The 57,671-nt window shown below is 70.5% G+C and carries 50 protein-coding genes and 1 pseudogene (2 of these 51 cut by a window edge); 29 read left to right on the top strand and 22 right to left on the bottom strand.

Features of this window, described 5'->3' with window-relative positions:
• The 3 genes in view from OG933_RS16820 to OG933_RS16830 are tightly spaced (at most 7 nt apart) and all read right to left on the bottom strand, a layout consistent with a single transcriptional unit that may run on beyond the window.
• Positions 1–355 carry the 5' portion of a RidA family protein gene (locus OG933_RS16820; protein ID WP_362517218.1) on the bottom strand. Its footprint begins 56 nt before the window's first position, so only the first 355 of its 411 coding nucleotides appear in the window; its start codon is at positions 353–355; the stop codon falls past the left edge of the window.
• A gap of 7 nt (positions 356–362) precedes the next feature.
• Complete coding sequence (locus OG933_RS16825; RefSeq protein WP_171399167.1) at positions 363–1,130, bottom strand: IclR family transcriptional regulator; 768 nt, start codon at positions 1,128–1,130, stop codon at positions 363–365.
• Positions 1,127–2,170: a sugar kinase gene (locus OG933_RS16830; RefSeq protein ID WP_405627670.1), complete on the bottom strand. Its 1,044-nt coding sequence runs from the start codon at positions 2,168–2,170 to the stop codon at positions 1,127–1,129. Before OG933_RS16830 ends, OG933_RS16825 begins: the two co-directional genes overlap by 4 nt.
• A 172-nt stretch (positions 2,171–2,342) precedes the next feature.
• Between OG933_RS16830 and OG933_RS16835 the strand changes: the two genes are divergently transcribed.
• Both OG933_RS16835 and OG933_RS16840 read left to right on the top strand, forming a co-directional pair.
• The gene (locus tag OG933_RS16835; protein WP_362517225.1) at positions 2,343–3,617 is read left to right on the top strand and encodes an amino acid deaminase; all 1,275 of its coding nucleotides are present in this window, start codon (positions 2,343–2,345) and stop codon (positions 3,615–3,617) included.
• 12 nt (positions 3,618–3,629) lie between these two features.
• Positions 3,630–5,255, top strand: a complete 1,626-nt coding sequence (locus OG933_RS16840) for an amidohydrolase family protein (RefSeq protein ID WP_405627671.1) — start codon at positions 3,630–3,632, stop codon at positions 5,253–5,255.
• Between the two features lie 28 nt (positions 5,256–5,283).
• Here the strand turns inward: OG933_RS16840 and OG933_RS16845 are convergent, their stop codons facing one another.
• Positions 5,284–6,180 (bottom strand): serine protease, encoded by an 897-nt coding sequence (locus tag OG933_RS16845; RefSeq protein WP_362517231.1) that lies wholly within the window; start codon positions 6,178–6,180, stop codon positions 5,284–5,286.
• Positions 6,181–6,462: 282 nt separating this feature from the next.
• On the opposite strand from OG933_RS16845, the pseudogene OG933_RS16850 reads away from it, so the two are divergent.
• The 3 genes and pseudogenes from OG933_RS16850 to OG933_RS16860 all read left to right on the top strand — a co-directional run bounded on the left by OG933_RS16850 (position 6,463) and on the right by OG933_RS16860 (position 11,004).
• Positions 6,463–7,285, top strand: a pseudogene (locus tag OG933_RS16850) (FAD binding domain-containing protein).
• A gap of 24 nt (positions 7,286–7,309) precedes the next feature.
• Entirely contained in the window at positions 7,310–10,036 is a 2,727-nt protein-coding gene (locus OG933_RS16855) for a molybdopterin-dependent oxidoreductase (protein WP_405627674.1), read from the top strand.
• Entirely contained in the window at positions 10,033–11,004 is a 972-nt protein-coding gene (locus OG933_RS16860) for an antibiotic biosynthesis monooxygenase (RefSeq protein WP_405627675.1), read from the top strand. Before OG933_RS16855 ends, OG933_RS16860 begins: the two co-directional genes overlap by 4 nt.
• Positions 11,005–11,064: 60 nt before the next feature.
• Here the strand turns inward: OG933_RS16860 and OG933_RS16865 are convergent, their stop codons facing one another.
• The gene (locus OG933_RS16865) at positions 11,065–11,688 is read right to left on the bottom strand and encodes a hypothetical protein (RefSeq protein WP_405627676.1); all 624 of its coding nucleotides are present in this window, start codon (positions 11,686–11,688) and stop codon (positions 11,065–11,067) included.
• 124 nt (positions 11,689–11,812) lie between these two features.
• On the opposite strand from OG933_RS16865, the gene OG933_RS16870 reads away from it, so the two are divergent.
• From OG933_RS16870 to OG933_RS16895, 6 genes are all read left to right on the top strand, one after another.
• Complete coding sequence (locus OG933_RS16870) at positions 11,813–13,024, top strand: pyridoxal phosphate-dependent aminotransferase (RefSeq protein ID WP_020128071.1); 1,212 nt, start codon at positions 11,813–11,815, stop codon at positions 13,022–13,024.
• A gap of 78 nt (positions 13,025–13,102) precedes the next feature.
• Complete coding sequence (locus OG933_RS16875) at positions 13,103–13,543, top strand: hypothetical protein (protein ID WP_362517246.1); 441 nt, start codon at positions 13,103–13,105, stop codon at positions 13,541–13,543.
• Positions 13,544–13,784: 241 nt separating this feature from the next.
• The gene (locus tag OG933_RS16880) at positions 13,785–14,849 is read left to right on the top strand and encodes a substrate-binding domain-containing protein (RefSeq protein WP_362517249.1); all 1,065 of its coding nucleotides are present in this window, start codon (positions 13,785–13,787) and stop codon (positions 14,847–14,849) included.
• A gap of 12 nt (positions 14,850–14,861) precedes the next feature.
• A complete protein-coding gene (locus OG933_RS16885) occupies positions 14,862–16,028 on the top strand; it encodes a toxic anion resistance protein (protein ID WP_405627678.1) in 1,167 nt (388 codons plus the stop codon).
• The gene (locus OG933_RS16890; protein ID WP_405627680.1) at positions 16,025–17,560 is read left to right on the top strand and encodes a substrate-binding and vWA domain-containing protein; all 1,536 of its coding nucleotides are present in this window, start codon (positions 16,025–16,027) and stop codon (positions 17,558–17,560) included. Before OG933_RS16885 ends, OG933_RS16890 begins: the two co-directional genes overlap by 4 nt.
• On the top strand, positions 17,547–18,164 hold the full coding sequence (locus tag OG933_RS16895) for a hypothetical protein (protein WP_362517258.1): 618 nt from the start codon (positions 17,547–17,549) through the stop codon (positions 18,162–18,164). Before OG933_RS16890 ends, OG933_RS16895 begins: the two co-directional genes overlap by 14 nt.
• A gap of 163 nt (positions 18,165–18,327) precedes the next feature.
• Here OG933_RS16895 and OG933_RS16900 read toward each other — a convergent pair whose 3' ends face one another.
• On the bottom strand, positions 18,328–20,151 hold the full coding sequence (locus tag OG933_RS16900; protein ID WP_362517261.1) for a phosphoenolpyruvate carboxykinase (GTP): 1,824 nt from the start codon (positions 20,149–20,151) through the stop codon (positions 18,328–18,330).
• Between the two features lie 313 nt (positions 20,152–20,464).
• Between OG933_RS16900 and OG933_RS16905 the strand changes: the two genes are divergently transcribed.
• The 4 genes from OG933_RS16905 to OG933_RS16920 all read left to right on the top strand — a co-directional run bounded on the left by OG933_RS16905 (position 20,465) and on the right by OG933_RS16920 (position 24,295).
• Complete coding sequence (locus OG933_RS16905) at positions 20,465–21,178, top strand: hemolysin III family protein (RefSeq protein ID WP_054242575.1); 714 nt, start codon at positions 20,465–20,467, stop codon at positions 21,176–21,178.
• Positions 21,179–21,303: 125 nt separating this feature from the next.
• A complete protein-coding gene (locus OG933_RS16910) occupies positions 21,304–22,890 on the top strand; it encodes a DHA2 family efflux MFS transporter permease subunit (protein WP_405627681.1) in 1,587 nt (528 codons plus the stop codon).
• Positions 22,891–22,894: 4 nt separating this feature from the next.
• Positions 22,895–23,524 (top strand): TetR family transcriptional regulator, encoded by a 630-nt coding sequence (locus tag OG933_RS16915; RefSeq protein WP_362517267.1) that lies wholly within the window; start codon positions 22,895–22,897, stop codon positions 23,522–23,524.
• Between the two features lie 33 nt (positions 23,525–23,557).
• On the top strand, positions 23,558–24,295 hold the full coding sequence (locus OG933_RS16920) for a Mut7-C RNAse domain-containing protein (protein WP_362517270.1): 738 nt from the start codon (positions 23,558–23,560) through the stop codon (positions 24,293–24,295).
• On the opposite strand, the gene OG933_RS16925 is transcribed toward OG933_RS16920, so the two are convergent.
• The 5 genes from OG933_RS16925 to OG933_RS16945 all read right to left on the bottom strand — a co-directional run bounded on the left by OG933_RS16925 (position 24,292) and on the right by OG933_RS16945 (position 33,174).
• Positions 24,292–26,700, bottom strand: coding sequence for a galactose oxidase-like domain-containing protein (locus OG933_RS16925; protein ID WP_405633415.1), 2,409 nt, complete (start codon positions 26,698–26,700; stop codon positions 24,292–24,294). The two genes, OG933_RS16920 and OG933_RS16925, sit on opposite strands and share 4 nt — an antisense overlap.
• Positions 26,701–26,723: 23 nt before the next feature.
• Positions 26,724–27,914: a glycosyltransferase family 2 protein gene (locus OG933_RS16930; protein WP_362517273.1), complete on the bottom strand. Its 1,191-nt coding sequence runs from the start codon at positions 27,912–27,914 to the stop codon at positions 26,724–26,726.
• The gene (locus OG933_RS16935) at positions 27,911–29,560 is read right to left on the bottom strand and encodes an ArnT family glycosyltransferase (RefSeq protein ID WP_405627682.1); all 1,650 of its coding nucleotides are present in this window, start codon (positions 29,558–29,560) and stop codon (positions 27,911–27,913) included. Before OG933_RS16935 ends, OG933_RS16930 begins: the two co-directional genes overlap by 4 nt.
• Complete coding sequence (locus OG933_RS16940; RefSeq protein ID WP_362517279.1) at positions 29,557–30,915, bottom strand: glycosyltransferase; 1,359 nt, start codon at positions 30,913–30,915, stop codon at positions 29,557–29,559. Before OG933_RS16940 ends, OG933_RS16935 begins: the two co-directional genes overlap by 4 nt.
• Positions 30,916–31,128: 213 nt before the next feature.
• The gene (locus OG933_RS16945; protein WP_405627683.1) at positions 31,129–33,174 is read right to left on the bottom strand and encodes a thioredoxin domain-containing protein; all 2,046 of its coding nucleotides are present in this window, start codon (positions 33,172–33,174) and stop codon (positions 31,129–31,131) included.
• 157 nt (positions 33,175–33,331) lie between these two features.
• Here OG933_RS16945 and OG933_RS16950 point away from each other — a divergent pair, with 157 nt between their 5' ends.
• On the top strand, positions 33,332–36,532 hold the full coding sequence (locus OG933_RS16950) for a tetratricopeptide repeat protein (protein WP_405627684.1): 3,201 nt from the start codon (positions 33,332–33,334) through the stop codon (positions 36,530–36,532).
• 150 nt (positions 36,533–36,682) lie between these two features.
• Here the strand turns inward: OG933_RS16950 and OG933_RS16955 are convergent, their stop codons facing one another.
• Positions 36,683–36,940: a hypothetical protein gene (locus OG933_RS16955; RefSeq protein WP_078615601.1), complete on the bottom strand. Its 258-nt coding sequence runs from the start codon at positions 36,938–36,940 to the stop codon at positions 36,683–36,685.
• Positions 36,933–37,793 carry a mycothiol conjugate amidase Mca gene (gene mca / locus OG933_RS16960; RefSeq protein WP_054242565.1) on the bottom strand — a complete coding sequence of 287 codons (861 nt, stop codon included), beginning with the start codon at positions 37,791–37,793 and terminating at the stop codon, positions 36,933–36,935. Before mca ends, OG933_RS16955 begins: the two co-directional genes overlap by 8 nt.
• 125 nt (positions 37,794–37,918) lie before the next feature.
• Between mca and OG933_RS16965 the strand changes: the two genes are divergently transcribed.
• Positions 37,919–38,320 carry a DUF4307 domain-containing protein gene (locus OG933_RS16965; protein ID WP_020128090.1) on the top strand — a complete coding sequence of 134 codons (402 nt, stop codon included), beginning with the start codon at positions 37,919–37,921 and terminating at the stop codon, positions 38,318–38,320.
• Positions 38,321–38,530: 210 nt separating this feature from the next.
• Entirely contained in the window at positions 38,531–39,031 is a 501-nt protein-coding gene (gene greA, locus OG933_RS16970) for a transcription elongation factor GreA (protein WP_020128091.1), read from the top strand.
• Between the two features lie 77 nt (positions 39,032–39,108).
• Here greA and OG933_RS16975 read toward each other — a convergent pair whose 3' ends face one another.
• The 3 genes from OG933_RS16975 to ilvA form a co-directional block, all read right to left on the bottom strand.
• Entirely contained in the window at positions 39,109–39,972 is an 864-nt protein-coding gene (locus OG933_RS16975) for an ABC transporter permease (protein ID WP_020128092.1), read from the bottom strand.
• Entirely contained in the window at positions 39,969–41,000 is a 1,032-nt protein-coding gene (locus tag OG933_RS16980; RefSeq protein ID WP_362517305.1) for an ATP-binding cassette domain-containing protein, read from the bottom strand. Before OG933_RS16980 ends, OG933_RS16975 begins: the two co-directional genes overlap by 4 nt.
• 238 nt (positions 41,001–41,238) lie before the next feature.
• Positions 41,239–42,468, bottom strand: a complete 1,230-nt coding sequence (gene ilvA, locus OG933_RS16985) for a threonine ammonia-lyase (protein ID WP_362517308.1) — start codon at positions 42,466–42,468, stop codon at positions 41,239–41,241.
• A 163-nt stretch (positions 42,469–42,631) separates the two neighbouring features.
• Here ilvA and OG933_RS16990 point away from each other — a divergent pair, with 163 nt between their 5' ends.
• From OG933_RS16990 to OG933_RS17000, 3 genes are all read left to right on the top strand, one after another.
• Positions 42,632–43,141, top strand: coding sequence for a MarR family winged helix-turn-helix transcriptional regulator (locus tag OG933_RS16990; RefSeq protein ID WP_020128095.1), 510 nt, complete (start codon positions 42,632–42,634; stop codon positions 43,139–43,141).
• Positions 43,142–43,274: 133 nt separating this feature from the next.
• Positions 43,275–43,787, top strand: coding sequence for a sigma factor-like helix-turn-helix DNA-binding protein (locus tag OG933_RS16995; RefSeq protein ID WP_267018666.1), 513 nt, complete (start codon positions 43,275–43,277; stop codon positions 43,785–43,787).
• Positions 43,784–44,032, top strand: a complete 249-nt coding sequence (locus OG933_RS17000; RefSeq protein ID WP_267018667.1) for a hypothetical protein — start codon at positions 43,784–43,786, stop codon at positions 44,030–44,032. The genes OG933_RS16995 and OG933_RS17000 overlap by 4 nt, the downstream gene beginning before the upstream one ends.
• A 37-nt stretch (positions 44,033–44,069) precedes the next feature.
• Here the strand turns inward: OG933_RS17000 and OG933_RS17005 are convergent, their stop codons facing one another.
• A complete protein-coding gene (locus tag OG933_RS17005; protein ID WP_362517312.1) occupies positions 44,070–45,224 on the bottom strand; it encodes a cystathionine gamma-synthase in 1,155 nt (384 codons plus the stop codon).
• Between the two features lie 153 nt (positions 45,225–45,377).
• Between OG933_RS17005 and OG933_RS17010 the strand changes: the two genes are divergently transcribed.
• The 6 genes from OG933_RS17010 (at position 45,378) to OG933_RS17035 (ending at position 50,540) form a co-directional block, all read left to right on the top strand.
• Complete coding sequence (locus OG933_RS17010; protein ID WP_054242558.1) at positions 45,378–46,496, top strand: hypothetical protein; 1,119 nt, start codon at positions 45,378–45,380, stop codon at positions 46,494–46,496.
• A 283-nt stretch (positions 46,497–46,779) separates the two neighbouring features.
• Entirely contained in the window at positions 46,780–47,448 is a 669-nt protein-coding gene (msrA, locus tag OG933_RS17015; protein WP_405627687.1) for a peptide-methionine (S)-S-oxide reductase MsrA, read from the top strand.
• Complete coding sequence (locus tag OG933_RS17020) at positions 47,445–47,804, top strand: hypothetical protein (protein WP_362517319.1); 360 nt, start codon at positions 47,445–47,447, stop codon at positions 47,802–47,804. The genes msrA and OG933_RS17020 overlap by 4 nt, the downstream gene beginning before the upstream one ends.
• 164 nt (positions 47,805–47,968) lie before the next feature.
• Positions 47,969–49,087, top strand: coding sequence for an AI-2E family transporter (locus OG933_RS17025; protein WP_405627689.1), 1,119 nt, complete (start codon positions 47,969–47,971; stop codon positions 49,085–49,087).
• A gap of 105 nt (positions 49,088–49,192) precedes the next feature.
• Positions 49,193–49,786: a DUF4291 domain-containing protein gene (locus tag OG933_RS17030; protein ID WP_405627690.1), complete on the top strand. Its 594-nt coding sequence runs from the start codon at positions 49,193–49,195 to the stop codon at positions 49,784–49,786.
• Positions 49,787–49,967: 181 nt separating this feature from the next.
• Positions 49,968–50,540, top strand: a complete 573-nt coding sequence (locus OG933_RS17035) for a hypothetical protein (RefSeq protein ID WP_362517327.1) — start codon at positions 49,968–49,970, stop codon at positions 50,538–50,540.
• Between the two features lie 196 nt (positions 50,541–50,736).
• Here OG933_RS17035 and OG933_RS17040 read toward each other — a convergent pair whose 3' ends face one another.
• The 5 genes from OG933_RS17040 to OG933_RS17060 form a co-directional block, all read right to left on the bottom strand.
• Positions 50,737–51,342 (bottom strand): hypothetical protein, encoded by a 606-nt coding sequence (locus OG933_RS17040; protein ID WP_405627691.1) that lies wholly within the window; start codon positions 51,340–51,342, stop codon positions 50,737–50,739.
• On the bottom strand, positions 51,339–51,914 hold the full coding sequence (locus OG933_RS17045) for an RNA polymerase sigma factor (RefSeq protein ID WP_405627692.1): 576 nt from the start codon (positions 51,912–51,914) through the stop codon (positions 51,339–51,341). The genes OG933_RS17040 and OG933_RS17045 overlap by 4 nt, the downstream gene beginning before the upstream one ends.
• Before the next feature lie 428 nt (positions 51,915–52,342).
• A complete protein-coding gene (locus tag OG933_RS17050) occupies positions 52,343–54,403 on the bottom strand; it encodes a restriction endonuclease (protein ID WP_362517335.1) in 2,061 nt (686 codons plus the stop codon).
• Between the two features lie 343 nt (positions 54,404–54,746).
• Positions 54,747–55,196: a hypothetical protein gene (locus OG933_RS17055; protein WP_362517338.1), complete on the bottom strand. Its 450-nt coding sequence runs from the start codon at positions 55,194–55,196 to the stop codon at positions 54,747–54,749.
• 728 nt (positions 55,197–55,924) lie between these two features.
• Positions 55,925–56,380 carry a DUF5707 domain-containing protein gene (locus tag OG933_RS17060; protein ID WP_405627695.1) on the bottom strand — a complete coding sequence of 152 codons (456 nt, stop codon included), beginning with the start codon at positions 56,378–56,380 and terminating at the stop codon, positions 55,925–55,927.
• 346 nt (positions 56,381–56,726) lie between these two features.
• Between OG933_RS17060 and OG933_RS17065 the strand changes: the two genes are divergently transcribed.
• Both OG933_RS17065 and OG933_RS17070 read left to right on the top strand, forming a co-directional pair.
• Positions 56,727–57,422, top strand: a complete 696-nt coding sequence (locus OG933_RS17065; protein WP_362517344.1) for a DUF4389 domain-containing protein — start codon at positions 56,727–56,729, stop codon at positions 57,420–57,422.
• A gap of 60 nt (positions 57,423–57,482) precedes the next feature.
• On the top strand, positions 57,483–57,671 hold the 5' portion of the coding sequence (locus OG933_RS17070) for a serine hydrolase domain-containing protein (RefSeq protein ID WP_362517347.1). The gene runs 933 nt beyond the window's last position; 189 of the gene's 1,122 nt are visible here — the first part of the coding sequence; it begins with the start codon at positions 57,483–57,485; its stop codon lies off the right edge, out of view.

The raw sequence follows: 57,671 nt of genomic DNA on the forward strand, positions 1-57,671 counted from the left end.
CGTAGACCGTCGTACGGGCCGCGGGCGGGGCGGTGAGGGGCTGCTCCCCGAAGTACGTGTTGTAGAGCTCGTTGAACTCGGCGAAGTGCGCCGTGTCCGTCAGGTAGACGCGGATCATCATCACGTCGTCCCAGCTCGCGCCGCCCTCCTCGAGGATCGCCTTGACGTTGGCGAGGGTCTGGAGGGTCTGCTCGCGCAGGGTGGGTCCCGCGGGCGTCGGGGGCTTGCCCTCCTCGGCGGGCAGGAAGCCGACCTGGCCCGCGACCTGGAGGATGTTGCCCTTCCTCACCCCGTGCGAGAACTTCGCGGGCGGGGTGGTGTGGGTCTTGGGGGTGAGGGCGGTCTTCTCGGTCATGCCGGGCTCATTCCTTCGGGGCTTCCTTGATCGGGGTTCTGCCGGAGTACTCGCCGCTGATCGCGTCCGCCGTGCGGCGTACCAGCGGGAGCAGGGTGAGGAGTTCGTCGGCGGTGACGACGACGTTCGGCGCGGAGACCGACATCGCGGCGACCACCCGGCCGTCGGCGCCCCGGATCGGCGCGGCGGCACAGTTGATGGACTCCTCGTGGCCACCGAGGTCGGTGGCCCAGCCCTGTTCGCGCACCTTTTCCAGCTCGCGCAGGAAGGCGGGGGCGTTGGGGGTCGAACGGGACGTGTAGAGGGGGTAGTCGAGCTTCTCGGCGATCACCCGTCGTTCGGGCTCGGGCAGGTCGGCGAGGAGCAGCTTGGCGACGGCGGCGACCGTGATGGCGACGGGCTTGCCGATCCGCGAGTACATGCGCACCGGGTAGCGGCTCTCCACCTTGTCGATGTAGAGGACCTCGCCCTCCTCGTACACGGCGAGGTGCACGGTGTGCCCGCAGGTCTCGTTGAGACGGGCGAGGTGCGGATGCGCGATCTCGCGGATGTCGAGGTTCTCCATCGCCTCCTGGGCGAGGGCGAAGAGGCGGGCGCCCAGGCGGTAGCGCTGGTCGGACTGGCGGTAGACGAGGCCGTGCTCGTGCAGGGTGCGCAACAGCCGCAGGGCCGTCGATTTGTGCACGCCGAGGCGGTCGGCGACCTGTCCGAGGTCGGCGGGGCCCTCGGCGAGCAGCGGCAGGATGCTCAGCGCTCGGTCGACGGTCTGACTCATGGGGTGGGTACCTCCTCGTCGGCCCGGTCTTCGGCGTGCGTCCAGCCGGGGCCGAGTCGAAGTCTCCCCCACGCGGCGTCGTCGAGCGCCGCTAGCCGGTCGGCGTGGTCGCGGGAGGGCGGCACGGCCAGGTCACCGGGGACGGTGAGGGCGGCGGCGGCCATCAGGTGCCCGTGCCGGAGGCGGTCGCGCACGGGCAGCCCGCGCAGGGTGGCGGAGAGGAACCCGGCGGCGAAGGCGTCCCCGGCGCCGACGGCGGCGACGACGTCGACGTGCGGGGCGGGGACCTGCAGGACGCGCTCCCGGTCGAAGACGGTCGCCCCGAGCGCCCCTTGTTTGACGACGAGCACCTCGGGGTCGGGGAACGCGGTCCGTACCGCGTCGACGCCGTCCAGGCCCCACACCTCGGCCGCCTCGTCCTCGCCCACGAACACCAGGTCGGCGCCGCGGGCCAGTTCGAGGAGGACCCGGGAGCTGTTGCCGTCCGTCCACAGCCGGGGCCGGTGGTTGACGTCGAAGGAGACGAGGGGCCGGCCGGGCCGGGGGGCCGTCAGTTCCCGCAGCAGGCCGAGGCAGTCCGCGGAGAGGGCCGCGGTGATCCCGGTGAGGTGCAGCACCCGGCCGGCCCGTACGGCGTCGAGGCCGACGGTGTCGACGGACATCGCGGAGGCCGCCGACCCGGCCCGGTAGTAGGCGACCTCGTGCGCGTCGGTGGCCCGGTCGCCCGCGGTGCGGAAGTAGACGCCGGTCGGGCGGTCGGGATCGCGCCGTACGGAGGTCACGTCGACCCCGTAGGAGCCGATGGTCTCGACGAGATGGTCGCCGAACCCGTCCGTCCCCACCCGGCTGACCCAGCGCACCGTGTGTCCGGCCGCCGCCAGCGCGCAGGCCACGTTGGACTCGGCGCCGCCGATGCCCCGGTCGAAGGAGGGAACGTCGGCGAGGCGGCCTGGCCGGGAGGGCAGGAAGGTGACCATGGACTCGCCGAGCGCGACGACGTCCACGGCGTCGGGGGCGTTGCAGGGTCCGGTGGCGGTCACGATCGTCTTGGCTCCTGTGCTGGTGCGGGCGAGCGAAGCGAGATGGGGGTCCCCCCGGCCGAAGGCTGGGGGAGGCTCCGTTGACCCCGCGTTGGCCGAGATGTTAGACAGCAGTAAGCGATATACGCAATGGACGTTGCAGCTAGTGCAACGCTCCTGATCAGGAGGTTCCATGAGTACCGAGGCACTCGAGGCGCTCGCCCGACTGGCCGGGGAACGCGTCGACCACCGCTTCAAGGGCCTCCCGCCGGACGCCGACGGCCTCACCGTCGGCGAGCTGGCCGCCCAGCGCCGCAACCTCTTCACCGACGGCTTCGCGACCCCCGTGCTGGCCCTCTCCGCCGAGCGCCTCGAACACAACCTCGCCCTCATGGAGACCTACGCGACCCGGCACGGGCTCGCCTTCGCCCCGCACGGCAAGACCTCCATGGCCCCGCAGCTCTTCCAGCGCCAGATCGACCGCGGCGCCTGGGGCATCACCCTCGCGGTCCCGCACCAGGTCCGGGTGGCCCGGGCCTACGGCGTCCAGCGGGTCTTCCTCGCCAACGAACTGGTGGACCCGGCCGCCCTGCGCTGGATCTCCGCACAGCTCGACGCCGACGCCGCCTTCCACCTCGTCTGCTACGTCGACTCGGTGCGCGGGGTCGAGCTGATGGACGCCGCCCTGCGCGGCGCCCGGCGCCCCCTGGACGTCGTCGTCGAGCTGGCCGCGGGCGAGGGCGCCCGCACCGGGGTCCGTACGGAGACGGAGTGCGCGGCGGTCGCGGACGCGGTGGCCGCCGCGCCGTCCCTGCGGCTGGTCGGGGTCGCGGGCTACGAGGGCGAGGTCCCGCGCGCGGACCCGGAGCGGGTGCGGGCCTGGCTGCACCGACTGGTCTCCCTCGCCGCCGACTTCGACAAGGCGGGACGGTTCGCGGGCGCCGAGGAGATCGTGGTCAGCGCGGGCGGCAGCGCCTGGTTCGACACCGTCGCCGAGGTCTTCGCCGGGATCCCCGGACTCTCCCTGCCGGTGCTGAAGCTGCTGCGTTCCGGCGCGTACGTCTCGCACGACGACGGCCACTACCGCAGGCTGACCCCGTTCAACCGGGTCCCCGAGGAGGGCGCGCTGGAGCCCGCGTTCCGGCTGTGGACCCAGGTCGTCTCCCGCCCCGCCCCCGACCAGGCCTTCGTCAACGCGGGCAAGCGGGACGCGGCCTACGACCTGGACCTGCCGTTCGCCCAGGTGATCCGCCGCGACGGCACGGAACGCCCCGCCACGGGTGTCTCGGTGACCGCGCTCTCCGATCAGCACGCCTGGCTGCGCACCGACGCCGAGGCGGACGTCGAGGTCGGCGACTGGGTCGGCCTGGGCCTCTCCCACCCCTGCACGTCCTTCGACAAGTGGCCGTTGATCCCGCTGGCCGAGGCGGACGGCACCGTCGTCGACTACATCCGCACATTCTTCTAGGGAGGCGGGACCGTGGAAGACCTCGTCATCCGGGACGCGGACGTCGTCGACGGCACCGGAGCGGACTCCTACCGCGCGGACGTGCTGATCGACGACGGCAGGATCGTCTCCATCGTGAAGGAGGCGGCGGCCGCCGGCTGCCAGCGCCCGAAGGCGGTACGGGAACTGGACGCGGAGGGGCTGGTCCTCTCCCCCGGCTTCATCGACATGCACGCCCACAGCGACCTCGCCCTGCTGCGCGACCCCGACCACAGCGCGAAGGCCGCGCAGGGCGTCACCCTCGAAGTCCTCGGCCAGGACGGGCTGTCGTACGCGCCGGTCGACGACCGCACCCTCGAAGGGGTCCGCCGGGCCATCACCGGCTGGAACGGGTACGGCGACGACCTCGACTTCGACTGGCGTTCGGTGGGCGAGTACCTGGACCGCCTCGACCACGGTTTCGAGGGCCGGGGCATCGCCGTCAACGCGGCCTACCTCATCCCCCAGGGCACGGTCCGCGCCCTGGTCGTCGGCTGGGAAGACCGCCCGGCCACCGACCGGGAGCTGGACCGGATGCGCCGGCTGGTCGCGGAGGGGCTGGAACAGGGCGCCGTCGGCCTGTCCTCCGGGCTGACGTACACGCCCGGCATGTACGCGCGAGGCGCCGAACTGACCGAACTGTGCCGGGTGGTGGCCGGGTACGGCGGCTACTACTGCCCCCACCACCGCAGTTACGGGGCCGGCGCGCTCGAGGCGTACGCGGAGATGGTCGAGCTGACCCGCGAGGCGGGCTGCCCGCTGCACCTCGCCCACGCCACCATGAACTTCGGCGTGAACGAGGGCCGTGCCCCGGAGCTCCTGACCCTCCTGGACGAGGCCCTGGCCTCGGGCGAGGACATCACCCTCGACACCTATCCCTACACCCCCGGCTGCACGACTCTCGCGGCCCTGCTGCCCAGTTGGGCGAGCGAGGGCGGCCCGCAGGAGATCCTGCGCCGTCTCGCGGACGACGACACGGCCGCCCGCATCCGCCACGACCTGGAGGTGACCGGCGCGGACGGCTGCCACGGGGTGCCGGTGGACTGGGACACGATCGAGATCTCGGGCGTGGGCGACGAACGGCTGGCGGACCAGGTGGGCCGCACGGTCCACGCGTCGGCGCTCCTGCGCGGCGAGGAGCCCTGGACGACGGCCCGCCGCCTGCTCCTGGAGGACCGGCTGGCGCCCACGATCCTCCAGCACGTGGGCCACGAGGAGAACGTCCGCACGATCATGCGCCACCGCGTCCACACGGGCGGCTCGGACGGCGTCCTGACCGGCGCCAAGCCGCATCCGCGGGCGTACGGCACGTTCCCGCGCTACCTCGGCCACTACGTACGGGAGTCGGGGATCCTGTCCCTGGAGGAGTGCGTGGCCCACCTGACCGGCCGCCCGGCGGCCCGCCTGCGCCTGCCGGACCGGGGCCTGGTCCGCGAGGGCCACCGCGCCGACCTGGTGCTCTTCGATCCGCAGACCGTGGCGGCGGGCTCCACCTACGAAGCCCCGCGCACCCTGCCCACCGGCATCCCCCACGTCCTGATCGACGGCCGCTTCGTCATCGAGGACGGCCGGCGCACGGACGTACTGGCGGGGCGGGCGGTCCGTCGCAGTCCCGTGTGACGGAACGCCGCGCCCGGCGGTCCGAGCCCTACGGCTTGGGCAGGGTGCAGGCGGTCGCGCTCAGGTTGAGCTGGTTGCCGGTCGTGAAGCAGGCCGGGATCAGGTAGGTCTCCTGGGCGTAGTTGATGCCCTGGCGGACGGTGACGTTGCCGCTCGCGTCGACCTCACAGGGGTTGTTCTCCGTGCAGCGCGCGCCGTCCTCGTTGCCGGTGTTGTTGACGGCGACGACCTTGCCGGTGGACTGGTCGATCACCGGCGAGCCGGAGGTGCCGCCGATGGTCTGGCAGGCGGAGGTGTAACGGACCGAGTCCTTCCAGGTCCAGTCACCTTCCTTCAGGCGGTACACGAACCCGTCGATGTTGCAGTTGTAGAGCGTCTTCCAGTAGCCGGACGCCACGGTGATGGCGGTGCCGGCGGTCGGGTGGGTGTCCTGCACGGTCAGCGCGGAAATCCCGTACGAGTTCTTGATCGTGGCGTACGTGCTGGTGAGCTGGTAGATCGAGACGTCCGTGTCGGTCATCGTCCCGTAGGCCAGCTTGCTGGCGCGCAGGGTCGCGACCCGGGTGCCGGCGGAGTTGAGCAGGCCGAAGGTGCGGCTGGAGGCCTGGTTGACGAGCACCTCGCCGGGCTCCGGGAAGCCGGTCGACAGGCAGTGGCCGTTGGAGAGCACCAGCGCCGGGTCGGTGTCCAGGGAGTTGGGGAAGCGGACGACCGAGCCGGAACAGTTGCTGAGCGCGACGGTCCCGGCGAGGTTGACGGCCTGGAGCGTCGGCGCGGCGGCGGCCTTGGTGTCCGCGGAGGCCGAGGCGGCGGAGGCGGCGGAGGCCGTGGCGGGCTTCGCGCTCACCGGCGCGGCGACCGCGGGTGCCGCACCCGCCCCGGCGATGGCCAGGGCGAAGAGCACGGCAACGAGAGGCTTTCTCATGTGGGGGTCCCCTCTTACGACAGGGCGACCGGAGATCTTCCGGCCGCCCGCAGTTTTGTCATGCGCATTGTTAGTGCCGGAGGAGGGGAGAGCAAGGGTCGGCTTTCGGCCAGGCAGCAGCCGGGCAACGGCCAGGCGGCAGGGGGTCGCGCCTGCACGCCGAAGCCCTGCCATCGCGGGGCCGACCCGCCCGGGGATACCCTGGAAAGGACTCTCCGTGCCCATCGCGCCCCGTCGACAGTGCCCGAAGCACGCCCGTCGCCGTGAGGGAGATCGACTCCCATGGACCTCAACACCATCACCGAGATCGTCCGGCGACCGTCCGGCCGGCCCGGCGCAGAGTGGCGCGAAGGTGACGCCTGGCTCGCGGGCGGGAACCTGGCTGTTCTCCGCGGAACAGCCGGATCTGCGCCGCCTGGTCGACCTGACGGCGCTGCACTGGGACCCCTTGGTCCCGAGCGACGCGGGCCTCGAGATCGGCGCCACATGCACCATCCGTGACCTGTACGCCTTCGCGCCGCCCGGTGACTGGATCGCGGGCCCACTCCTCGCGCGCAGCTGCGAGGCGCTGCTGTCCTCGTTCAAGGTCTGGAACTCGGCGACGGTCGGCGGGAACATCTGCCTGGCGCTTCCCGCCGGGCCGATGATCACGCTGACGGTCGCGCTCGAGGCGCGCTACGACCTGTGGGCTCCCGACGGGTCCACGCGCATCGTCGACGCCCTGGAGTTCGTGACCGGGGACCACCAGAACGTGCTCGCTCCCGGCGAGATCCTGAGGCGGGTGGCCATTCCGGCGCGCGCCCTGCGGAAGCGCGCCGTCCACCGCCGCTTCACCCTGACCCGCCTCGGCCGTTCGACGGTGTTCCTGATCGGCACCCGGACCCCCGGTACGGGCGAACTGCTGCTCACCGTCACGGCGGGCACCACACGGCCGGTGCGCATGGCGTTCGACGGCCCGCCCGATGCCCGGACCCTGCGGCAGAGCATCGACGCCGTCCCCGCCGACGTCTGGTTCGCCGATCCCAACGGGACCCCCGGCCATCGTCGCCATCTGACAAGGCACTTCGCCGAGGAGATTCGTCGCGAACTCACGGCTGGGACCTGACAACCCGCACGGCTGGGACCTGACATGACCTACCTCGTGAACGGCAGGAGCTTCCGGGAAGAACCCGAACCCGGCCAGTGCCTGCGCAGCTTCCTGCGCTCGCTCGGCCACCACGGCGTCAAGAAGGGCTGCGACGCCGGTGATTGCGGCGCCTGCACGGTGTGGCTGGACGGCGATCCGGTGCACAGCTGCATCACCCCCGCCTTCCGCGCGGACGGCCGCGAGGTGACCACGATCGAGGGCCTGGGCTCACCCGGCGACCTGCATCCGATGCAACGGCGCTTCCGCGACGCCCCAGGGTTCCAGTGCGGCTTCTGCACCGCTGGGATGATCATGACCTCGGCGGCGTTCACCGACGCCCAGAAGGCGGACCTGCCCCGGGCGCTGAAGGGCAACCTCTGCCGCTGCACCGGCTATCGGGCGATCGAGGACGCGGTGAACGGCGTGGTCGGCGTGGAGAGCGCCGCGCCGGGCAAGGCCGTCGGAAGGAGCGTCGGGGCGCCTGCCGCCGAGGACGTGGTGACCGGCCGCGCCGAGTTCACGATGGACACCCGCCTGGACGGCATGCTGCACCTCAAGGTGCTGCACTCACCGCACGCGCACGCCCGGATCGTCTCGATCGACAAGAGCGCCGCCCTCGCGGTTCCCGGGGTGCGCCGGGTGTACACCTGGCAGGACGTGCCGCGCAGACGCTTCACCACGGCGATCCACACCGACCATCTCGTCGATCCGGACGACACCCGCATCCTGGACGACACGGTCCGCTTCGTCGGCCAACGCGTCGTCGCGGTGCTGGCCGACACCGTCGGGGCGGCGGAGGAGGGCTGCCGCAGGACGGTCGTGGAGTACGAGGTGCTCCCGGCCGTGTTCGAGCCGCTGGAGGCGATGGCGGAGGGGGCACCGCAACTGCACGGCTCGGACGACCCGTTCGTCCGCGATCCCGTCCACAACATCCTGCTCGAACTGCACACGCACATAGGTGATGTGGACGCGGGGTTCGCCGAAGCCGACGTGATCCACGAGGGCACCTACTTCTCGCCCCGCGTGCAGCACGCGCATCTGGAGACCCACGGCTCGATCGCCTGGATGGAGAACGGCCGGCTGAACGTCCGCACCAGCTCGCAGTCGCCGTCGATCGCGAAGGTCAAGCTCGCCTATCTGTTCGCGCTGCGCCCCGACCGGCTCCGGGTGTTCTGCAAGCGCGTCGGTGGCGGCTTCGGCGGCAAGCAGGAGGTGATCTCGGAGGATCTGGCGGCGCTCGCCACCCTGGACACCGGGCGACCCGTCTGCTTCGAGTACACCCGTGAGGAGGAGTTCACCACGGCCTCGCCACGTCACCCGATGACGTTGACGGTCAGGCTCGGCGCGAAGGCGGACGGCACCCTCACGGCGTTCCAGGTCCGCAATGTGTCGAACACGGGCGCCTACGGCAACCACGGTGGCGAGACGCTGTACGCGGGCGGCTCCGCCGTCATGATCTACCGCTGCCCCAACAAGAGGTACGACGCGTTCTCGGTCTACACCAACACCGTGCCGAGCGGGGCGCTGCGCGGCTACGGGATGACCCAGCCGGCGTTCGCCGTGGAGTCGGCGATGGACGAACTGGCGCGCGCGTTGCACATCGATCCGCTCGAGCTGCGACGCCGGAACATCGTGCGGCCGGGTGATCCGCTCGTCGCCCTGCACGACGGCCCCGACGACGTGGCGTTCAGCGAGGACTCCCTCACGAAGTGCATCGACCTGGTGGAGGGCGCGCTGGCCCGGACCGCCGACCGGCCGTCCCCCGGCCCGGAGTGGCTGGTGGGTACCGGCGTCGCGAGTTCGCTGCACGAGACCGCGCCCCCGACCGAGCACGTCTCCGAGGCCTGGGTGACGCTGCGGGACGACCTCGTCTACGAACTGGCCGTCGGGACGGTCGAGTTCGGCGAGGGCACGTCGACCGCGCACGTCCAGATCGCGGCGGGGCAGCTGGGTACGACACCGGCGCGGATCCACCTGGTGCAGTCCGACACCGACCGCACGGGGTTCGACACCGGCGCCTTCGCCAGTGCGGGGCTGTTCGTGTCGGGCAACGCGGTCCTGCGGGCGGCCGACGCGGTACGCGACCGCATCCTCGAATACGCCGCCACGTACACCGGCGTCCACCTCGTGCTGTGCTCGATGGACGACGAGGAGGTGGTCTGCGGGGACCGGCGGGTGCCGCTGGCCGAGCTCGTCGCGTCGGCCCGGGCGCGCGGCATCCGGTTCACCGCCGCCCGCAGGGCCTACGGCTCGCCCCGGAGCGTCACCTCCAACACGCAGGGGTTCCGGATCGCCGTCCACCGGGTGACGGGGGAGATCCGCGTCCTGCACAGCGTCCACGCGGCGGACGCCGCCGTGGTCATCAACCCCGCCCAGGTCCGCGGACAGGTAGAGGGCGGTGTCGCTCAGGGGATCGGATTCGCGCTGACCGAGAACCATCACGTCGACGACGACGGCGTCATGGTGAACCCGAACTTCCGCAACTACCGCATCCCCACCTTCGCCGATGTCCCGCGCACCGAAGTGCTCCTGGTGGCCTCGACGGATTCCGTCGGCCCCCTGCGGTCGAAAGGGATGGCGGAGTGCTGCATCAACCCGGTGGCCCCGGCGCTGGCGAACGCCCTGCATGACGCGACGGGCGTCCGCTTCCGCTCGCTGCCGCTGACTCCGGAGCGGATCTACAGCCGGCTGATCGAGAAGCAGTCGGTGCCGACGGGCCCGGGCTCATGAGCACCGACCAGCACCAGGACGCGGCGGCGACCGCGATCATCGGCCAGAAGGTGCTGTCCAGATTCGAACAGCAATACGAGTCATGGCAACGGAACGTCAACGCCGCCGCCGCCGACTACCCCGGATATCTGGGCGTCGAGGTATCCCGGCCGACGGACCTCCAGCCCGAATGGGTCGTCGTCTACCGGTTCGACTCGGTGGCCCATCTCCAGGCGTGGATCAACAGCGCGACGAGACAGCGCCTCCTGGCGATCGGCGACACGTACCTGGACGGCCCGGGAACGCAGCAGGTCGTCAGCGGCGGCAGCCGGCCGGCGGATCCACTGGTGACGGTCGTGATCACGCACCATGTCGATCCCGCCCATGTGGACGACTTCCTCGCATGGCAGCGGCGTATGAGCCACGAGGAGGGGAAGTTCGAGGGATTCCGCGGGACCGAGCTGTTCCGTCCGGTCGAAGGCGTCCAGGCCGACTGGACCACCATGTACCGGTTCGACAATGCCGAGCATCTCGACGCCTGGCTGACGTCACCGAGGCGGCAGGAGCTGCTCGCCGAGGGCGCGAAGTTCAACGACTTCAGACTGCGCGCGATCGACAACTCGTTCGGCAGCTGGTTCGCCTTCGACGAGAACGGCAAGGAGGCGCCACCGCCCTCGGAGACGAAGACCTCCCTCGCCGTCTGGGTCGGCCTGTACCCGACCGTCGTGCTGCTGACCCTCGCCCTGTCGCCGCTGGGCATGCCGTTCTGGCTCGGGCTGCTCGTGGGCAACCTGCTGTCGAGCTTCCTGATGAGCTTCCTCACCATGCCGCACTACGTGAACCGGTTCCTCGGGCGGTGGCTGCGGCCGCCCCCGGACGAACCGGCGGCGCGGACCAACCTCGTCGGCCTCGGCATCGTCGCCGGGCTGATGGCGTTCTGGGTCGCGGTCTTCTACCTCATCACGACCCAGATCTGGACGCTGCCCTGAGCGATCACGGGCATGCCGGCGGAGCGGGCGGTCCGTCGCGGCCCCGGTGAGCGCCCCGGCCTACCTGCCCCCCTTGTCCCGGCCCCGGCCCTTCCCGGGATTGCCCTTCCCGGACCCGGACCCGGACGCCGAGGCGGAGGGCGAGACGCTCGCCGCCCCGCTCGTGGCGGCTTCGGCCGACGCCTCGGCCGAGGGTGCCTCGGACGCCGTACCCCCCGAGGACGGCACCGGAGCGAGCGAAGCGGACGGGGTCGGCTCCACGGACCCGGCGGAGCCGCTCGCGGCCGAAGCCGGCCCGTCCGACGGGCTCACCGCGTCGTCCGGCGCCGAGCGCGTGTCCCCCTGCCTGCCCCGCTGGTCCCCGCCCTGATCCCCGGAGAAGGACATCCCCGCCACCACCGCGGCCAGCGCCACCGCCCCGACCGCCCCGGCGGCGGCCAGCACGCGGCGCGAAGGCCGGCCGGCCGTCCGGTGCGCGGCGCGCCGACGGTCCGCGCGGCCGCCCGGCTCCCCCTCCGAAGGGCGAACCCGAGGCAGCTCGGCGGTCTCGTCGTAGGCGTTCTCCCACCCATGGGCGGCCGCCGGATCGACGTACCGCTCGTACGCCGCCGGATCGGTCTCGGCGGACGGGTGGTACACGATCGGCCGCACCGGAGGTGCGCCACTCTCACCTGGCCTGAACATGGCGCGGATTGTAGGGACAGGAGTGACTCCTGGGACAGCTACCGGCGATAACGACCCAAACCACCCGTCTCACGTGGCGGGAAACACGCCCCCGGAAGCGTTACCGGGCCGTAAGCTCCCAGACATGCAGGTGATCCAGTCGACCAAGCTCGCCAACGTCTGTTACGAGATCCGGGGCCCGGTTCTCGAAGAGGCGATGCGCCTGGAAGCGGCTGGTCACCGCATCCTCAAGCTGAACACCGGCAACCCTGCCGCCTTCGGCTTCGACTGCCCGCCGGAGATCCTGGAGGACATCCTCCGCAACGTCTCGACGGCACACGGCTACGGCGACGCCAAGGGCCTGCTGGCCGCGCGCAGGGCCGTGGTGATGCACAACCAGACACTCGGCATCGAGACGGACGTCGAGCACGTCTTCATCGGCAACGGCGTGTCCGAGCTGATCGTCATGGCGATGCAGGGGCTGCTGGACGACGGGGACGAGGTCCTCGTACCGGCACCCGACTACCCGCTGTGGACCGCCGCCGTCTCGCTCTCCGGCGGCACCGCCGTGCACTACCGGTGCGACGAGCAGTCGGACTGGATGCCCGACCTCGCCGACGTCGAGCGCAAGATCACCGACCGCACCAAGGCGATCGTCATCATCAACCCGAACAACCCGACGGGCGCGGTGTACGACGAGGCGATGATCCGGGGGCTGACGGACATCGCGCGCCGCCACAACCTCCTGGTCTGCTCGGACGAGATCTACGACAAGATCCTCTACGACGGCGCCACGCACACCCCGACCGCCAAGGTCGCCCCGGACCTGCTCACCCTCACCTTCAACGGCATGTCGAAGGCGTACCGGGTGGCCGGCTACCGGGTCGGCTGGATGGCGATCTCCGGTCCGCGCGCGCACGCCGACTCCTACATCGAGGGTCTGACGATCCTGGCGAACATGCGCCTGTGCGCGAACATGCCGGGGCAGCACGGGGTCGTGGCCGCGCTCAGCGGGCGCCAGACGATCAAGGACCTGGTGCTGCCGGGCGGGCGGCTCAAGGAGCAGGTGGACACGGCGTACGAGCTGCTGACGCAGATCCCGGGCGTGACCTGCGTCCGCCCGAAGGGGGCGCTGTACCTCTTCCCGCGTCTGGATCCCACCGTCTTCAAGATCAAGGACGACCGGCAGATGGTCCTGGACCTGCTGCGCCAGGAGAAGATCATGGTCGTCCAGGGCACCGGTTTCAACTGGCCGGAGCCGGACCACTTCCGGGTCGTCACCCTGCCGACGGCGACGGACCTGCGGGACGCGGTGGGCCGGATCGCCCGCTTCCTGGACGGCTACAGCCAGCCCTAGCGGCGGCTTTATGGACGACTCAACTTTAGACGAGATCTAAGCTAGGATGGTTTCCTGACAGCACAGGAGGCCATCCTCATGTACGAGCCGATCCGCACCCCCGCTTCCCGTGGGTCCGCCCACACCACGATGGCCGGCAAGCCCTCGGACTTCCCCCACCGCTCCCGCGAGGAAGAGCTGGACATCCAGCTCGCGGCACATCTCGCGGCGCTGCTCGCCGTCACCGACGAGCTCCGCGCGGCGGCACCGTCCGCCGACCTGGACACCGCGGCCGCACGGCTCGCGCAGCAGGTGCTCCGGTTGCGGGGCGGGCGGACTCCGGTCCGCGCCACCCTCGCCGCCGACCCGGCGGACCCGCGCCTCGCGGTCCTGCACGAGCGGGCGCACGCCCTGGCGGGCCGCGCCCTCCTCGTCGCCGCGTCCCGCGCGGACACCGCGGCGGCGATCCTGGCGGCCCAGCGCATGGACGCGCACGCGGCCGCCCTCGCGGAGAAGAAGGAACTGAGCACCGCCGGCTGAACCCCCTCACCGGGGCCACCCTCCCGGTGAACCCCTCCCCGGCACCACCCCTGGCCGGGCTCCCCTCCGGGGACCATGAACGGCCCCGGTCCGCGTGCACCCGCAGCGACGCGCGGACCGGGCGCCATTTTTTTCGCCCTGGTCGGAACCTCCCCTTCCTGTTGCGTTCCGGGGCACCCCCTTCACCCCCCGTTCACCCGGACCACCCGGGAACGTGGGGTTCCGCGAGCACGCTCCCCCTGTGAGACGAATCGCAGGAATCGTCCTCGCGGTGCTGCTGATGGCGGGTGTGGTGGTCGCCGTCGTCGCGGGCCGCAGCGATGAGGACAAGGGCACGGCAACGAAGACCGTGCGGATGGTGATCGGGTCGGAGAAGGCGGAGTTCTTCGCCGATCCGGACGTGGTGAAGGCCCTCGCCGCCAAGGGCTACACCGTCGAGGCCGAGACCTCCGGGTCCTGGGCCATGGAGGGGCTGGACCTCAAGGGGTACGACCTCGCCTTCCCCTCCAGCCAGGCGCCCGCCACCGAGCTGGCGGCGAAGTACAAGGTGCGGGGGACCCTCCCGCGCCCCTTCTACTCGCCCCTCGTCGTCGTGGCGCACAGGAACGCCGCCGGGGTGCTCGCGGGCAACGGCCTGGCCACGCTGGACGCCGAACACCGCGGCACGCTGAAGATGGCCCGCTACCTCGACGCGGCCCGCGCCGACCGGACCTGGCAGCAGCTCAAGGGGGCCGGGAAGTACGGGGAGTTGACCGGCACCCTCTACCTGTCCAGCACCGACCCGGAGACCTCCAGCTCGGGCGCCCTCTACCTGGCCGCCGCGTCCTACGTGGACAACGGCGGCAAGGTGGTCGCGAGCGACGCGGAGGTCGAGCGCACGGCGCCCCTGCTGCACCGGCTGGTCAGCGTCCAGGGCGCCCAGCAGTCCAGCACGGACGCGGCCTTCCGGGACTTCGTCAGCGGCGCCGGCAACCCGCTCGTCCTGGTCTACGAGTCGCAGGTCGCCTCCCTCCTGGCGGACGGGCAGCAGCCGGACGACCTGGTGGTGCTCTACCCGGACACCACCGTCAACAGCGACCACACCGCCGTACCGCTCACCGAGAACGGCAGCGCACTCGCCCAACTCCTTTCCACTGACCCGGAGTTGCGGAAGCTGGAGATCCGGCACGGGTTCCGTCCGCAGGGCGTCACCGCCGAGTTCGCCTCGGCCACCACCTACCTCAAGCAGGAACTGACCGGCGTCCGCCAGGCGCCCGTGCCCACCTCCACGGTGCTGCACGAGCTGGCGCGACGGGCGCGCGGATAGGGGGAACAGCACATGACCGACGACAGCACCTTCACCCTCACGCCGCCCGAGGCCGTCGCCGCCGTGCCGCGCGAGAAGGCCGGCGGGCTCGTGCCCGTCGACGACTCCGTAGTCACGGACATGACGGCCAAGGCCGCCGCGTACGTCGAGGGGCTCGCCGCGCTCGACGCCCGCTCGCCCGAGTTCGCCGGCAAGGTCGGCGAGATCACCGCGCTCGGCGCCGGTGAGATGCGCACGGCCGCCGCGCAGTCCAACCGCATGCTGGAGCGGACCATCAGAAGTCTGCCGGACAAGGGCGGGGACGCCCAGTCACAGGTCGCGGGCTCGCTCGTCGAACTCCGGCGCGTGGTCGAGGACCTGGACCCGCGTGACCTGCCGGCGTCCAGGGGACGCAAGTTCCTGTCCCGGCTGCCCGGCGGGAACAAGCTGCGCGACCACGTCGCCAAGTACGCCTCCGCGCAGGGCACGCTCAACCGGATCGTGGGCTCGCTGCGCGGCGGCCAGGACGAACTGCGGCGCGACAACGCCGCGTTGCAGACCGAACGCGTCCGGCTCTGGGAGACGATGGGCAAGCTCCAGGAGTACGTGGTGCTGACCGACGCCCTCGACGCGGCGGTCGGGCAGCGGATCGCCGAGGCCACCGACCCCGGGCGGGCCGACGGCCTGCGCGCCGACGTCCTCTTCCCGGTCCGGCAGAAGCACCAGGACCTGCTCACCCAGCTCGCGGTCTGCGCGCAGGGCTACCTCGCCATGGACGTCGTACGACGCAACAACGACGAGCTGATCAAGGGCGTCGACCGAGCGGCCACGACCACGGTCGCGGCCCTGCGCATCTCCGTGATGCTGGCCTCCGCGCTGGACCACCAGAAGAAGGTCGTCGAACAGGTCAACGCACTGCGCGGCACCACCGAGGACCTCATCCGGGGCAACGCGGAGATGCTGGCGACCCAGAGCGGGGAGATCCAGCGCATCGCCGCCGATCCGGCGGTCGGCGCCGAGACCCTGCGCTCCGCCTTCCAGCAGATCTACCGCACCCTCGACGCCATCGACACCTACAAGGTCCAGGCCACCGAGGCGATGGCGGTGACCGTGGAGAACCTGACGGCCGAACTCCAGCAGGCGAGCAGCTATCTGGACCGCAGCCGCTCGCGGGGCGCCCTGGAAGGCGGGCTCGCATGAGACGTTCCCTCCTGGCCTGTGCGGCCCTCGCCCTCCTGCTGACCGCCTGCTCTGCGCAGAGCGGCGCCGAGGACCCCGACGCGCCCGAGCCGGGCACCCTGCGGATCCTCGCCTCCAGCGAGCTGAGCGACATGGCACCGGTGCTCGAACAGGTCCGCAAGGACACCGGCGTCACGGTCAGGCCGACCTACATGGGCACCCTGGACGCCGTGAACCTGCTGGCGAAGGGCGGCACCGACGGGAAGTACGACGCCCTGTGGCTGTCCTCCGACGACTATCTGCGGCTGCGCCCCGACGCGGCGAAGAAGGTCGTCTCGGAGACGCCGATCATGTCGAGCCCGGTGGCCCTCGGCGTGAAGACCGCCAAGCTCGGCGCCCTCGGCTGGACCGCCGGCCAGGTCACCTGGACGCAGATCGAGCAGGCGGTGCGGGACGGGAAGCTCACCTACGGCATGACCGACCCGGCCCGCTCCAACTCCGGCTTCGCCACGCTGATCTCGGTCGCCTCGGCGCTCTCGGGAGCCCAGTCGGCGCTCACCGACGCGGACGTCACCAAGGCGACGCCGAGGCTGAAGGAGTTCTTCGCGGGACAGCAGCTGACCTCGGGGTCGTCGGGCTGGCTGGCAGCCGCGTACACCCGGCGCGGTGACGTCGACGCGCTGCTCAACTACGAGTCCGTGCTGAAGGGCGTCCCGGGGCTGACCGTGATCCGCCCCACGGACGGTGTCGTCACCGCCGACTACCCGCTCTCCTCCCTCGCCGCGACCGACGCGACGACCCGCAAAGACGTCAAGCGGGTCACCGACGCCCTGCGCACCGAGGACGTCCAGCGGCTGATCACCACCCGGACGCACCGCCGCCCGGTCGTCGCCTCCGTACCGCCCGCGGCCGGCCTCGACACCACCCGCCGGCGCGAACTGCCCTTCCCCGGCAGCCGTTCCGTCGCCGACGGGCTGCTCGACGCCTACGAGAACGAGCTGCGCCGCCCGTCGCGGACCGTGTACGTCCTCGACACCTCCGGCTCGATGGAGGGCGACCGGCTGAGCCGGCTGAAGGACGCCCTCGCCGACCTCACCGGTGACTTCCGCGACCGCGAGGAGGTGACGCTGATGCCGTTCGGGTCGGACGTGAAGAGCGTCGCCACGCATGTGGTCAGCCCCGCCGACCCGCAGACCGGACTGGCCGCGATCCGCGAGGACACCGAGGAACTCACGGCCGACGGCGAGACCGCGATCTACACCTCGCTGGAGAAGGCCTACGACCATCTGGGCACCGACCGGAACACCTTCACCTCCATCGTGCTGATGACGGACGGCGAGAACACCAAGGGCGACGACGCCGACGACTTCGACGCCTTCTACCGGGACGACCTCACCCCGGCCGGAAAGCGGATCCCCGTCTTCCCCATCCTCTTCGGCGACTCCGACCGCTCGGAACTGGAGCACATCGCCGAGCTGACCGGCGGCCGGCTCTTCGACGCGCAGCAGGGCTCGCTGGACGGCGCCTTCGAGGAGATCCGTGGCTACCAGTAGGTTCGTCGGGTACCTGGAGTCCCGCAAGAACATCGCGGGCAGCGCGGCCGGACTGGCCGCACTGGTGCTGACCTTCACGGGGGCGGCGGGCGCGTACTGGCCCGTCGTGGTGGTCGGTCTGTACGGCGCGGGCGCGCTGATCGCCCCGCCGGAGCGGCCGCCGCTGCCCGACTTCCCGGATCCGTCGGCCCAGCTGGACGCGGTGCGCGACGACTTCGAGCGACTCGGCGGGTATCTCGCGGAGATCGAGCTGCCGCCGGCCGCCGCCGGACGTCTCACCGAACTCACCGGCCTGCTGGCCGCGCTGCTGGAGCCCGGCTGGGTCGCCGAGGTCCTCGCCCAGGACCCGGAGGGCGTCCACGCGCTCTCCCGGACCGTACGGCAGGACCTGCCCGAGGCCGTCGACAGCTTCGTACGGACGCGCTGGTGGACGCGGATGGCCCCCGGCCAGGAACCACCGGAGCGGCATCTGGAGCGCCAGCTGGCGCTTCTCCAGGAGGAGGCCGAGCGGCTGACGGCCGGGCTCAGGGAGATCGAGGCGCGCCGCCAGGAGACGCACACGCGGTACCTGCAGGACCGTTCGCCCGACCAGCGCCTCCCATAGGCGAAGGCCTGTCGTCGTCTCCTCGTCGGGGCGGACGGGGAGACGACGACAGGCCCATGGCCACGTACGCCGTTGTACGCGGCTCGCCGCATCGCACCGCGGCCGGCCGTGACGATCACTGGTCAGGGCAATCCCGTGCCGGCCGCGGAGTTCTCGGTGGGCCTCAGCCCAGGCGCTGCACCAGCGCGCGGTACTCGTCCCACAGTTCCTTCGGGGTGTGTTCGCCGAAGGTGTTGAGGTGCTCGGGGACCAGGGAGGCCTCCTCGCGCCAGACCTCCTTGTCCACGGTGAGGAGGAACTCCAGGTCGGAGTCGGCCAGTTCGAGGCCCTTGGTGTCGAGGGCGTCCTTGGTCGGCAGGATGCCGATCGGGGTCTCGACGCCCTCGGCCCTGCCGTCCAGGCGCTCCACGATCCACTTCAGCACGCGGCTGTTCTCGCCGAAGCCGGGCCAGACGAACTTGCCCGCCTCGTTCTTGCGGAACCAGTTGACGTAGTAGATCTTCGGGAGCTTCGACTGGTCCTTGCCCTTGGCGACGTCGACCCAGTGGCCCATGTAGTCGCCCATGTTGTAGCCGCAGAACGGCAGCATGGCGAAGGGGTCACGGCGCAGCTCGCCCACCTTGCCCTCGGCGGCGGCGGTCTTCTCGGAGGCCACGTTGGCGCCGAGGAAGACGCCGTGGTTCCAGTCGAAGGACTCCGTCACCAGCGGGACCGCGGAGGCGCGTCGGCCGCCGAAGAGGATCGCCGAGATCGGCACGCCCCTGGGGTCCTCCCACTCGGGCGCGATGATCGGGCACTGCGCGGCGGGGACGGTGAAGCGGGCGTTGGGGTGGGCGGCGGGGGTGCCGGACTCCGGCGTCCAGTCGTTGCCCTTCCAGTCGGTGAGGTGGGCGGGAGTCTCCTCCGTCATGCCCTCCCACCAGATGTCGTTGTCGTCGGTGAGGGCGACGTTGGTGAAGACCGAGTTGCCCCAGAGGGTCTTCATCGCGTTGGCGTTGGTGTGCTCACCGGTGCCGGGCGCCACGCCGAAGAAGCCGGCCTCGGGGTTGATGGCGTACAGGCGGCCGTCCTCGCCGAACCGCATCCAGGCGATGTCGTCACCGATGGTCTCGACGGTCCAGCCGGAGACGGTGGGTTCCAGCATGGCCAGGTTGGTCTTACCGCAGGCGCTCGGGAAGGCGGCGGCGACGTACTTGGACTCGCCCTGCGGCGGGGTCAGTTTGAGGATCAGCATGTGCTCGGCGAGCCAGCCCTCGTCGCGGGCCATGACGGACGCGATGCGCAGGGCGTAGCACTTCTTGCCGAGCAGGGCGTTGCCGCCGTAGCCGGAGCCGTAGGACCAGATCTCGCGGCTCTCGGGGAAGTGCGAGATGTACTTGGTGCGGTTGCAGGGCCACGGGACGTCGGCCTCGCCCTCGGCCAGCGGCGCTCCGAGCGTGTGCACGGCACGCACGAAGAAGCCGTCGGTGCCGAGTTCGTCCAGCACCGGCTGTCCCATGCGGGTCATGGTGCGCATGGACACGGCGACGTAGGCGGAGTCGGTGATCTCGACGCCGATCGCGGAGAGGTCGGAGCCCAGCGGGCCCATGCAGAAGGGGACGACGTACATCGTGCGGCCGCGCATGGAGCCGCGGAACAGCCCCTTCTCCCCCGAGAAGATCTCCCGCATCTCGGCGGGCGCCTTCCAGTGGTTGGTGGGGCCGGCGTCCTTCTCCTGCTCGGAGCAGATGAAGGTGCGGTCCTCGACGCGGGCGACGTCGGTGGGGTCGGAGGCCGCGTAGTAGGAGTTCGGGCGCTGGACCGGGTCGAGCCTCTTGAAGGTGCCCTTCTCCACGAGCTCGTCGCACAGTCGCTCGTACTCGGCCTCGGATCCGTCACACCAGACCACGTTGTCCGGCTGCGTCAGTTCGGCGATCTCGTTCACCCAGGAGACGAGTTCCTGGTGCTGGGTGGGGATGACGGGGGGAGCCGCGATGTCGCGCGCCACGATTGCTCCTAAATGAGGGATTTTTTGTTTGGAGGCCCCGTGGGGGCTGCGACCCGGATGCTTCGGATGGTGACCTTGGCGCTCATCCGGTGTCGACCGCACTCATTTGATCATCCGATGCTACCGCCCATATGTCCAGAGGGCCTCACAGGTGAGCGGAGTGAGGATGGCCACGTGTAGCGGCGCCGTTTTGCGTCCACATGACGTTCAGCCGACGGCCCCTTGACCCGTCCCCGTGAGACGATGGCCACTCTTGACACCCGGACACGCCGGACCGACACGTAAGTTACGGTTCCGTAGGTACGATTCGCCCATGACTGCGTCCGTCCCCGACGCGCCCACGGACTCGCCGGCCGCCGGCCCCGCGTCCGTCGCGCACTCCCTGTCGGAAGAGATCAAGCCCAAGCTCCGCGGCTGGTTGCACCTCGGCATGTTTCCGGCCGCACTCGTCTCCGGACTGGTCCTCACCGCCCTGGCGGACTCGTCCCGTGGCCGCATCGCCTGCGGAATCTTCGCCCTGACGGCCTGCCTCCTGTTCGGGGTGAGCGCCCTCTACCACCGCGGCAACTGGAGCCCGCGGATGGACGGCGTCCTGCGCAGACTCGACCACGCGAACATCTTCCTGATCATCGCGGGCACCTACACACCGCTCACCCTGCTGCTCCTGCCGGAGTCGAAGGGGCAGTGGCTGCTGTGGAGCATCTGGGCCGCGGCGATCGCGGGCATCGCCTTCCGGGTCTTCTGGGTGGGCGCCCCGCGCTGGCTCTACACCCCCTGCTACATCGCGATGGGCTGGGCGGCCGTCTTCTTCCTGCCGGACTTCATGCGGGCGGGCGGCATCGCCGTCATGGTCCTGGTGATCGTCGGCGGGCTCCTCTACAGCGCGGGCGGCGTGATCTACGGCATCAAGCGCCCCAACCCCTCACCGCGCTGGTTCGGCTTCCACGAGGTCTTCCACTCGCTGACCCTCGCCGCCTTCGTCGTGCACTACGTCGGCATCTCCCTGGTGGCCTACCAGCACGGATAGCGCCCCTTCTCCGCCCCTCCGGGCCACGGCTTCCGAGCCGTGGCCCTTTTTTGCGCGCCGGTTCCCGCATACCGGGAGTCCATAGCATTTGACACGTACCATCTTTTGAGAGCTACTCTCATTTCATGGCTACTGTCACGAACTCTGCTGCGGTGGGGCCCGACCCCCGCCGCTGGTGGGCCCTGGGGGCCCTGGTCGCGAGCATGCTCACGCTCGGCTTCGACACGACGATCCTCAATGTGGCCCTCTCGACGATGGCGGAGCAGCTCGGCGCCGGCACCGGTCAGCAGCAGTGGATGGCGGACGCGTACATCGTCGTCTTCGCGGCGCTGATGCTCCCGGCCGGCCTGCTGGGCGACCGCTTCGGCCGGCGGAACATGCTGATCACCGGGCTGGGGATCTTCCTCGTCGGCTCGCTGGTCGGCGCCCTGGCCGGGGACGTGAACGCGGTGATCGCCGCCCGCGCCGTGATGGGCGTCGGGGCCGCGCTGGTCACGCCGCTCGCGCTGTCGGTGCTGCCCTCGCTGTTCGCGCCCGAAGAGCGCACCAAGGCCGTCGGCATCGTCTCGGCCGGCTCGACGCTGGGCCTGCCGCTCGGGCCGATCATCGGCGGCTGGCTGCTCAACCACTTCTGGTGGGGCTCGGTCTTCCTCATCAACCTCCCGATGGCCGCGCTCGGCATCGCCGCCTGCGTCTTCCTGCTGCCCGAGACCCGCGACCCGGCCTCCCCCAAGGTCGACATCGTCTCCACCGCGCTCACCGCGGCCGGTCTCGGCGCCCTCATCTACGCGATCATCGAGGCGCCCACCCGGGGCTGGGGCGACCCGCTCGTCCTCGCGATGGACGCCACCGCCGTCGTACTGATCACCGCGCTGGTCCTGCGCGAGCGCCGGGCCGCGCGGCCCATGCTCGACATGGGGCTGCTCGCCCACCGCGGCTTCCTGTTCAACACGCTCGCGGCGACGCTTCTCATGTTCGTGCTGTCCGGCCTGCTGTTCGTCCTGCCGCAGTACCTCCAGGCCGTCCTCGGAAACGACGCCCTCGGCACCGGGGTGCGGCTGCTGCCGATGATGGGCGGTCTGATCGTCGCCGCGCGGGCCGCGCAGCCCGTCGTGGTCCGGTTCGGGGCGCGGGCGGTGGTGAGCGCGGGCCTGGTGGTGCTGGCCTTCGCCATGCTGCTGGGCAGCCGGACGACGGTCGACTCCGGCTACGGCTTCACCGCGCTGTGGCTGTCGATCGTCGGGTTCGGCTTCGGCTTCTCGATCGTGCCCGCGATGGCCGGCGCCCTGGGCACCCTGCCCACCGACCGCGCCGGCAGCGGCTCCGGCCTGCTGATGACCCTGCGCCAGGTCGGCGCCGCCATCGGCATCGCGCTGCTCGGCAGCCTGCTCGCGAGCGCCTTCCGCGACCGCCTCGACGTCACCGGTCTGCCCGCGGGGGCCGCCGACACCGCCGGGGACTCGGTGGTAGCCGCCCATGTGATCGCCGAGAAGGCGCACCTGACCGATCTCGCCGCCTCCGCGAACTCCGCCTACGTCCACGGCATGAGCCTGGTGCTGCTGGTGTGCGGCATCGCCGCCCTGGCCTCCGCGCTGCTGGCGGCCGCGTTCCTGCCGGGAACCGCGCAGGTCGACAGGAGCGATGCGGTGGCGGGCGGGGCCGAGGACGCCGGTCCCGGCTTGGTCACCCCCGCGGCCGATGCCCGACAATGAGCCCATGACGGCCGCACGCACCAGCTCTCCCGCCGACCACCCGCAGCCGGGTCTCCGGGAGCGCAAGAAGACCAAGACCCGCGAGGCGATCCGCGCCGCGACCTACGCGCTGGTCAAGGAGCAGGGGTACGACGCCACGACGATCGACCAGATCGCCGAGCGCGCCGAGGTGTCGCCGTCGACCGTCTTCCGCTACTTCCCGACCAAGGAGGACATCGTCCTCACCGACGAGCAGGACCCGATCCTGCTGGCGCTGCTGCGCTCCCGGCCCGCCCGCGAGGCGGTGGCGGACACCATGCGGTACGTGATGCGGGAAGGCGCCCGCATGGGCTTCGACGAGGACCCGGACATGGCCCGGCTGCGCACCCACCTGATGGTCCAGGTTCCGGCGGTGCGCTCGCGGATGATGGAGAGCATGTCGGTCCTCGGCCGCATGCTCTGCGTCGCGATCGGCGAGCGCTCCGGCCGCGACCCCGACAGCCTGGAGGTCCGCGTCTACACGATGTCCCTGCTCGGCGGCCTGATGGAGACGGCCCTGTACTGGGGCGAGCACGGCCACGAGGACGACTTCGGCGCCCTCCTCGACCGCACCCTGGACGTCCTGGAGCACGGCCTGAGCAAGGAAAACAGCTGAGCCCCCACCCCTGGGCCGTGCCATCCTGACCAGGTGAACGCATTCGAGATCCGCGTCGAAGTCGCCCCGGAGCTGGCCCTGTTCGTCCCGCCCGCGCGGCGTGCCGGAGCCACCGCGCTCGCCGTCGACGGCGTCTCCACCCTCGGCCATGTCGTCGAGTCGCTCGGGGTGCCCCTCACCGAGGTCGGCACCCTGCTCGTCGACGGCCGCGCCGTACCGGTCTCGCACATCCCCGCAGCCGGCGAGTCGGTGACCGTCCGCCCGGTGGCCCGCCCTCAGCAGATCCCGGAAGCGCCGCTGCGCTTCCTCCTCGACGTCCACCTCGGCACCCTGGCCCGCCGGATGCGTCTGCTCGGCGTGGACACGGCGTACGAGTCGACCGACATCGGCGACCCGGCGCTCGCCACCCGGTCGGCGGCCGAACAGCGCGTCATGCTGAGCCGGGACCGGGGCCTGCTGCGGCGGCGCGAACTGTGGGCGGGCGCGTTCGTCTACAGCACCGACCCCGAGGAGCAGCTCCGCGACGTACTCGACCGGTTCGCGCCCGAGCTGCTTCCCTGGACGAGGTGCACCGCCTGCAACGGTCTGCTGCGCAAGGCCACCAAGGAGGAGGTCGCCGACCAGCTGCGCCACGGCACGCGGCAGTCGTACGACGTGTTCGCGCAGTGCCTGTCCTGCGGGCGCGCTTACTGGAAGGGCGCGCACCACGAGCAGCTGGTGGCCATCGTGGAGCGCGCCCTGGCGGAGTTCGCGGGACAGGGCAGGCCCTAGCCCTTGCGCAGGTCGCCCTTTCCGCACGCGAGGCCGTCCCGGTCGGGGTCGAGCCCCAGCGGGTCGTCCTTGCCGTTGATCTTCAGCCGGCCGTAGTCGTTGGCCTTGAGCCAGGAGCAGCGGGCGGCCGTCGTCCTCTTCACCGTCGCCGGGAACGCCGTGGGCACGCACACGTTGATCGAGCCGTAGTGCCGGTCGCAGCCGGAGACGGTCGGGCCGACCGCCTGCGAGGTCCGCTTCCTGCCGGGGCCGGTGACCTTGCCGGTCAGTTCGTCGGCGAAGGAGTGCACGTGCGGTGCGGCCGCGGTGCCCGAGGACACCGAGAACGTCGACGCGGAGTCCGCGGCGAGTCCGGCCGGACCCTGGAGGTGCACCCACTTCGCCACCGACGGCACCCCGTTCGCGTCCACCGCGAAGAGCATGTACCAGCCGGGCGGCGCCAGGTTCGGGTTGCTCGTCACGTTGAGGTCGACGTTGTTGCCGTCGACGGACAGCGGGAGGTCCACGAAGCGCTGGTTCGGGTCGGAGGAGTGGGTCACCGCCGCCGGGCGGATCAGCTCCGCCTTGGCGATGGGCCGGTCGACCGTGATGCGCTGGGTGTCGCCGTACGTCCACTCCGTGTCGATGACCGACGTGATCGCCGGCCGGGTGCCCTTGAGCAGATAGGGCGGGGTGTAGATCGACACGTTGTGGTTCCAGGTGCCGTTGCCCGGGTTGTCGCCGGTCGACATCACCCGGCCGTCGGGCAGCAGGAACGACGACGAGTGGTAGCCGCGGGCCTGCGGGTCGGCGGCGACGGGATCGAAGGTGTTCGTGCCGGGGTCGTAGATCGACGACTCGAAGACCGGGTCGGCCCGGTTGTGCAGCGCGCCGCCCGTCTCCAGCACCTTGCCGTCGGGCAGCAGCACGGCGGAGACGTACATCTTCCCCTGGTTGCCCGTCTCGGCGACCGGCCCGGTGCCGAGGTCGACGGTGCCCTGCGGGAGCGGCGGTCCGGCGACGTACGACGGGTTCGCGGCCTTCAGGTCGATGATGTCGGTGAGCCGGTTGCCGTCCGGGTTGGAGTCGATGTTGCCGCCGCCGAGGGTGAGGACCCGCTGGTCCTGCGCCGGAGGCAGCAGGACGCTCGCCGACTGGTCGCGCTGGTCCTTGTTCTGCAGACCGGGGATCTGGGTGACCGTGTTGGCGTCGTAGTCGTAGACCGCCGAACCCGTGCCCGGGATGTTGTTGCCGAAGACATGGCTGCCCGAGTAGAAGAGGCGGCCGTCCTGCATCAGGATCATCGACGGGTACAGACCCCAGTACGACCAGGTCTGGTTGACCTTCCACAGCGGCTGCCACTGCTGCTCGGCCTGCGAGAACAGCTCGGCCGTCACCGATCCGGTCGAGTCCTCGCGCAGCCCGCCGAAGGACAGCACGTCACCGTTGCCCATGACCGTGGCCGACGGGTACCAGTGGCCGTCGTTCATGTCGTTGGTCCTGCTGTACGTCTCGGTGACGGGATCGAAGACGTACGAGTCCTTGAAGCCCTCGTAGCCGTGCCCGCCGGCCACCGGGTAGGCCTTGTTGCCGCTCATCACGAGGACGCGCCCGTCCTGGAGCTGCACGTGCCCGGAGCAGAACATGTCCTTCGGCGTGGGGACGACCTTGTAGCTGCCGGTCGCCGGGTCGTACACCGCCGACGTGAACGTGCCCGCGTTGAACTGCTCCTCGCTGTTGCCGGAGCCGGCGATCAGCAGCACCTTGCCGTTGTTGAGGACGACGGAGTGCATGGAGCGGACCGGGTTCTGCGTGGGCAGCACGTCCCAGCGGCCATTGGCGCAACTGTCGGCGGTGCCCGTGCAGGTCGCGGGCGGGAGGACGTCCGGCACCTGCTCCATCGTGTAGTCGTCGGTGGTCACCGAGCCGGTCCCGTAGACGGAGACGCCCCAGGTGATGCGGTCGGTGCCGGCCGGCACCGCGGGGGTGCGGACGGTGGCCTCGGTGTAGGCGGACGCCATGTCCAGCGTCTTGAGGTCCGTCCAGTACTGCCAGCCCGCCGTCGCGTCGTGCCGGAAGAGGGTGAGGGAGGTGTCGGGGGTCGTCGACTTGTACCAGAGCGACAGGTCGTACTGCTTGCCCGGCGTCGCCGCGGGCGCGCACTGGGCCGACTCGGTGATCAGCGCCTTGCGGTCGCCGTCGACCCGGCGGGTCAGCGTCACCTTCATCGCCTTGGCGCCGGTGTGCGCGTCCGAGGTGTGCGCGAAGGCGAAGTCGTTGTCGCCCCAGCCCGACTTCTCCCAGCAGTACGGCATGCCGTCCGTACCCGCCGTCTCGAAGCCGGCGTTCTTGATGAGGTTGGCGGCGGACGCGGGTTGCGGGCCGGCCAGCAACAGGCCTGAGGTGAGGCCCGTCACCGCCAGCATGGCGATCCGTCTGCGGCGTCTGTTCACACGGCTCTCCTTGCGGTGCGGCTCCGCCGCGGCCTCCGGCGGGGGAGGTAGACCAGCGCTTCGGTACCGGCGAAGCGCACGACGAACGTCGTGACCAGGGCCAGCGCGGTCGCGGACAGCGCGCCCATCCCGAACCGGTGCACGAACAGCGCGATCAGCGGGATGCGCAGCACCAGATCGGCGTTGGCGAGCAGCGCGAACCGGCCGGCCCTGTCCCACCAGCGGCGATGGGCCCGGCGGTCGCGGAACAGCAGATGCTCGATGAGGACGAAGTTCCAGGCGACGCCGAGCTGGTTGGCGAGGATCTCGGCCGGCACGTAGTGCAGTCCGGCGGCGGTGAGGGCCCACAGCCCCAGCAGGTTGGGCAGGAACCCGGTCGCCCCGATCAGCCCGAAGCCGATCATGCGGGCGACCGGCGACGCGGTGCGCAGGCCGACCAGGTGGCGCAGGAAGCGGAAGCCCTCCCGGGCGCTCGACTTGGACTCGCCGGCGAAGCGCTCCTCGAAGACGAACGGGACCTCGCCGACCGCGCGCGGGCGGCTGCGGACGGCGAGTTCGAGGAGGATCTTGTAGCCGAGCGGCTTGAGGACGTCGGCGGTGACCGCACTGCGCCGGATCGCGAAGAACCCGCTCATCGGATCGCTGATGCCGTGCAGCTTCCGGGGGAAGAGGGATTTGGTGAGCCAGGTGGCCCCGCGGGAGACGGCCACCCGGTAGCTGCCCGCCAGCCCGGCGCGGCTGCCGCCCTTGATGTACCGGGAGGCGACGACGAGCGCGGCGTTCGACCGTTCCCCGGTGGCCACCAACTCCGGTACCAGGGACGGGGGGTGCTGGCAGTCGCCGTCCATGACGACGATCCAGTCCGAGCCGGCCGTCCGCATCCCCTCGACGACCGCGCCCCCGAGCCCGCCGACCGGTTCCTCCCGGTGCAGCACGGTCACCGGGAACGGGCAGTCGCGCGCCGCGTCCCGGATGACCTCGGGGGTGTCGTCGGTGGAGTCGTCCACGAAGACGACCTCGCAGGGCAGCCGGGAGGGAACCGACTCGGTGATCCGGTGCAGCAGTTGGCGGATGTTCGCCGACTCGTTGAAGGTCGGTACGACGATGGTGACCGCGCCGGGCTCGGCGAGCTGGGCGGCGCTCAGATCGGGGACGGGGGCGCTGTACTCGGTGTGTTCGTGGCTCATCGGACGCCTCCGGAGTCGGTCTGGATCCGCCGGATCTCGATCCGGTCCTCACCGGAGCCGAAGGTGGCCACCGGCGTCGAGTGCTCGAGAGCCGCCCCGACCTGCGGCAGGTCGCTCGCGTCCCGCCGGACGGTCGGCGAGGCGACGACGTAGTCGATGTCCCGCCAGCCGTTCGGCAGGGTCTTGGTGACGGCCGGGTCGAGGTCGGCCTTGTAGAACCAGATGGCCCCGGGTCCGGGCCGGTAGTCGGCGTGCACCAGGTCCAGCCAGAGCGCGTCGTCGACCAGGACGCGGGTGCCGGCCGGGTCCTCGACCTCGGTGGCCAGCCATGTGGAGGCGGCCCGGTAGGGAGCGTTGGCGTCGGCGGTGACGGCGGTGCGGTCGCCGTCGTACCAGCGGGGGACGACGTACGCGCCCGCCGCCAGGGCGAGGACGGCCGCGAGGGCGTAGCGGCCGCCGGTCCGCCACCGTGCCTCGTCCGGCCCGCGCCGTCTGCGCAGGACGGCGTGGGCGATGCTCGCCGTGCCGCCGGCGAGGACGAGCGCGAGGAAGGGCAGCGCCTGGATGACGTACATCGCGGGCAGGTAGCCGCTGGGCCGCATCGCGACCAGCGCGAGGATCGCCACCGCCAGCGACGGTCCGGCGAGAGCGCGGGCGGTGACCGACCAGCGCCAGGTGAGCAGGAGCAGCAGCGCGCCCGCGAGGCCGCCGAGGATCAGCACCCGGTCGTAGTAGAGCCACGACCGGAGCGCGTCGTAGGACCCCGAGCCCTGGTCGAGGATGAAGCCCGACCCGGGTCTGGTCATCTGGTAGGCGATGCCGTCCCAGAGGGAGACATGGCCGCTGCCCGGCAGCAACTCGCCCTTGAGCAGGGCGAAGAGGGGATACGCGAGGCCGATCAGCACACAGGCGGTGACCGCGCCGGTGAGGGCGAACTTACGGGTGTCGCGGTGGCTGTGCCGCCACATGGTGACGAAGACCGCCGGGAGGACGAAGAGCATCGTCTCCTTGGTGAGCACGGCCGTCGCGGCGGCGACACCCGCCGCGAAGTGGTGCCAGAGGTGGCGGCTCGGCGAGGCGGCCAGGGTGAACGCGAGCAGGGTCCACATCACCGCGAGGTTGTCCAGGAAGATCTCCCGCTGGAGGACGACCGAGAGCGGGGAGAGCCCGAACAGGACCATGCCGAGCCCGGCCGCCCATCGGGGCAGCGACAGCCGCCGCCCGAGGACGTAGACGAGAACGGCGCTGATCGCGCTGACCACGAGCATCGCGGGCCGCATCGCGCCGACGGTCATCGAGTCGGGGCTGAACAGCTTGGGGATCCAGGTCAGCAGGGCGAGCTGGATCCAGCCGAGGGGCGGGTGGTCGTACCAGTAGGTGTAGTGGGCGAGCCCCCTGCCCTCCTGGACGGCCCAGGCCTGGGCGAGGTAGGTGCCCTCGTCGTCGCTGAGGGTCGGGTAGTCGGCGATGTTCCAGCCCTGCACGACGAGGATCGCCACGAGGAGCACGCCGCACAGGATCAGGTCGGGACGGGACCGTCGCAGCCGCTCGGTCACAGCCGTTCGGCCGGTCGAACGCGAATCAGGCACAGGCCGGCGCTGCGCGGGGACCGTGCCGGTGGTCACCGCGGGAAGGGTGGAGGTCACGCAGGAACGTCCTCTCGGATCACTGCGGGATCGGAAGCAGGTCCGGCCACGGTCGCGGGACCGGCTACGGCCCCGGTTGCGGGTCCGGCTGCAGGTGCGGCTGCGGGTCCGGGAGTCGCGGCGGTCAGATGCGCGCCGACATGTGAGGTCAACTCCCAGTCGGTACGGCCGCGTTGTTCACGCCAGACCGCGCGCATCGCGGCCCCCGCGAGGAGGACCTGGTAGAAGGGCCCGCCCACGACGAGCTTGAGGTAGTGGACGAGGCGGACGCGCAGGCCGTACTGCTTGCCGAAGTCGTGCAGGCCGACGAGCTCGAAGACGAAGGTGACGAGTGCCGTCACGGCCGGCAGGAAGGTGACGAAGGCGATCCCGACGGGCACGTCGAGGAAGAGCGCGATCGCCACGTTGAGCGGGATGACGACCCCGGAGAACGCCTGGAGAAAGGGCGTCATGAGGGTGTAGCGGGCCAGCAACCGCTGCCCGAACCCGGGGAGTTGCTTCCAGTCCTTCTTCCGGTAGACCTGGAGGAAGCCCTGGTTCCAGCGGGTGCGCTGCTTGAGCAGGGACATCAGCGAGCCCGGGGTCTCCTCCCGGGTCACCATGGCGGAGTCGTAGGCGACGACGACCTTCTTGCCGACGCTGGAGAGGCGGACACCGAGATCACAGTCCTCGGCCAGGCAGTCCGGGTCCCAGCCGCCGGCTTCCCTGAGGGTGTGCGTCCGTACGAAGACGGTGTTGCCACCCAGCGGGATGAATCCTTTCTGCGCATGCAGATGGAGCCGGGAGCGGAACCAGAAGAAGTACTCCAGGCAGTTGCGCAGGCTGTACCAGCTGGAGTGGAAGTTGATGAGCTGCACCCCGCCCTGCACGACGTCGGCCCCCGTGGTCCGGAAGGCGTGGTCGACATGGGAGAGCAGCTCGGGATGGACCTGGTCCTCGGCGTCGAAGACCCCGACGACATCGCCGCGGCAGTGCGGCAGCGCCGTGTTCATGGCCTTCGGCTTGTTCTTCTTCTCGTGGGTGTCGACGACGACACGGACGCGCGGGTCGCGTTCGGCGGCGCTCTCGGCCACCGCCGTGGTCTCGGGGTCGTCGTGACCCACGATGACGATGATCTCGAAGTCGGTGTGGCCGGACTCCAGCAGGCGCTGGATGGTGTGGTCCAGCACGGCCTGTTCGTGCCGTGCCGGAAGCAGCAGCGAGAAGGAGACGTGTTCGTCGCCGTCCGGGCTGCTGAACCGGGTGGACGCGAGCACTTCGGGCGTACGCCACGCGTGCATCTGCCACCACAAGGTGAACGCCGCCATCCAGAACAAGGCCAGTGAGACGGCAGCGATGAAGACAGACGTGAGCAAGCAGATCCCCCCAGATCCCAGAGCCCCCTGTCGCGACGGCGTGTCACATCCGTCGCGTCACTGTGGAGAGACTAGGGGGACTCTGTGAAGTCCGGGAACTCTTCCGATAAATAGATTGTTTCGGAACTCTGCCGCTTGTAAGCCGACTTATCCGAACAGATGCTCAGCTTTCCCTGCGGAGCCACGGTGTTCCGGTGTGGCTTTGTGGGTGTTTCAGCCGCTCACCACGGTCGTCAACGCCGTGCGCAGTCGCTCCGGGTCGGCGGTCGGCGCGTCACATGTGAAGTTACGGCAGACGTACGCGGTCGGTTCACCATCGATCAGCGGGCGGTCGGCGAGCAACGGAAACTCGTCACTCCCCGTCGTGCCGAACGCGACGACGGCCCCCGGGGCGGTGCCCAGAAGCGCCGTACGGTGCAACGCCGCCGAGGCCGGGTCGGCCGTGCCGGGGACGACCACGGCGACCTCGCGCGGCCCGTCGAGCAGCGCCTCGGCGGCGGCGAGCCCCCATCCGATGAACCGGGGCACCCGCGGCCCGAGCGCCTTCACGACGCCCAACGCCCGCTCCGCGGCGGTGCGGTGGGGCTCCGAACCGGTATGGGCGGCGTAGCTCAGCAGCGCGCCGGCGGCGGCGGTCCAGCCGGAGGGCACCGCGTTGTCGGTCGGATCCTGCGGACGCCGGATGAGCCGCTCGGCGTCGGCCGCGGTGTCGTACAGCGCACCGGACTCGGGGTCGACGAACCGGACGAGGACGTGATCGAGCAGGAATCCGGCGAACTCCAGCCAGACGCCCTCCCCGGTGACGGAGGCGAGGGCGAGGAACCCCTCGGCCACGTCGGCATAGTCCTCCAGGACCCCCGCGTTGGCCCCGGCCTGTCCGTCCTTGCTGGTACGGGCGATACGGGCCTGCTCGTCGAGATGCAGCCGGACGAGGAGATCGGCGGCCCCGACCGCGGCCTCGACGAGATCCGGCCGGTCGAAGTAGGCGCCGGTCTCGGCGAGCGCGGCGATCGCGAGCCCGTTCCAGGCGGCGACGACCTTGTCGTCCCGGCCCGGGGCGGGCCGTCCGCCGCGCTCGCGCAGCAGCCGCTCCTTGATCCCGGCGATCCGCTCCGCGTCGAAGACCTCCTCCTGCTGCGGAAGCTGGAGGACGGAGGAGCCGTGCTCGAAGGTGCCCTCCTCGGTGACGCCGAAGTAGCGGGCGGCGAGCCCGGCGTCCTGCGGCCCGAGCACCTCGGTGAGCTGCTCGGGCGTCCAGACGTAGTACACGCCCTCGACGTGCTTCCCGCTCCCGTCGTCGCTGTCCGCGTCGAGCGCGGAGGCGAACCCGCCCTGCTCGGTGCGCAGTTCGCGCACCATGAAGTCGGCCGTCTCGAGGGCGACCCGCCGGGCCAGCTCGCTGCCGGTGGCCCGCCAGAGATGGGCGTAGACCCGGCACAGCAGGGCGTTGTCGTACAGCATCTTCTCGAAGTGCGGCACGACCCAGTCACGGTCGACGGAGTACCGGGCGAACCCGCCGCCGAGCTGGTCGTAGATCCCGCCCCTGGCCATCCGTTCGCAGGTGTCCCGGGCCATCTGGAGAGCGCCCTCGGCGCCCGTCCGCGCATGGTGGCGCAGCAGGAACTCGATCACCATCGACGGCGGGAACTTCGGCGCGCCGGCGAACCCGCCCCGCTGCGGGTCGTACTCCCGGGTCAGCCCCAGCAGCGCCTGCGACAGCTCCTGTTCTCCGGGGGCCATGCCGTCCCCGTAGGAGATCTCCCGTCCCGCCAGATCCCGGACGATCTTCCCGGCGACCTCGGCCACCTCGTCCCGCCGCTCGGTCCAGGCCTGCCGCACCCCCTCCAGCACCTGCCGGAAGGAGGGCATGCCCTGCCGGGGCGCGGGCGGGAAGTACGTCCCGAAGTAGAAGGGCTCGGCGTCGGGCGTCAGGAACACGGTCATCGGCCAGCCGCCCTGGCCGGTGGCCGCCTGCACGGCCTCCATGTAGACGGCGTCCACGTCGGGACGCTCTTCCCGGTCGACCTTGACGCTGACGAAGTGCTCGTTGAGCTGGTCGGCGGTCGCCCGGTCCTCGAAGGACTCGTGCGCCATCACATGGCACCAGTGGCAGCTCGAATACCCGACACTCAGCAGCACCGGCACGCCCCGCCTGCGCGCCTCCTCGAAGGCCTCCGCCGACCAGGGCCACCAGTCGACGGGGTTGTCGGCGTGCTGGAGGAGGTACGGAGACGTCTCATGGGCCAGTCGGTTCGGCATGGGGTCCATCCTGCCGCAGTACCCCGCCCGGCAGACGTCAGGCGCCCCCGGGCGATCACCGCCCCGGCCACCCCAGGCCCTTCGCCCCCTCGCTTCGCGGAGCCGCCCGCCGCACACTTGACCAAGGAAAGCGGTGACCTCCGGAGGGGGACGGGACATGCGGGACGGCCATAGGGCGGAAGCCGAGCGGTTGTTGGCGCGGGCCGTGGAGGAGGAAGTACGGCGCTCCGGCGGGCGCAGCGACCGGCAGGTGCTGATGACGCGGGCGCGCGGCGCGCTGGACACCATGGCGCAGACGGCCGCCGAGGAGTACGAGGCGTACGCGCGCGCCCTGGAGGAGACGGAGTCCCGCCAGGTCAGTTTCGGACAGCGGTACGCGCGCGAGGGCGGGCGGACTCCCCTGCTGGTGGCGGGTGTTGCCGCCGTCACGACGGCGGTCGCCGATCTCGCGCTGGGCACCGGGCCGGGCACGGCGCTCGGCGCCGGGGTGGCCGTCGGCGTCGTCGGCGCCGCGGCGACCGTCGTGAAGGTGGCGGGCTCCCATCTGCCGGCCGCGCATCACCGGGCCGGCGAGGCGGGGCAGCCCGGCGGAGCCGAGCAACTGCGGCTGCAATGGCTCACCGCGCTGGAGGTGCGGGGCATCCGGCCGTTCCTGGATCAGCAGCGGATGCTGAGCGCGACGACCGGCCCGAAGAAGGCGCCGGGACCGCAGCTGCGCGGCGCCGACAAGAGCGCGGCCGCCCGCGGACGGACCTTGCTGGCCCAGTCCTTCGCCCAACTGCCCGAAGCGACAGGCCCGTTCGCCGGGCGGCGGACCGAACTCGGGCAGCTCAGGCAGTGGGTGCAGGCGGCGCGCGCCAGCACGCAGACACGGCCCACGGTGGTCGTGCTGCACGGACCCCCCGGCAGCGGCCGCACCACCCTCGCGGTGCGGGCCGCGCACGATCTGCGCGACCAGTTCCGCGGCGCCTGCGTGGTGGACCTGCGCGGCCACAGCGCGGAGGAGGCGCCACTGCCCACCCGGGACGCCCTGCTGCACCTGCTGAACCGGCTCGGCGCACCCCGCGAACAGCTCCTCTTCCGTGAGCGCTCCTCCGCGGACCAGCAGGTCAAGCGGCTCACCGAGCTGTACCAGCAGCACCTGACCGGCCTGCCGGTCACGGTGATCCTGGACGACGCCTCGGACCCCGAACAGGTCCTCGCACTCGTGCCGGAACGTTCCGACAGCCTGGTCCTGGTCACCGCCCGGACCCCGCTGGGGCTGCCGGCCGAACTGTCCGCGTGGGTGCACGAACTGGCGGTGCGGCCCCTGGACTCGGCGGGCGCGGAGGAACTGCTGGGCGCGGCCGCCCAGGACGCCTCCGGCCCGTACGACGCCGAATCCGCCGATCGCATACGGGAGTTGTGCGGCGGGCTGCCGCTGGCGCTGCGCGTCGTGGGCTCCTCGCTCGGCCCGCGCTCACCGCGCGCGCTGGCGGCGGACCTGGGGGTGTACGGACCGGTGGAGCCGGTCGAGCGCGCCCTGTGGCTGCGCTACACCGACCAGCCGGACGTGACCCGCAGACTGCTGCGCCGGCTGGCCCTGGCCGGACGGGCCTCGCTCGGGACGGCCGCGGCGGCCGCGCTCCTCGCCACGGACCGTGCGGAGGCGACCCGCCATCTCACGGCCCTCGCCGACGCCGGCCTGGTCGACCACGTCCGCGGCGACCGCTACCGCCTGCACGACCTGGTCCGCGCCTTCGCCCAGGCCCGGCTCCTCGACGAGGAGGAGCAGAACGAGCGCTCGGCGGCCCAGGAACGCCTGATCGTCAGCTACGCCGAGCTCGCCGACTCCGTGCTGCGGCTGGTCGACGGCAACATGTCGACCCGCTCCGACCGCTTCACCCCGCACGGCTTCACCTCCCTGGACGAGGCGCTGCGCTGGCTGGACGACGAGTCGAGCTTCATCACGGCGACGCTGCGGCACGCGGAGGGCGTGGACCAGAACGCCGTACTGAGCCTGCTGGGCGCCCTGTGCGACTACTGCCTGCTGCGCGGCGACCTCTACCGGCTCGGTGAGATCAGCGAGCTGGCGCAGTCGGTCGGCCAGGACCTGCTGGTGCGGTCCGTGCAGTGGCGTACCGGTATCGCGGCCCGTCAACTGGGCGAGCTGGACAAGGCCCGTACGACGCTCAGCTCGGTCGTCGACCTCTATCTCCAGGCCCACCACGACGCGGGGGCGGCTCGCGCCCTGTGCTCGCTGGGCATCACCCTGCACCACCAGGGCCAGCTGACGGAGGCGGCGGCGAAGCTGCGGGAGGCGATGGACCTGCAGGCCGCGCCCGAGCTGGCCACGGACCGGGCCTGGACGATGCACGCGCTGGCGGCGGTCGAACGGGACAGGGGGCATCTCGCCGAGGCCCTCGACCTGCTCACCCGCTCCCTGGTCCTGCACCGCGAGGGCGGCTCCGTGCACGGCGAGGCATGGGCGCACTTCCAGCTGGGCCAGCTGAACCTGCGCCGCGGCGACGTCCCGCGGGCCGAGGCCGATCTGCGCGAGGCCCTCGACCTGTACGGCCGCACCCGCGACGCCCGCGGCGAGGCCTGGGCGCTGACCCAGCTGGCCCGGGCCCGGCTCATCGCAGGGGACCCGGACCCGGCGGCGGAGGACCTGCGCCGGGCGTCGGCGCGGCACCGGGACAACGAGGACGCGCGCGGTGAGGCCTGGACGGTCTACTACCTGGGCCTGGCCCTGGAGGAGACGGGCGACCTGGACCACGCCGTCCGCGAGCTGGAACGTTCCCGCTCCCTCTTCTCCCGCATGCGTGACGTCTACGGCCTGGCCTGTGCCCGCCACCACTCGGCCCGGGTGACCCGGGACCAGCGCGCCGCCCAGACCGGTTCGCTGCGCAACTCGGGCTTCGCCCGGCAGCTCCTGGTCGACGCGCGCGCCGACTTCCAGCGCATCGGCGTCGCCCACGGCGAGGCCTGGACCTGCCTGGAGCTCGCGATCGTCGACGCGGGGAACGCCCGTACGCAGGCGGCCCTGGCCCTGTGCGACGAGGCGGCCGGCCTGTTCGCGTCGTACGGCGACCGGCGCGGCGAGGACTGGGCCCGCTTCCTGCGCTGCACCCTGCTGCCCTACGCGGCCCCGGGCGGGGTCGAGGTCGGCACGGCGGTGGCCCAGGAGGAACTGGCCCAGCTGGTCCGCACCCACCACCCGCTGCGCGACACCCGACTGACCGAGTGCCTGGAGGCCTACGGGCTACTGCTGGAACGAGGAATCCGCCTGGAGTCCGGCTGGCAGGCCTGGCGCCTGGGCCTGGTACCCGGCAGACACGGCCGAGAGGTCATGGGCGTGGCGGTGGGCACCGAGTAGAAGACCTGAACCGGGGCGGGGCACGCGCAGGAGGGAGACGGGCTCCGGGCGGGGCATGCTCAAGGGCGAGACGGGCGCCGGGGTGAGGCGGTCAGCCCGCACCCCGGCGCCACGCGTCCCTGCGCCGCGCGCTCTCGCCGCGCACTCGCCTCAAGATGTCGAGGAGGGCTTCCCCGTCGCCTTCGCCGTGCCGGCGGCGGAGGTCTGCTCGGGGTCCGCCGGCTCCTTGAAGTCGACCTTGCCCATGTGCTTGCTCATGGACTTCATCAGGCCCCACACCGCCACGGCCATCGCCGCGAAGACGATGAAGCCGAGGACGCCGGGGGTGACCTTGTTCTCGTCGACCTCCTTGGCGAGGGGGACGAGGTGCGTCATTGCCAGGCTCACGCTTGCGCTCATGTCAGGCATTGTCGCGGATGCCCGCAAAGAGGTCGTCCTCGGGGAGGGAGGTATCGACGCGGGACTTCGCGAGCTCGTACTCCTCCGTGGGCCAGACCTCCTTCTGGATCTCCATCGGCACCCGGAACCAGCCGCCGTCGGGGTCGATCTGCGTGGCGTGCGCGATCAGCGCCTTGTCGCGGATCTCGTAGAAGTCGGCGCACGGAACGTGCGTGGTGAGCGTGCGCTCCTTCTGGCCGAACTCGTCCCAGCGCTTGAGCCACTCCCCGTAGGGCGACTCCAGGCCGCGGTCGAGCATCGCGTGGTGCAGCGCCTCGGTGCGGGGCCGGTTGAAGCCCTGGTTGTAGTACAGCTTCGACGGCCGGTACACAGGCCCGAACTCGGCCTCGGGGTACTTCGCGGCGTCGTCCGCGCCCTCGAACGCCACCATCGAGATCTTGTGGGTCATGATGTGGTCGGGGTGCGGATAGCCGCCGTTCTCGTCGTAGGTGGTGATCACCTGGGGACGGAAGGAGCGGATCTGCTTCACCAGTTCGCCGGCCGCCTTGTCGACGTCCTCCAGGGCGAAGCAACCGTCGGGCAGCGGCGGCAGCGGGTCGCCCTCGGGCAGGCCCGAGTCGATGAAGCCGAGCCACTCCTGCTTGACGCCGAGGATCTCGCGAGCCTCGTCCATCTCCTTCTTGCGTACCTCGTGGATGTGCTCCTCGATGTACTTGTCGCCCTGAAGCTTGGGATTGAGGATGGAGCCGCGCTCCCCGCCCGTGCAGGTCACGACCAGCACGTCCACCCCCTCGGACACGTACTTCGCCATGGTGGCCGCGCCCTTGCTCGACTCGTCGTCGGGGTGCGCGTGAACGGCCATCAGTCGCAGCTGGTCAGTCAAGACTCAATCCTCGGTAAGTCGGCGCCCGGTGTGAACCGGCGCGATCGCAGGCTTCTATAGTGACCGAATCGGGAGGCGAATAATTCCGTGCCGGGAGGACGATCATGAGTACGGCGAGCACGCGACTCCCCGAGGGCCGCTACGGCCGTTCCTCGGACGAGCGGGCCGACCACAAGCTCAGGATCACCGGCGCCGTACTGGGCGCGTTCCTGCTCGCCCTGGTCGGCTACTTCGCCTACCACTACGTCGGCCAGAACAAGATCAGCGCCGAGGTGATCACCTTCAAGGCGACCTCGGACGAGGCGGTGCAGCTCCACCTGGAGGTCCGCAAGGACTCGGGCGCGAGCGGCTACTGCACGGTGCGCTCCCAGGCGGCCGACGGCGCCGAGGTGGGCAGGGCGGACTTCCGCTTCGCCGGCTCGGACACGCGCATCGACCGGACGGTCACGCTGCGTACGACGGCCAAGGGCACGACGGCCGAGCTGCTCGGCTGTCACGCCGACTGACGCCGACCGGCAGGGACTGACGCGGGGGCCGTCGGGCGAGCCGTATCCTCCGCAATACGTACACGCTGACCTGCGTCGACGTAATTCTGATGGCTTATGTCCTCCCCCTTCGGCCACTGAATTGTTAGGCTCGTGGTTTCGCCCATCACCTGAGGAACATGCTTTTGGTAGGGCGATGCTTTGTATTCCCAGTACCGACGAGGAGCACCTGTGACCCAGACCAGCGAGTCCGTCACCTGGCTGACCCAGGAGGCGTACAACAAGCTCAAGGTCGAGCTTGAGTACCTTACTGGTCCTGCGCGCACGGAGATCGCCGCCAAGATCGCGGCCGCGCGCGAGGAGGGGGACCTGCGTGAGAACGGTGGGTACCACGCGGCCAAGGAGGAGCAGGGCAAGCAGGAGCTCCGTGTGCGCCAGCTGACCCAGCTTCTCGACAATGCCAAGGTCGGCGAGACCCCGGCTTCCGCCGACGGCGCGGTGGCGCCCGGCATGGTCGTGACGATCGCCTTCGACGGTGACGAGGACGACACCATGACGTTCCTGCTCGCCTCGCGCGAGTACGCGAGCTCGGACATCGAGACCTACTCGCCGCAGTCCCCGCTCGGCACCGGCGTGATCGGCCACAAGGTCGGCGAGGACGCGGAGTACGAGCTGCCCAACGGCAAGAAGGCCTCCGTGCGCATTCTCAAGGCCGAGGCCTACAGCGGCTGACCGGCCCCCGTCCGTCGCCCCGCTGTGACCTGCCCCCGGCGCCCACGCCGCCGGGGGCTTCGTCATGTCCGGGACGCTCAGGCCGTCGCCGAGCGGTACTTGCGGACCGCCAGCGTCCGGAAGATCACGACGATCAGCACCGAGTAGATCAGCGAGGCCCAGACCGGGTGCTGCATGGGCCAGGCGTCGGACGCCGACTGGCCCGGGTTGGCGAAGAGCACCCGGCAGGCCTGGACGGTGGCACTGAACGGGTTCCACTCGGCGATGTGACGCAGCCACGGCGTCATGTTGCTGGTGTCCACGAAGGCGTTGGAGATGAAGGTCACCGGGAAGAGCCAGATCAGTCCGCCGGAGGTGGCCGCCTCGGGGGTGCGGACGCTCAGGCCGATCAGGGCGCCGATCCAGGTGAACGCGTAGCCGAGCAGGAGCAGCAGCCCGAAGGCGGCCAGGACCCGGGCGGCGTCGGTGCTGCCGTCGGAGCCGACCCGCCAGCCGACCAGGAGGGCGACCACCGCCAGGACGAGCAGGGTGAGCGCCGTCTGCACGAGGTCGGCGAGGGTGCGGCCGGTGAGCACCGCGCCACGCGCCATGGGCAGGGACCGGAAGCGGTCGATGAGGCCCTTGTGCATGTCGTCGGCGATGCCCGCGCCGGCTCCGGCGGTGGCGAAGGTGACGGTCTGCGCGAAGATGCCCGCCATCAGGAAGTTCGTGTAGTCGGTGGCGCTCGTGCTGCCGCCGATCTGCATGGATCCGCCGAACACGTAGGTGAACAGCACCACGAACATGATCGGCTGGATGAGCCCGAAGATGACCATCTCCGGGATGCGGGACATCCGGATCAGGTTGCGCTTCGCGATGACCAGCGAGTCGCGGACGGACTGTCCCAGCGGGTGGGCGGGCTTGGGCGCCGCGCCGCGTACGGCGTCGGTGACGGCACTCATTTGACGGTCTCCCTCTCGCTCTGGCCGCTCTGGCCGCTCTTACCGCGCGGGGCGTCCCGTCGGTCCGCTTCGCTCTCCTCGGCCTTCGTCTCGGCGACGTGTCCCGTCAGGGAGAGGAAGACGTCGTCGAGGGTGGGGCGGCGCAGGCCGATGTCGTCGATCTCGATACCTCGGCCGTCGAGCTCGCGGATGACCTCGGCGAGCAGCTTGGCGCCGCCGGCGACGGGCACGGTGAGCTTGCGGGTGTGCTGCTCGACGGTGGTCTCGCCCTTGCCGAAGCCGGCCAGTACCTCCGCGGCCGTGGCGATGTGTTCGCGGTCGTGCACCACGACCTCCACGCGCTCTCCGCCGGTGCGGGCCTTGAGCTGGTCGGAGGTGCCGCGGGCGATCACCCGGCCGTGGTCGACGACCGCGATGTCGTGCGCGAGGTGGTCGGCCTCTTCGAGGTACTGCGTGGTGAGCAGCAGTGTCGTACCGCCGGAGACGAGACGCTTGATCACCTCCCACAGCATCTGGCGGTTGCGCGGGTCGAGGCCGGTCGTCGGTTCGTCCATGAACATCACGGGCGGTGAGACGACCAGTGCCGCTGCCAGGTCGAGGCGACGGCGCATGCCTCCGGAGTAGGTCTTGGCCGTGCGGTCGGCGGCTTCCGCGAGGCCGAACTGGTCGAGCAGTTCGGCGGCCCGGGCCTTCGCCGCACCCGCCTTCATCTGGTAGAGCATGCCGACCATCTGGAGGTTCTCGCGGCCGGTGAGGTATTCGTCGACGGCCGCGAACTGGCCGGACAGGCCGATCGAGCGGCGGACCTCGTTGGGGTGCTTGAGCACGTCGAGGCCGGCGACCACGGCCCGGCCGCGGTCGGGGCGCAGGAGCGTGGTCAGACAGCGGACCGTGGTGGTCTTGCCCGCTCCGTTCGGCCCGAGCAGGCCCAGAACCGTGCCCTCCGGGACGTCCAGGTCCACGCCGTCCAGAGCCTTTACGTCGCCGAAGGTCTTCACCAGGCCTTCGGCATAGATGGCACCTGGCATAACAGTCTCCACGTCATTGAGGATTCTTCGGAAAGCCTAGGTATGTACTTTTCGTTCCGCCCGATGGGAGGTGAGGGGAGCGGCGTGCGACACACCATAACGCGATGTATCGCGTCTCACAACGGTCTTTCTCGAACGAGTGACGAAGGGACTCGAAGCGGGCTCCGAGCGGGCTCCGAGCGCGCTCGGAACGGGTTCCGACCGGGGCTCCGACCTCGGTCGACGCCCCCCGTTGGCGTCAGTCGATGACGGTGTAACCGGCCTCGCGCAAGGCTCGGCCGACCTCGGCGCAGTGCTCCGGCCCCTTCGTCTCCAGGTGCAGCTCGACCTCCGCCTCGGTCAGCCCGAGCCGGGGGTCGGTCCGCAGATGGCTCACGTCCAAGACGTTAGCGTCGACCACTGACAACGCCCCCAGAAGCGTGGCAAGGGCGCCCGGCCGGTCCGTCAGCCGCAGGCGTACGGCCAGGTAGCGGCCCTGCGCCGCCATGCCGTGCCGCAGCACACGCTCCATCAGCACCGGATCGACGTTGCCGCCGGACAGCACCGCGACGACCGGGCCCTCGAAGGCGCCGGGCGCGCTGAGCAGTGCGGCCACCGGACTCGCCCCGGCCGGCTCGACGACCAGCTTGGCCCGCTCCAGGCAGAGCAGCAGCGCCGCGGCCAGCTCGTCCTCCGTGACCGTGCGCACCTCGTCCACCAGATCGCCGACGATGGAGAACGGCACGTCACCGGGCCGGCCGACCTTGATGCCGTCGGCCATCGTCGCCGGGGTGCGGATCGACACCGGCCGCCCGGCCGCCAGCGAGGGCGGGTACGCCGCGGCCCCGGCCGCCTGCACCCCGACGATCCGCACGTCCGGCCGCAGTGCCTTCACCGCGACCGCGATGCCCGCCGCCAGCCCGCCGCCGCCGATCCCGACGACGATCGTGCGCACCTCCGGGCACTGCTCCAGGATCTCCAGGCCGACCGTGCCCTGACCCGCGATGATGTCGGGGTGGTCGAAGGGATGGATGAACACCGCACCCGTCTGGGCCGCGTACTCCTGCGCCGCGGCCAGCGTCTCGTCGACCACCTGACCGTGCAGACGCACCTCGGCGCCGTACTCGCGGGTGGCGCTGATCTTCGGCAGCGGAGCGCCCTGGGGCATGAACACCGTGGAGCGCACCCCCAGGACCGTCGAGGCCAGCGCCACACCCTGCGCGTGGTTGCCCGCGCTCGCCGCGACCACCCCGGCGGCCCGCTCCTCCGGCAGCAGCCCGGCGATCCGGACGTACGCGCCGCGCAGCTTGAACGACCCCGTGCGCTGGAGGTTCTCGCACTTGAAGTGCACCGGCGCCCCGACCAGCTGGGACAGGTGCCTGCTGCCCTCCATCGCGGTCGTCCGCGCCACACCCGACAGCATCTTCTGGGCCCCGCGCACATCGTCGAGGGTGACGGAACGCAAGGAGTCAGCCGTGCGGTAGCTCATGACTCCAGCATCGCAGTTCACAGGCGGCCACGACCGCTGTGACCAACCTCCGAGACCGGTTTCCGCAGCGTCGGTACGACCCGCCTTCCAGCCGCGTACTCTGTCCCCCATTCCAGCAGCCCCTTCATGAAGTGAGCCCCCGGCCATGCCCACAACACCTGAAATGTCGATGGACATGACGACCGTCGGTGACACCGGTCTTCTCGACACCTTGCAGCACGAGGTCGCGGTGTTCGCCCGCCGTGCCGAACAGACCCGGCTCGGCGGCGTCGGGCAGGTGCGCAACTCCATGGACCGCGCCGCATACCTGCTGCTCAACCGCCTCGACAAGGAAGGCCCGATGGGCGTCAAGGCACTCGCCGCGAGCATGGGCATCGACTCGTCCACCGTCACCCGGCAGGTGGCTCCGCTCGTCGACACCGGCCTGGTCAAGCGGACCTCGCACCCCGAGGACGGGCGGGCCGTGGTGCTCCAGCTGTCCCCGCGCGGACAGTCCCGGCTGGAGGAAGTACGGTCGTCCCGGCGCCAGTTGATGGCCGAGCTGACGGACGACTGGGCGCCGGAGGAGCGCGAGACGTTCTGCGATCTCCTCACCCGCTTCAACACCGCGCTGTCCTCCCGGATGGCGGCCCAGGGCGTACCGGGCGCGGAGCCGTCGTCGACCGCTTCCTGAACCGGTCGCACGCGCGCGTGCGGCTACTTTCCGGCAGCCGTGCGCGGCTCTTGACCGAAAGCCCACCCCTGGCCTCATATGAGACCGGGGCATATGGCCCTCCAGGGGGACGCCGTCAGGCGGGAGGCTCGGTGTGCGAGAGCGGCGTACGGCCCAGGAAGCCCGCCGGGCACGGGAGTTCGAAGCGTTCGTCGCCGGAGCGGGCGGGCGGCTGCTGCACGCCGCCACACTGCTCACGGCGGAGGCCCCGGCCGACAACCCGCGCGCGCGGCGCCTGCTGACACTCGCCCTCGCGCACACGTACGCCTGCTGGGACCGGCTGCACGGCGAGGACCCTTACAACCGGGCCCGCGAGTATCTGGCCACCCGCTTCGCCCACGGCGCCTGGCACCGGTACGCCGCTCTGCCCCTCGGCCGCGGCCGGCCGCTCACCGCCGTCGGTCCGCTGGCAGGACTCACCCCCCAGGAGCGCCTCGTCCTGGTCCTGAGGCTCTACGAGGGTGTCGCCGACGAACAGGTGGCGGCCCTGCTCGGCCTGCCGGTGGAACGGATCCGCACGGTCTGCGACCGGGCGACGGCGACGCTCCTGCATCCGCCCCGGGGCCCGGCGCCCGCGGTGCACCGGGCGAAGGCGGCGGCGTCGTGAACCGGCCCGAGCGGGAGGCCGCCGTACGGCAGCTCATGGAGCGGACCGCGCCGCACGTACCGACGGAACTCCACGCGGACGTCGTACGCCGGGGCGGCCGAATACTGCGCCGCCGCACGCTCGCCCGGCGGCTGCTGTGGCTGCTGCTGCTCGCGGCCACGCTGGCGTTCACGGTCTGGGCGGTGGTGGCCCAGCCATGGGTGGAGCCGCCGTCGCAGACGACTCCACCGCTGACCGGCTGGTGACCCCGAAGACCGGCGGAGGGCTCTGGCGGCAGGCTCTCTAGCCGAGAGCCTGCTGCAGGTCGGCGAGCAGGTCGTCGATGTTCTCGATGCCGACGGAGAGCCGGACGAGATCGCCGGGGACCTCCAGCGCCGAGCCGACCACGGACGCGTGCGTCATGCGCCCGGGGTGCTCGATCAGGGACTCGACGCCGCCCAGCGACTCGCCGAGGGTGAACACCTTGGCGCGGTTGCACACCTCGACGGCCGCCTCCTCGCCACCGGCGACCTGGAAGGAGACCATGCCGCCGAACGCCCGCATCTGCTTGGCCGCGACCTCGTGACCCGGGTGGTCGGGCAGACCCGGGTACAGCACGTTCGTCACGCGCGCGTGCCGGGTCAGCATGTCGGCGACCTTGGTGGCGTTCTCGCTGTGCCGGTCCATGCGCACCGCCAGCGTCTTGGCGCCGCGCAGCACCAGCCAGGAGTCGAAGGGCCCGGCGACCGCGCCCATCGCGTTCTGGTGGTACGCCAGCTCCTCGCCCAGCTCCGCGTCGCCGGTGACCAGCGCGCCGCCGACGACGTCCGAGTGACCGCCCATGTACTTGGTCAGGGAGTGCACCACGACGTCCGCGCCGAGCGACAGCGGCTGCTGAAGGTACGGCGTGGCGAAGGTGTTGTCGACGACGAGACGCGCGCCCGCCTCCCGGGCGACCTGGGCGACGGCGGCGATGTCGGTGATGCCGAGGAGCGGGTTGGAGGGGGTCTCCACCCACACGGCCTTGGTCTTCGGGGTGATCGCGGCCCGCACGGCGGCGGCGTCGCCGGTGTCGGCGACCGACCACTCCACACCCCAGCGGGCGACGACCTTCGCGAAGAGCCGGAACGTGCCGCCGTAGGCGTCGTTCGGGATCACCACGTGGTCACCGGGGCTGAGCAGCGTACGCAACAGGCAGTCCTCGGCCGCCAGTCCGGAAGCGAACGCGAGACCTCGGCGGCCGCCTTCGAGGGCGGCGAGGTTCTCCTCCAGGGCGGTCCTGGTCGGGTTGGCGCTGCGGCTGTACTCGTAGCCGCCGCGCAGACCGCCGACGCCGTCCTGCTTGTAGGTCGAGACCTGGTAGATCGGCGGGACCACCGCGCCGGTGAGGGGATCGGCGGTGTTGCCCGCGTGGATCGCGAGGGTCTCGAAGTGCTGACTGATGTGCCTGTCGCTCATGAGGACCGAGCGTAGTCCGCTCGCGGGCCTGCTGCGGGACGGCGGGAGCGCGCGGGCGGGAGCGGAAGGCTCAGGACGGCCCTCCCCCGACGTTTTTCCACAGGTGTGGGGGTGGGTTGGCCAATTGTCGGCGCGGTCTGGTTCGCTTGAGACATGGAGATTCTGTTCGTCCTGATGGCGGTGCTCATGATCAGCTTCGTGCTGCTGCCGTTCCTGCGGCGCAGGCGCGGCATGGTCGAGCAGGTCCCGGCGGGCCACCCGGACGCCGCGGACCCCGAGACCTACGGGTTCGTGCGCACGGAGGAACTGGACATCCGCATGCCCGGCCCCGACCAGGACCTGCTGGACGTCCTGGACGTGGTGCAGCACACGCAGGACTACCGGGCCGCACAGCAGCTGCTGGCCGGCACGGAGACGGCGGGCGAGCTGCGCTGGCAGCGCGTGCAGGCCTTCGCGGGCGCGGCGGCACTGGAGCTCCAGCAGCGGCCGGGCGGGGTCAGCGAGACGCCGGGCGGGCAGTGGCTGCGGGTGTGGCGCACGGAGGCGCCGAAGGACGCGGGCGGCGCGGCGGTGCACGCCGAGTTCCTGGTGCAGCAGGCGTGGCGGACGTCGACGCGGGGCACGGACGACTTCCGGATCATCATGGAGGAGGCGAAGGACGCCTGCGGTCAGGCGGCGCTGCTCTCCCCCGGTGACCCGATCCCGTACATCGTCGAGTTGTCGGTGGCCCGCGGGCTTCAGTACGAGCAGAAGGAGTTCGAGCAGCTCTGGCTGAAGATCCTGGACCGCGCCCCGGCGCACATGGGAGCGCATCTGGCGGCCCTGCACTACTGGTGCGAGAAGTGGCACGGCTCGCGCGAACTGGCGAACACGTTCACGGAGGCGGCGGCCGCGCGAGCCCCCCAGGGCTCCCTCCTCGCGGCCATGCCGCTGTTCGCGGTCTTCGAGCACCTCCCCGAGGTGAACCTGGTCAGCAGCTTCTACCAGAGCGAGGTCGTGACGAAGGCGATGCACGGCGCGCTGTTCGCGGTGCACGCGGCCCGTCCCGACGACCCGATGCTGGCGCACGTCCGTCACCTGCTGATCTTCTTCCTGGTGCGCGCCGAACGCTGGTCGGAGGCGATGAACCAGCTCATACACGTGGACGGCCATGTGGGCGCCCTCCCGTGGACCCTCTCCCCCGACCCGGCCGGCGAATTCGCGGTCTACCGGGCACTGGCGGTGGCGGGCTACGAGGCGAACGGCGGCAGCCCGGCAACCCTGCCGCACTGACCCGGGCCACCACTGCCGCACCGACCCCGGCCATCCCGCAGCGACCGGGCGGACTGTCCGGGAAGCGGGGCGGCCGGCGAGGCGGGCAGCTGGGCCACGGAGCCGGGCGGGCAGCCGAGGCGAGCAGTCGAAGCAAGCAGTCGAAGCCGGGGAGCCGGGGCAGGCAGCCGATACAGGAGGACCGAGGCGGGAGGGGCTGAGGCCGGGGGGTTGAGGCGGGCCGGAATCCGATGGGCCGTACGCATGTTGACCCGCACGGACCCTCAACGCCCCTGGAGACCGCATGCTCCCGCACAGCCACACACCCCAGCTCCTGACGCCCGAGCAGGCTCTGCAAGGCCGTCCGGCACCGGTGTACTCCGTCCTCGACCGCCACACCGTCCTCGGCAACCGGCTCCTCGGCCCCTACCCCGAGGGCCTCGAGGTCGCCGACTTCGGCCTGGGCTGCTTCTGGGGCGCCGAGCGCACGTTCTGGCAGCTGCCGGCAGGTGTGTGGACAACCGTGGTCGGCTACCAGGGCGGCCACACCGAGTACCCCACCTACGAGGAGGTCTGCTCGGGCCTGACCGCCCACACGGAGGTCGTCCGCGTGGTCTTCGACCCGGCGGTGATCTCCTACGAGCGCCTCCTGAAGACGTTCTGGGAGTCCCACGACCCCACCCAGGGCTTCCGCCAGGGCAACGACGTCGGCACCCAGTACCGCTCCGCGATCTACACCCACTCCCCGGCTCAGGCGACCACAGCCGAGTCCTCCCGCACGTCGTACCGACGGGCCCTCACCAGCTCGGGCCACGGCCCGATCACCACAGAGATCCTCCCGGCCGCGAACCGCCAGTTCTACCCGGCCGAGACCCACCACCAGCAGTACCTCGCCAAAAACCCGGGCGGGTACTGCGGTATCGGCGGGACCGGTGTGTCCTGCCCGATCGGCGTGGCGAGGGCCGACGGATGAGCGGGTGGCAGGGGCCGACGGGTGAGCGCTCGGGCCCTTGCTCGTCCGCCGACGGGCAATGGATCCTCGAAGACAATCTGCGACCGTTCTGCGAGTCGGTCGCGGAGTTCTCGGGCTACCGCTTCGACGACTCGGACTGGCAGGCCATCGAGAACGCCCTCCCGGAGACAGACGTGGAGAGGCCCGACGGCTGGTACGACTACCCGCTGTCGGGCCGGGTACCGCTGACCTTGCTGGTCGCGGCCGACCCGGAAGCGTCGGTCGTCTTCGTCCGGCTCACCGGGAAAGCCGAGGCCCGAACGAGAGCACAGATCGAAGCGGCGCTGTACATCTTCAGCACGTACAAGGCCGGCTGACACTGTCGGTTCGGGCGTGGCATGGTCCCGGCCGCGGCATCCGCAGCCGGGTGGTCCGCCCGAAACCGGGGGTGCTGTCCCCGCTCGACGGCTCTCGTGTGCCAGGGGTCCACACAGTGTGAGCAGCGATTCCGGTATGACTTGCGTACCCATAGGGTGCATCCGTGACTGCCACGTTGAGTTCCACACGAGCCCGCGCCGCGCTCCGCACGACGGCGCGTGCCTCCGCCGAGCTGCTGCTCATATTTCTGATGCTCGCGGTGACGTTGTGGATCCTGGGCCGGATGTGGTCGGTCGTCTGGCCGCTCGTGGTCGGCCTGCTGCTGACCACGCTGACCTGGCCACCGACCCGTTTCCTGCTTCGTCGCGGGTGGAAACCCGCCCTCGCCGCATCGGTCGTGACGGTGCTGTTCCTCCTGGTCGCCATCGGCGTCGTGGCGCTGATCGCGGTACCGGTGGCATCCCAGTCCGGTGAGCTGACCGACGGCGTGGTCGAAGGCATCCAGAAGTTGCGCGAGTGGGCCGCCGGGCCGCCGTTGAACATCGGTGACGCCCAGATCAACAAGGCCTTCGACACCGCGGTCTCCCGCGCGCAGGACGGTCTCGGCAGCATGGTCGGCGCTGTCGTCACGGGAGTGAGCACCGTGGTGAACGGCTTGGTCACTGCCGTCCTGGCCCTCTTCCTGATGTTCTTCTTCCTCAAGGACGGCCCGCGGTTCCTGCCGTGGCTCGCCCGTCAGCTGCCCGGTCGGCTGGCCACCGACGTCCCGGCCGTGGCCGCGCGCGGCTGGGACACCCTGGGAGCGTTCGTGCGTTCCCAGGCGGCCGTCGGCCTGCTCGACGCCGTCCTGATCGGCCTGGGCCTGTGGATCGTGGGGGTACCGCTGGTGCTCCCGCTGGCGGTGCTGACCTTCGTCTCCGCGTTCGTGCCGATCATCGGCGCCCTGTTCGCCGGTCTCGTCGCGGTTCTCATCGCGCTGGTCTCCAACGGCCTGACGGACGCGCTGATCGTGCTGGCCATCATCGTCGTGGTGCAACAGCTCGAGGGCAACGTGTTCCAGCCCATGATCCAAAGTCGTGGGCTCGGCCTTCATGCGGCGGTGATCCTGCTCGCGGTGACGTTGGGCGGCAGCCTGGCCGGCATCGTGGGCAGTCTGCTCGCGGTACCGATCGCCGCGCTGATCGCGGTGGTCTGGAACTACGGGCGCGAGCAACTCCGAGAACCGTCCCCTCCGGGCACCGACACCTCGGACGCCGTCGCCGACGCCACCGCCCCGTCCTAGGGCTGCGTATCCACGCCTTCAGGGTCTCCTGCCCGACCGGGGCGCAGTGAACTGTGGTCCGAAAATCAGTGGCCGCCTGCACGGGCCCGCCCCACGCTGTACGCCATGGAACAACCGCTACACGGCATCCGTGCGGCTCACACGGAGTCCACGATCACCGTCTACCAGGCGTACTCCCCGGAAATCGGCCTGCCCGCCGTCCGCGACGGCCGTTTCCCGACCGTGTGGAAGCGGGACAGGATGACGTGGATCAAACCCAGCTTCCTGTGGATGATGTACCGCTGCGGGTGGGGCACGAAGGAGGGTCAGGAGAGCGTTCTGGCCGTGGAGATCACCCGCGAGGGATTCGAGTGGGCGCTGCGGCACGCGTGTCTCTCGCACTACGTGCCGGAACTGCATGCTGACCAGGCCGAGTGGAAGCGGCAGTTGAAGCAGGCCCCGGCGCGGGTGCAGTGGGATCCGGAGCGGGACCTGCACTTCAACGCCCTTCCGTACCGGTCTCTTCAGCTGGGGCTCGCGGGCGAGGCGACCGTGCGGTACGCCGACGAGTGGATCCTCGGGATCGAGGACGTGACGCCGCTGGTGAGAGAAGCACACGCGCAGGTGCGGGCCGGTGAACTCGGTCGCGCGACCGCGTTGTTGCCGGAGGAGCGGCCGTATCCGGTGGCGGAGGAGGAGCTGGCCCACCTGCGGCGTTAGCTCACCGCTCACCCTCATCAAGGTGCTTCCTCGGCCGTTTGACTGTTGCCCTTTCGTGATGGTCCGGGCCAGGTGCGATCACATTGCGGGCCCAGTCTGAACCACCCCGCGGCCTCTTGAGGCCTGTTCCGGTGGGCAGGCCCTGGCGCCGTACACGTGTACTCGATCTTTGGGAGCAACCATGCGACGACTCGGAACCACACTGACAGCTCTCATGCTGGCGGGAGCCGGGATCGCAGGAACGGTGGGGACAGCGCAGGCCGACACCGGCGCGTCGGCAGTGTGTGAGACCGGGTGGGGCAGCCTCGAGAAGCGCGTGTCGCCGACGGAGGACTACAAGCCCCCGCTGGTGAACATCAGGACCGCTCAGCACGAGTGCTTCGACCGCATGGTCCTCGACTTCAAGGGTTCGGCGGCCGGACCGATCGGCTACCGCGTCAAGTACGTCGACAAGCTGACCACGCCCGGTACGGGGGAGATCCCCGTCGACGGCGGGGCGATCCTCCAGATCTCCGTGGGACCGAACTACGACCCGTCGACCGGCTCGCAGTCCTACCCGGGGCAGCACGGGCAACCGTTGCCCGGAGTGGACATCACGGGCTACCAGACGTTCAAGGACACTCGCTACGCCGATGCCCTAGAGGATGCTGTGCTGATCGGGGTCGGCGTGCGTGCGCGGCTGCCGTTCCGGGTGACGCAGCTGGATGATCGCGTGGTCATCGACGTCGCACACTCCTGGAACGCCACCTCCTGAGCCACGACCCGCTCGTGTGCCGCACGCCCTGAGGGACGGGCGCCGAGGGCGTGCGGCGCGCACCCTGACCCAAAGGGTTGCGAACCGACCATGACGGCGCGACACGGTCACACCAACAGAAGGGCCGACTTTCCGAACCGGCCCGAGCCCACCGCGGCCGGCGGTGGGCTCGGATCGTCCGTGCAGCTGGTTTCCGTTACTTCCCGAACGCCTGGCGGAACTCGTCGACGATCTCGTCCGAGGCCCCGTTCGCACCGCACACCGGGACGACGCCGTTCTCGGCGGCCACGATGTAGCGCTCGCCTTCCGAGAACGTCAGCGCCTCCGGCCGGCTCGCGTCGCTGTCGAGCACGACCGTCTCCGTGTCGCCGCCCTTCAACCAGTAGTCGACGCGGAAGGTGACCGTGGAACCCTTGATGGAAGTGACCGTTCCCACGAAGAGGGTCGGGTACCCACGCAGGGTCTCGGGAGTGGGTGCCACACACTTCTGACTGCCGAAGCCGCTGTGGGTGGTGAGTGTCAGTGGGCCGGTCGAGGCCGAGTGCCCGTTGTCGTCGTTCGCCATGACTCCTCCGGCGATGCCGCCGCCGAGCAGAAGCAGACCGGCAGCCGCCGCGAGTCCGAGGAGCTGACGGCGGCTCCGTCGCGCAGCGGTCTTCGCGGGGACCGTATTGCCGGTCTGGAACGCGGTGTCGGTGGTCAAGGTGTGCTCCACAAGTCGGTCGATGTCGGGCGGCGGAGCATGTGGGGTCAGTGCCGGGTCCGCGGACTTCAGCCGGGCCAGCAACTCGTCGTCATTCACTGACCGCTCCTTCCTTCATCTCTCTTGTGTCCGGACGGTTCGTCCTGCTTTCGCCTCAGGTGTTCGGCGAGTTTCCTTTTCGCCCGGTGCAGCCGGATGCTCACGGCGTTGGACGTCAGCCCGGTCGCCTCCGCGATCTGCCGGGACGCCAGCCCCTCCCACGCCCACAGCCGCACCACCTCACGGTCCAGCGCCCCGAGGGCGGCGAGCGCGGCGTGCAGATCGCTGTGGTCGGCGACCCCGGCCGGCTGCTGCTCCTGCGTCCGGATCAACCGCTCCACCAGCCGGAGCCGGCGCCCGTCGGCACGCCGGGCATTCGCCAGGCAGCCCCGCGCCACCCCGTAGCACCACGGCAGCACGTCATCGGGGTCGGGCAGGGAAGCCGGCGCCGACCCCAGGCCGGGGACGTCGTCAATGCGGCGCCACAGCACCAGCATCGCCTCCGCCAGGATGTCGTCGACCATGTCGGCGCTCGTCCGTCGCAGCAGATACCGGTGCAACGGTTCCACCACCACGTGCGCCAGTCTTTCGAAGCGCGCCCGCTGCCTCTGGCGCGACTCCTCTTCCGTCATGGATTCCACAACCCGTCCTGTCCGGCACCGGCCGGATCCTTTCAGGCGTGGGCGTACGGACACCGATGGTCGTTCCGGGCGATGGTCACGGCCTCTTCGACGCCGTTACGGAGGAGAAGATCGCCCGGGACCGCGACCCCGATCCGGACGAGCACAGGACGTTCTTCGCCGCTTGGCCACCGATCCCAACCCGAGGACGCGGCAGCTGGCCCCGCAGGACTTCGACCTGCCTGTGGAACTCGTCCGTCGCCCGGCCGCCGATCCCGATCACACGGTGCGCCGCGCGATCGCGACCCATCCTCGGCGTCCGACCCGCGAGCTGACGCGGCTGTTGGCCGCACCATCGGAAGGGGTCGCGATCGCCGCAGCCGACAACCCCAACTGCCGTCCGAACACTCCGGCGCAGCAGCTTTGGACCCGGATGGGCTCTACTCCACCTCGATGCCGAAATCCTGAACGAGTTCCTCCAGGCCGCCCGTGTAGCCCTTGCCGCCCAGGACGAAGTCCCAGTCCCCGTTTGACCTTCGGCGGAAGGAGCCGAGCACCAAGGCGGTTTCGCGGAGCCGGCCGTCGGAGACTTCAAGTTGTCCCAGCTCAGCGAGCCCTGGGTCGAGTAGGCGGATGCCGGCGTCCGTGAAACCAGAGAGGTCGGCGTCCGGGTTGACCTCTGGGTCGATGGCTGCCACGAGTACGAACCGGTCGGCCTCATCGGGCAACCCGTCGAACGAGACACAGATCGCGGCCTTGTCAGGTGCGGTGGCGGGAAGGGCACGCACTGAGCCGTCCGGCGTCTGCGGGTTGTTGAAGAAGACGAAGTGATCGTCGCTGAGGACCCGGTTGCCACGGCAGACGAGAGCGCACACGTCCAAGGCGACGCTTCCGGTCCACGACATACCCAGGACGTTGTAGTCGTCGGGCAGCCGAGTGTCCGGCCTCGAGGGCGTCGCCTGCGCAGGGATTTGGCGGCCTCCCTCACCCAGCCGACCACGCAGTCCATGGCGATGGAGCAGGTCGACGAGTTCAGAGCCCGAGATGAGTTCCAGTGGCTTGCCGTTGGCGAAGGTGTGTGAGCCAGGGCCGAACCCCGACGTAGTCACGAGGACACCCTTGTTGGCGCCGGCGTCCTGCACGGTTCCGTACAAGTCGCGCACAGCGGTGGGCGGCACCGTGTTGCGGTAGCGCTTCACCTGCACGACGATCTTGCCGCCTCGGATCGGTGTCGGATCCAGTGCGTCGACGTCCACACCGCCATCATTGGAGCGCTGGGTGGTCACCGCCTGCATCCCCATAGCACGGAAGAGATCGGCGACAAGATTCTCGAAGGCGATCGGATCCATGGCGAACAGGTCCGGTTCCTCGTCGCTGCCGTGGGCGACAACGCGGTTCCCGACCTCTTGCGGCCGCCTGCTCGGTCGCACTGGCGTGAGTTGGTCGGGTCGCACCGAGAGCTGCCCGCGGAGTGCGTCAGCCAGGCAACTACTTGCGTCGACCTGTGCCAGGTGCAGGCCACGGAACGTTGAGCGCGAGGCCATGACGGTTGCGAGGAAGATATGACCCGGTCGGCCCGTCGTAGGATCATGCCCGTCGACGAACCCGTTCAAGGCCACTGACTCAAGCGCACCCAGCTCGTCCGCGCCGAACAGCTCGTGCAGAACAAGCAGCATGCACTGGGCCAAAACCTCCCTGTACAGAGCCCGGCGCTGGCCTGCTGGGCGGGGGGTCTCCTTGTCCTGGTCGACCCCGGACATGTACCGAACGGCCTTGATCTCCGGCACGATGCTGTAAGCGGGCAGCTCCCAATCCAGTACCAACTGCCGTGCTGCCGGGTCGTAGGCAGCTGCCACCTGACGTGGGAAACCTTCCGGCCATGCCGTCGAGGCGTAGAGAGCGGCAGAGAAGTACTCGATCACGGAGTCGGGATCCTGGCGCCTTACGCCATCGGTTATCGCGCTGATGCCGGCGTTGTGCCGCCGTACATCCGCCAGCTGCGCATCAACCCATTGCTGGTACTCCCGCTGGTACGACGCCAGTTGTTGCTGTCGCTGAGTCTCCGCGGCCTGGGCGGCCTGCCAGTCACGCTCGAAGCGCGCTCGTGCTTCGGCCTGCGCCTGGGCCCTGCGACTCGCGGTCCAGCCGCTCTGCGTCTGGTAGTGACTGAAATCCGGCATGGGTACCGGCTGTGCCAACGGTCCTGGAGCGAAGGCCTGGACATCCTCGGGTCGCATGAGAGAGGCAGCCTTGAAGGCCGGAGCCTGGCAGCCCGAGGCAAGAAGACCTTGCAACGACACAACCTGCGCGTCGAGTTCTTCCGTGCGCCGTAGAGCCTCTGCCTGCCGGTACTCACGGTGGCTCTGGGCAGCTCGCCGTTGGTAAGCCCGCGCTTGCTGTTCTTGCTGTCTACGCCGTCTGGCTTCGGCTTCCAGCTGGCGCTGCTGCTGCCGTTGCATCTCAGCCCAGACGCCGACAGAACCCGTAGAGCGACGACTCATGTGCTGCAGGCCCTCCCCAGGACGGGGGCAGCCGAAGGCGCTTTGGTTGTCCCCGCAACCAGTTGTAACGAGACGACTCTATCCAGCAATCGCCGTCTCGCATATCCACTCGTCAAAGGTCGCCCGCTCGGGCCATCCCCGCAGGTCAACGTGACTGGAGGGTAACCAGGACCGTGCCGAGGCGCAGTACTCAAACTGTCGCATTCCCCCAGCGCCGGTAAAGCTGTGTGCGCCGATGACAGAAAGGGCTGTGAACGCCGCTTGACATGGATCATCAAGCCGCGTCCACAGACCTCATCCATGCTGCCGTCGCAGCAACGATCATCTGGCTCCGGACCAGAACCTAGGGGACAGCGGCGCAGGTGCGGTCGCCGGCGTCACCGAGCTGGAGCGAGGCCTCGGACGTTGTGCCGTCGTGGCTCAGCGACAGCTCAATGCTGCCCTTCGTGTAGTCCGGGAACCACACGGCATACAGTGTCCGGACGCCCTGCGCAACGGTGCCGACCCGGCGGACTTCCAGGGGCTTTCCGCCACAGGTCGCGGAAGTCACCTGCTGGTGGTCGGCGGCGAACAGACGAACCCAGCCGTCGGTGAAGAGGGTTGCGAGCGGGTGCACCCCCCTTGAGTCTTCGATGGCCATGGGCTTGGAAGCGCAGGCTCGCATGGAGAACGCAGCTTCGGCGACCGATGCCCAGCACAGTCGCTGGTCGCGGGTCTCCCAGGCGTAGGCGGCGCCGGTCGGCCAGGGCTCGACCAGCATCAGGCCCTGAGAGCCGGGGGCGTCGGCACCCACCGCCCCCGACGTCATCAGAGTGGTTCGGGCTCTGTTGATCACCTCGGTCAGGTCCGGATGCGAGGGAGTCGGCGCAGCGGTCGTGGCGGGGGCGCGGGAGCCGGACGGCCTCGCTGAGTTCCCATCGCCACCCGAGCAGCCCGTCGAGGCCGTGACCAGCAGTACCGCTGTCCCCAAGGCAGCGCGAAGTCCGTATCGCATGAGCGTTCCTCCCCCGTGTGCACCCTGAGACCAGGGTGTGTTGCCGAGCACTGTCCATGGGACGCCTTCGGCACTGAGCGCTCGGTGTCGCCCAGGCGTGCGTCGAGCTGACCAGTACTTTGGCCCATCAGCAAGCCGTCTGAGCAACATCTGAGCTCTGCCCCGAGCATCGCGTGCCGCTCCGCGAGAGGTTCCCTGTAGAGACTCGAACAGGTTGCGACGGCCGGCCAGGGCGGCGAGACCGGAGACAGGAGACAAAACAAGCTCACCAGCAGTGCCCTACCTCTCGCTCCTGGAGATCTACTCGGTCTCCGACGAGCCGATCACCTCGTGGCCGGACCCCCGCTTCATCGAGCGATGAGCATGTGAGGGCACTGCACTCATCGGCAGCGCGTCCGCCCGCCCCGGAGCTGACGGGCAAGTGGCCGCACGCAGCCCCCTGCCGGGGAGGTGCGGCCGAACGCCCGTCGCCGCCCGCTCTCACTCCCGCTCTCACTCCTGCCCTCGGTCATCTGCCCGCCGCCGGCCTACCTGACGGTGAAGTCGGAGGCCTCGGTGTTCAGGGTCGTGGTGCCGTCCTGGGCGGTGGCCAGGACCGCGATGTGCCACCGGCCGCGCGGGGACGACTCGGCGTCGGAAGCGGTGACCTCAGCGGTGTAGGTGCAGCGCACGGTGTCCTCCCCGGAGGACTCGCAGACGGCCGGCTCCGCCGCTGCCATGTCCTTGGTGGTCAGCTGCTTCTCGGCGAAGGACGAGTTCTCCGGCCAGGCCAGCACCTTCACGCTCTTGACACCGGAGGACGCCGTGACATCGGTGACGAAGGTCAGCGAGCCGTCGCGGTCGCCGTCGGGCGCGGTGTAGCGGGCAGTACTGTCCGCCAGCGCGGGAGGCTGCTCCCCGGCGTGGGCGAGAGCGAAGGCACCGGCAGCACCGAGGACGACGACACCGGCGGCAACGGACAGAGCGATACGACGACGGGACATGGGATTCTCCGTAACTGAGTCAGCTGCATCGGGCCGGCGCACCGCACCCCGCGCCGCTGCACCGATGCTCGCCGCCCGGCCACCCGCCGGGCATGAGCGCACCTACTCAACTCGGCCTGAGTAAGCCCACCGGACAAGCAGCCGCGGTGAAACCCCCGAACCCAACCCGAACCCCACTCGAACCCACCCCGAACCCAAATCCGAACCCGCACCGTGACCCTGCTCGCACGCCGCACAGCGCCCAGCCCGTCTTCCAGCGGGTTCGGGTGAGCGAAAGAGCCCCGGTCGCGGCCCTTCCTGCGGTGTGCGAGCCTGGGATCATGATCCGGGAACTGAGCTGGTCCCCATGATTCCGGTCGCCGTGTCTCCTGTGCGGATCGAGGCGTTTCTCGATCCGCGGCTGTCCAGATGGATGTGGCTGGTGAAGTGGTTCCTCGCCATCCCGCACTACATCGTGCTCTTCTTCCTGTGGATCGCGTTCTCCTTCGTGACCGTCGTCGCGTTCTTCGCGATCCTGTTCACGGCCAGGTATCCGCGGGCGCTCTTCGACTTCAACGTCGGTGTGATGCGCTGGAACTGGCGTGTCGCCTACTACGCCCACGCAGCTCTCGGTACCGACCGGTACCCGCCGTTCACCCTCGCCGAGGTGCCCGACTACCCGGCACATTTCGACGTCGTCTATCCCGAGCGTCTGTCGCGCGGTCTGGTGCTGGTGAAGTGGTGGCTGCTGGCCATCCCGCAGTACATCGTCGTGGGGATGTTCGTCGGCGACTGGGGCTGGGGCTGGGGCGGGATGGACCGGTGGCACGGGGGCGGGCTCGTCTTCTTCCTCTCCTTCGTCGCCGTGATCATCCTGGCCTTCACCGGCCGTTATCCGGTGCACCTCTTCGACTTCCTGCTCGGCCTGGCCCGCTGGGTCGCGCGGGTGGGCGCCTACGCGGCGCTGATGACCGACGCGTACCCGCCGTTCCGGCTGGACATGGGCGCACAGGACTCCCCGCCCGGAGAGCCCCGGGCCCCGATGGGCGAACCCGGCCGGTAGCGCCTGTCGGCGTCGGAATTCGGTTGCCTCCGGCCGTCCGGTGGGGGCTCAATGACGGGCATGGCTGACATCCAGGGCTCGTACGACGACCTGTTCACCGCCGTGCCCACCGCGCTGGCCGCGCTGCTGGACGGCGGGGACCTCGGCGGCTCGGTGGCCGTCTTCGTGGACGGCGAGCCGGTGGTGGACGTCTGGGGCGGGTTCGCCGACGCGGCGCGCGGTGTCCCCTGGCAGCGGGACACGATCGTC

Source organism: Streptomyces sp. NBC_00016 (assembly GCF_045040885.1).
Taxonomy (GTDB): domain Bacteria; phylum Actinomycetota; class Actinomycetes; order Streptomycetales; family Streptomycetaceae; genus Streptomyces; species Streptomyces coriariae.

Bases quoted from the DNA above. Each gene is read 5' to 3' on its own strand.
- OG933_RS16950 (WP_405627684.1), top strand. From the start codon at position 33,332: ATGCGGGACGGCCATAGGGCGGAAGCCGAGCGGTTGTTGGCGCGGGCC.
- OG933_RS16990 (WP_020128095.1), top strand. From the start codon at position 42,632: ATGTCGATGGACATGACGACCGTCGGTGACACCGGTCTTCTCGACACC.
- OG933_RS16980 (WP_362517305.1), bottom strand. From the start codon at position 41,000: ATGCCAGGTGCCATCTATGCCGAAGGCCTGGTGAAGACCTTCGGCGAC.
- OG933_RS17010 (WP_054242558.1), top strand. From the start codon at position 45,378: ATGGAGATTCTGTTCGTCCTGATGGCGGTGCTCATGATCAGCTTCGTG.
- OG933_RS16835 (WP_362517225.1), top strand. From the start codon at position 2,343: ATGAGTACCGAGGCACTCGAGGCGCTCGCCCGACTGGCCGGGGAACGC.
- OG933_RS16945 (WP_405627683.1), bottom strand. From the start codon at position 33,174: ATGCCGAACCGACTGGCCCATGAGACGTCTCCGTACCTCCTCCAGCAC.
- OG933_RS16965 (WP_020128090.1), top strand. From the start codon at position 37,919: ATGAGTACGGCGAGCACGCGACTCCCCGAGGGCCGCTACGGCCGTTCC.
- ilvA (WP_362517308.1), bottom strand. From the start codon at position 42,468: ATGAGCTACCGCACGGCTGACTCCTTGCGTTCCGTCACCCTCGACGAT.
- OG933_RS17005 (WP_362517312.1), bottom strand. From the start codon at position 45,224: ATGAGCGACAGGCACATCAGTCAGCACTTCGAGACCCTCGCGATCCAC.
- OG933_RS16865 (WP_405627676.1), bottom strand. From the start codon at position 11,688: ATGTTCAGGCCAGGTGAGAGTGGCGCACCTCCGGTGCGGCCGATCGTG.
- OG933_RS16955 (WP_078615601.1), bottom strand. From the start codon at position 36,940: ATGCCTGACATGAGCGCAAGCGTGAGCCTGGCAATGACGCACCTCGTC.
- OG933_RS16825 (WP_171399167.1), bottom strand. From the start codon at position 1,130: ATGAGTCAGACCGTCGACCGAGCGCTGAGCATCCTGCCGCTGCTCGCC.
- mca (WP_054242565.1), bottom strand. From the start codon at position 37,793: ATGGCCGTTCACGCGCACCCCGACGACGAGTCGAGCAAGGGCGCGGCC.
- OG933_RS17050 (WP_362517335.1), bottom strand. From the start codon at position 54,403: ATGAGTCGTCGCTCTACGGGTTCTGTCGGCGTCTGGGCTGAGATGCAA.
- OG933_RS16910 (WP_405627681.1), top strand. From the start codon at position 21,304: ATGGCTACTGTCACGAACTCTGCTGCGGTGGGGCCCGACCCCCGCCGC.
- OG933_RS16915 (WP_362517267.1), top strand. From the start codon at position 22,895: ATGACGGCCGCACGCACCAGCTCTCCCGCCGACCACCCGCAGCCGGGT.
- OG933_RS16860 (WP_405627675.1), top strand. From the start codon at position 10,033: ATGAGCACCGACCAGCACCAGGACGCGGCGGCGACCGCGATCATCGGC.
- OG933_RS17045 (WP_405627692.1), bottom strand. From the start codon at position 51,914: ATGACGGAAGAGGAGTCGCGCCAGAGGCAGCGGGCGCGCTTCGAAAGA.
- OG933_RS16875 (WP_362517246.1), top strand. From the start codon at position 13,103: ATGTACGAGCCGATCCGCACCCCCGCTTCCCGTGGGTCCGCCCACACC.
- OG933_RS17020 (WP_362517319.1), top strand. From the start codon at position 47,445: ATGAGCGGGTGGCAGGGGCCGACGGGTGAGCGCTCGGGCCCTTGCTCG.
- OG933_RS16855 (WP_405627674.1), top strand. From the start codon at position 7,310: ATGACCTACCTCGTGAACGGCAGGAGCTTCCGGGAAGAACCCGAACCC.
- OG933_RS16885 (WP_405627678.1), top strand. From the start codon at position 14,862: ATGACCGACGACAGCACCTTCACCCTCACGCCGCCCGAGGCCGTCGCC.
- OG933_RS16930 (WP_362517273.1), bottom strand. From the start codon at position 27,914: ATGAGCCACGAACACACCGAGTACAGCGCCCCCGTCCCCGATCTGAGC.
- OG933_RS17035 (WP_362517327.1), top strand. From the start codon at position 49,968: ATGCGACGACTCGGAACCACACTGACAGCTCTCATGCTGGCGGGAGCC.
- OG933_RS16870 (WP_020128071.1), top strand. From the start codon at position 11,813: ATGCAGGTGATCCAGTCGACCAAGCTCGCCAACGTCTGTTACGAGATC.
- OG933_RS17060 (WP_405627695.1), bottom strand. From the start codon at position 56,380: ATGTCCCGTCGTCGTATCGCTCTGTCCGTTGCCGCCGGTGTCGTCGTC.
- OG933_RS16925 (WP_405633415.1), bottom strand. From the start codon at position 26,700: ATGCTGGCGGTGACGGGCCTCACCTCAGGCCTGTTGCTGGCCGGCCCG.
- OG933_RS17030 (WP_405627690.1), top strand. From the start codon at position 49,193: ATGGAACAACCGCTACACGGCATCCGTGCGGCTCACACGGAGTCCACG.
- OG933_RS17065 (WP_362517344.1), top strand. From the start codon at position 56,727: ATGATTCCGGTCGCCGTGTCTCCTGTGCGGATCGAGGCGTTTCTCGAT.
- msrA (WP_405627687.1), top strand. From the start codon at position 46,780: ATGCTCCCGCACAGCCACACACCCCAGCTCCTGACGCCCGAGCAGGCT.
- OG933_RS16890 (WP_405627680.1), top strand. From the start codon at position 16,025: ATGAGACGTTCCCTCCTGGCCTGTGCGGCCCTCGCCCTCCTGCTGACC.
- OG933_RS16845 (WP_362517231.1), bottom strand. From the start codon at position 6,180: ATGAGAAAGCCTCTCGTTGCCGTGCTCTTCGCCCTGGCCATCGCCGGG.
- OG933_RS16975 (WP_020128092.1), bottom strand. From the start codon at position 39,972: ATGAGTGCCGTCACCGACGCCGTACGCGGCGCGGCGCCCAAGCCCGCC.
- OG933_RS16905 (WP_054242575.1), top strand. From the start codon at position 20,465: ATGACTGCGTCCGTCCCCGACGCGCCCACGGACTCGCCGGCCGCCGGC.